Origin of the sequence: Kocuria sp. KD4 (genome assembly GCF_011769905.1) — a bacterium.
Classification (GTDB): Bacteria; Actinomycetota; Actinomycetes; order Actinomycetales; family Micrococcaceae; genus Kocuria; species Kocuria marina.
Map to the genome: position 1 here is coordinate 1,488,308 of NZ_CP050449.1, position 57,671 is coordinate 1,545,978.

Annotated in this window: 51 protein-coding genes (2 of these 51 running past the window's edge); 19 read left to right on the forward strand and 32 right to left on the reverse strand. The window is 68.7% G+C overall.

Annotation, left to right across the window (positions count from 1 at the left end):
- Positions 1–969, reverse strand: partial view of an aminopeptidase N gene (pepN, locus tag HBK84_RS06715; RefSeq protein ID WP_167318499.1) — the 5' end (the start) only. The gene continues 1,725 nt to the left of window position 1, outside the view; only the first 969 of its 2,694 coding nucleotides appear in the window; the start codon lies at positions 967–969; the stop codon falls past the left edge of the window.
- Positions 970–1,177: 208 nt separating this feature from the next.
- Entirely contained in the window at positions 1,178–2,422 is a 1,245-nt protein-coding gene (gene glgC / locus HBK84_RS06720) for a glucose-1-phosphate adenylyltransferase (RefSeq protein WP_144931875.1), read from the reverse strand.
- A gap of 178 nt (positions 2,423–2,600) precedes the next feature.
- Between glgC and glgA the strand changes: the two genes are divergently transcribed.
- From glgA to HBK84_RS06750, 6 genes are all read left to right on the forward strand, one after another.
- Positions 2,601–3,794, forward strand: a complete 1,194-nt coding sequence (gene glgA, locus HBK84_RS06725; protein WP_064845206.1) for a glycogen synthase — start codon at positions 2,601–2,603, stop codon at positions 3,792–3,794.
- 77 nt (positions 3,795–3,871) lie between these two features.
- Positions 3,872–4,330, forward strand: coding sequence for a general stress protein (locus HBK84_RS06730; protein WP_064845191.1), 459 nt, complete (start codon positions 3,872–3,874; stop codon positions 4,328–4,330).
- A gap of 367 nt (positions 4,331–4,697) precedes the next feature.
- A complete protein-coding gene (locus tag HBK84_RS06735) occupies positions 4,698–5,186 on the forward strand; it encodes a hypothetical protein (protein WP_085106052.1) in 489 nt (162 codons plus the stop codon).
- 621 nt (positions 5,187–5,807) lie between these two features.
- Positions 5,808–6,176 carry a YciI family protein gene (locus HBK84_RS06740; protein WP_167318500.1) on the forward strand — a complete coding sequence of 123 codons (369 nt, stop codon included), beginning with the start codon at positions 5,808–5,810 and terminating at the stop codon, positions 6,174–6,176.
- Between the two features lie 176 nt (positions 6,177–6,352).
- Positions 6,353–6,802 (forward strand): DUF3054 domain-containing protein, encoded by a 450-nt coding sequence (locus tag HBK84_RS06745; protein ID WP_167318501.1) that lies wholly within the window; start codon positions 6,353–6,355, stop codon positions 6,800–6,802.
- Between the two features lie 95 nt (positions 6,803–6,897).
- Positions 6,898–7,179 (forward strand): Lrp/AsnC family transcriptional regulator, encoded by a 282-nt coding sequence (locus HBK84_RS06750; protein ID WP_206069136.1) that lies wholly within the window; start codon positions 6,898–6,900, stop codon positions 7,177–7,179.
- A 112-nt stretch (positions 7,180–7,291) separates the two neighbouring features.
- Here the strand turns inward: HBK84_RS06750 and trpD are convergent, their stop codons facing one another.
- Positions 7,292–8,347: an anthranilate phosphoribosyltransferase gene (gene trpD, locus HBK84_RS06755; protein ID WP_144996670.1), complete on the reverse strand. Its 1,056-nt coding sequence runs from the start codon at positions 8,345–8,347 to the stop codon at positions 7,292–7,294.
- 175 nt (positions 8,348–8,522) lie between these two features.
- Here trpD and HBK84_RS06760 point away from each other — a divergent pair, with 175 nt between their 5' ends.
- From HBK84_RS06760 to HBK84_RS06780, 5 genes are all read left to right on the forward strand, one after another.
- Entirely contained in the window at positions 8,523–9,161 is a 639-nt protein-coding gene (locus HBK84_RS06760) for a heme-copper oxidase subunit III (protein ID WP_064845194.1), read from the forward strand.
- A 57-nt stretch (positions 9,162–9,218) separates the two neighbouring features.
- Entirely contained in the window at positions 9,219–10,010 is a 792-nt protein-coding gene (locus HBK84_RS06765) for a c-type cytochrome (RefSeq protein WP_167318503.1), read from the forward strand.
- Positions 10,011–10,068: 58 nt separating this feature from the next.
- Complete coding sequence (locus HBK84_RS06770) at positions 10,069–11,175, forward strand: ubiquinol-cytochrome c reductase iron-sulfur subunit (protein WP_082943120.1); 1,107 nt, start codon at positions 10,069–10,071, stop codon at positions 11,173–11,175.
- Positions 11,175–12,842: a ubiquinol-cytochrome c reductase cytochrome b subunit gene (locus HBK84_RS06775; RefSeq protein ID WP_064845196.1), complete on the forward strand. Its 1,668-nt coding sequence runs from the start codon at positions 11,175–11,177 to the stop codon at positions 12,840–12,842. The genes HBK84_RS06770 and HBK84_RS06775 overlap by 1 nt, the downstream gene beginning before the upstream one ends.
- A gap of 882 nt (positions 12,843–13,724) precedes the next feature.
- The gene (locus HBK84_RS06780) at positions 13,725–14,375 is read left to right on the forward strand and encodes a hypothetical protein (protein WP_370520509.1); all 651 of its coding nucleotides are present in this window, start codon (positions 13,725–13,727) and stop codon (positions 14,373–14,375) included.
- Positions 14,376–14,778: 403 nt separating this feature from the next.
- On the opposite strand, the gene HBK84_RS06785 is transcribed toward HBK84_RS06780, so the two are convergent.
- From HBK84_RS06785 to HBK84_RS06805, 5 genes are all read right to left on the reverse strand, one after another.
- On the reverse strand, positions 14,779–15,183 hold the full coding sequence (locus tag HBK84_RS06785) for a cytochrome c oxidase subunit 4 (RefSeq protein WP_064845200.1): 405 nt from the start codon (positions 15,181–15,183) through the stop codon (positions 14,779–14,781).
- Positions 15,180–16,901, reverse strand: a complete 1,722-nt coding sequence (ctaD, locus tag HBK84_RS06790) for a cytochrome c oxidase subunit I (RefSeq protein ID WP_064845201.1) — start codon at positions 16,899–16,901, stop codon at positions 15,180–15,182. Before ctaD ends, HBK84_RS06785 begins: the two co-directional genes overlap by 4 nt.
- Before the next feature lie 10 nt (positions 16,902–16,911).
- Positions 16,912–17,775: a cytochrome c oxidase subunit II gene (gene coxB, locus HBK84_RS06795; protein ID WP_186368796.1), complete on the reverse strand. Its 864-nt coding sequence runs from the start codon at positions 17,773–17,775 to the stop codon at positions 16,912–16,914.
- Positions 17,776–18,053: 278 nt separating this feature from the next.
- On the reverse strand, positions 18,054–18,422 hold the full coding sequence (locus tag HBK84_RS06800) for an iron-sulfur cluster assembly accessory protein (protein WP_167318504.1): 369 nt from the start codon (positions 18,420–18,422) through the stop codon (positions 18,054–18,056).
- Between the two features lie 85 nt (positions 18,423–18,507).
- Positions 18,508–19,920: a dipeptidase gene (locus HBK84_RS06805; RefSeq protein ID WP_167318505.1), complete on the reverse strand. Its 1,413-nt coding sequence runs from the start codon at positions 19,918–19,920 to the stop codon at positions 18,508–18,510.
- A 105-nt stretch (positions 19,921–20,025) separates the two neighbouring features.
- On the opposite strand from HBK84_RS06805, the gene HBK84_RS06810 reads away from it, so the two are divergent.
- Positions 20,026–20,658 carry a DUF3043 domain-containing protein gene (locus HBK84_RS06810; protein ID WP_144996682.1) on the forward strand — a complete coding sequence of 211 codons (633 nt, stop codon included), beginning with the start codon at positions 20,026–20,028 and terminating at the stop codon, positions 20,656–20,658.
- Positions 20,659–20,730: 72 nt separating this feature from the next.
- On the opposite strand, the gene HBK84_RS06815 is transcribed toward HBK84_RS06810, so the two are convergent.
- The 8 genes from HBK84_RS06815 to HBK84_RS06850 form a co-directional block, all read right to left on the reverse strand.
- On the reverse strand, positions 20,731–21,825 hold the full coding sequence (locus tag HBK84_RS06815; RefSeq protein WP_167318506.1) for a quinone-dependent dihydroorotate dehydrogenase: 1,095 nt from the start codon (positions 21,823–21,825) through the stop codon (positions 20,731–20,733).
- 186 nt (positions 21,826–22,011) lie between these two features.
- On the reverse strand, positions 22,012–22,803 hold the full coding sequence (locus HBK84_RS06820) for an isoprenyl transferase (protein ID WP_144931864.1): 792 nt from the start codon (positions 22,801–22,803) through the stop codon (positions 22,012–22,014).
- Positions 22,804–22,882: 79 nt separating this feature from the next.
- Positions 22,883–23,641, reverse strand: a complete 759-nt coding sequence (recO, locus tag HBK84_RS06825) for a DNA repair protein RecO (RefSeq protein WP_064845846.1) — start codon at positions 23,639–23,641, stop codon at positions 22,883–22,885.
- A gap of 91 nt (positions 23,642–23,732) precedes the next feature.
- Positions 23,733–25,487: a 2-isopropylmalate synthase gene (gene leuA, locus HBK84_RS06830; protein ID WP_144931862.1), complete on the reverse strand. Its 1,755-nt coding sequence runs from the start codon at positions 25,485–25,487 to the stop codon at positions 23,733–23,735.
- Positions 25,488–25,658: 171 nt separating this feature from the next.
- Entirely contained in the window at positions 25,659–27,098 is a 1,440-nt protein-coding gene (locus HBK84_RS06835; protein ID WP_240918819.1) for an LCP family protein, read from the reverse strand.
- A gap of 266 nt (positions 27,099–27,364) precedes the next feature.
- Positions 27,365–28,414 (reverse strand): GTPase Era, encoded by a 1,050-nt coding sequence (locus tag HBK84_RS06840; RefSeq protein ID WP_167318508.1) that lies wholly within the window; start codon positions 28,412–28,414, stop codon positions 27,365–27,367.
- Positions 28,415–28,466: 52 nt separating this feature from the next.
- Complete coding sequence (gene ybeY, locus HBK84_RS06845) at positions 28,467–28,922, reverse strand: rRNA maturation RNase YbeY (protein WP_231885507.1); 456 nt, start codon at positions 28,920–28,922, stop codon at positions 28,467–28,469.
- Positions 28,923–28,969: 47 nt separating this feature from the next.
- Positions 28,970–30,055, reverse strand: a complete 1,086-nt coding sequence (locus HBK84_RS06850) for a PhoH family protein (RefSeq protein WP_167318509.1) — start codon at positions 30,053–30,055, stop codon at positions 28,970–28,972.
- Positions 30,056–30,199: 144 nt separating this feature from the next.
- Here HBK84_RS06850 and HBK84_RS06855 point away from each other — a divergent pair, with 144 nt between their 5' ends.
- Complete coding sequence (locus tag HBK84_RS06855) at positions 30,200–31,156, forward strand: GerMN domain-containing protein (RefSeq protein WP_167318510.1); 957 nt, start codon at positions 30,200–30,202, stop codon at positions 31,154–31,156.
- Between the two features lie 22 nt (positions 31,157–31,178).
- Here the strand turns inward: HBK84_RS06855 and HBK84_RS06860 are convergent, their stop codons facing one another.
- Genes HBK84_RS06860 through hrcA form a run of 3 tightly spaced genes read right to left on the reverse strand, consistent with a single transcriptional unit; the run spans position 31,179 to position 34,156 of the window.
- Entirely contained in the window at positions 31,179–31,940 is a 762-nt protein-coding gene (locus HBK84_RS06860; protein WP_167318511.1) for a 16S rRNA (uracil(1498)-N(3))-methyltransferase, read from the reverse strand.
- Positions 31,937–33,079 carry a molecular chaperone DnaJ gene (gene dnaJ, locus HBK84_RS06865; protein WP_144996703.1) on the reverse strand — a complete coding sequence of 381 codons (1,143 nt, stop codon included), beginning with the start codon at positions 33,077–33,079 and terminating at the stop codon, positions 31,937–31,939. Before dnaJ ends, HBK84_RS06860 begins: the two co-directional genes overlap by 4 nt.
- Before the next feature lie 54 nt (positions 33,080–33,133).
- On the reverse strand, positions 33,134–34,156 hold the full coding sequence (gene hrcA, locus HBK84_RS06870) for a heat-inducible transcriptional repressor HrcA (RefSeq protein ID WP_131332955.1): 1,023 nt from the start codon (positions 34,154–34,156) through the stop codon (positions 33,134–33,136).
- A 163-nt stretch (positions 34,157–34,319) separates the two neighbouring features.
- On the opposite strand from hrcA, the gene HBK84_RS06875 reads away from it, so the two are divergent.
- Together HBK84_RS06875 and HBK84_RS06880 are read left to right on the forward strand one after the other, a co-directional pair.
- On the forward strand, positions 34,320–35,198 hold the full coding sequence (locus HBK84_RS06875) for a DUF3097 family protein (RefSeq protein ID WP_167318512.1): 879 nt from the start codon (positions 34,320–34,322) through the stop codon (positions 35,196–35,198).
- 213 nt (positions 35,199–35,411) lie between these two features.
- Positions 35,412–35,843: a DUF4870 domain-containing protein gene (locus HBK84_RS06880; protein WP_239318428.1), complete on the forward strand. Its 432-nt coding sequence runs from the start codon at positions 35,412–35,414 to the stop codon at positions 35,841–35,843.
- A 5-nt stretch (positions 35,844–35,848) separates the two neighbouring features.
- On the opposite strand, the gene hemW is transcribed toward HBK84_RS06880, so the two are convergent.
- Both hemW and lepA read right to left on the reverse strand, forming a co-directional pair.
- Positions 35,849–37,093 (reverse strand): radical SAM family heme chaperone HemW, encoded by a 1,245-nt coding sequence (hemW, locus tag HBK84_RS06885; protein ID WP_167318513.1) that lies wholly within the window; start codon positions 37,091–37,093, stop codon positions 35,849–35,851.
- A complete protein-coding gene (gene lepA, locus HBK84_RS06890) occupies positions 37,093–38,949 on the reverse strand; it encodes a translation elongation factor 4 (protein ID WP_167318514.1) in 1,857 nt (618 codons plus the stop codon). The genes hemW and lepA overlap by 1 nt, the downstream gene beginning before the upstream one ends.
- Positions 38,950–39,030: 81 nt before the next feature.
- Here lepA and HBK84_RS06895 point away from each other — a divergent pair, with 81 nt between their 5' ends.
- Complete coding sequence (locus tag HBK84_RS06895) at positions 39,031–39,624, forward strand: type II toxin-antitoxin system PemK/MazF family toxin (RefSeq protein WP_167318515.1); 594 nt, start codon at positions 39,031–39,033, stop codon at positions 39,622–39,624.
- A 165-nt stretch (positions 39,625–39,789) separates the two neighbouring features.
- The gene (gene rpsT, locus HBK84_RS06900; RefSeq protein ID WP_035961892.1) at positions 39,790–40,050 is read left to right on the forward strand and encodes a 30S ribosomal protein S20; all 261 of its coding nucleotides are present in this window, start codon (positions 39,790–39,792) and stop codon (positions 40,048–40,050) included.
- A 118-nt stretch (positions 40,051–40,168) separates the two neighbouring features.
- Here the strand turns inward: rpsT and holA are convergent, their stop codons facing one another.
- The 5 genes from holA to leuS all read right to left on the reverse strand — a co-directional run bounded on the left by holA (position 40,169) and on the right by leuS (position 48,938).
- Entirely contained in the window at positions 40,169–41,170 is a 1,002-nt protein-coding gene (gene holA, locus HBK84_RS06905) for a DNA polymerase III subunit delta (protein WP_167318516.1), read from the reverse strand.
- Between the two features lie 163 nt (positions 41,171–41,333).
- Positions 41,334–43,709: a ComEC/Rec2 family competence protein gene (locus HBK84_RS06910; protein WP_167318517.1), complete on the reverse strand. Its 2,376-nt coding sequence runs from the start codon at positions 43,707–43,709 to the stop codon at positions 41,334–41,336.
- Between the two features lie 338 nt (positions 43,710–44,047).
- Entirely contained in the window at positions 44,048–45,007 is a 960-nt protein-coding gene (locus tag HBK84_RS06915) for a ComEA family DNA-binding protein (RefSeq protein WP_167318518.1), read from the reverse strand.
- A gap of 356 nt (positions 45,008–45,363) precedes the next feature.
- Positions 45,364–46,428 carry a DegV family protein gene (locus tag HBK84_RS06920; RefSeq protein ID WP_167318519.1) on the reverse strand — a complete coding sequence of 355 codons (1,065 nt, stop codon included), beginning with the start codon at positions 46,426–46,428 and terminating at the stop codon, positions 45,364–45,366.
- On the reverse strand, positions 46,428–48,938 hold the full coding sequence (gene leuS, locus HBK84_RS06925; RefSeq protein WP_167318520.1) for a leucine--tRNA ligase: 2,511 nt from the start codon (positions 48,936–48,938) through the stop codon (positions 46,428–46,430). Before leuS ends, HBK84_RS06920 begins: the two co-directional genes overlap by 1 nt.
- Positions 48,939–49,116: 178 nt before the next feature.
- On the opposite strand from leuS, the gene HBK84_RS06930 reads away from it, so the two are divergent.
- On the forward strand, positions 49,117–50,172 hold the full coding sequence (locus HBK84_RS06930; protein WP_167318521.1) for an alpha/beta fold hydrolase: 1,056 nt from the start codon (positions 49,117–49,119) through the stop codon (positions 50,170–50,172).
- Positions 50,169–51,272, forward strand: coding sequence for a glycosyltransferase family 1 protein (locus HBK84_RS06935; RefSeq protein ID WP_085106023.1), 1,104 nt, complete (start codon positions 50,169–50,171; stop codon positions 51,270–51,272). The genes HBK84_RS06930 and HBK84_RS06935 overlap by 4 nt, the downstream gene beginning before the upstream one ends.
- A 119-nt stretch (positions 51,273–51,391) precedes the next feature.
- On the opposite strand, the gene HBK84_RS06940 is transcribed toward HBK84_RS06935, so the two are convergent.
- The 6 genes from HBK84_RS06940 to HBK84_RS06965 all read right to left on the reverse strand — a co-directional run.
- Entirely contained in the window at positions 51,392–52,129 is a 738-nt protein-coding gene (locus HBK84_RS06940; protein ID WP_229566321.1) for an ABC transporter permease, read from the reverse strand.
- A 179-nt stretch (positions 52,130–52,308) separates the two neighbouring features.
- A complete protein-coding gene (locus HBK84_RS06945) occupies positions 52,309–53,487 on the reverse strand; it encodes an ABC transporter substrate-binding protein (protein WP_167318523.1) in 1,179 nt (392 codons plus the stop codon).
- A complete protein-coding gene (locus tag HBK84_RS06950) occupies positions 53,484–54,245 on the reverse strand; it encodes an ABC transporter ATP-binding protein (protein ID WP_240505548.1) in 762 nt (253 codons plus the stop codon). Before HBK84_RS06950 ends, HBK84_RS06945 begins: the two co-directional genes overlap by 4 nt.
- Positions 54,242–55,327, reverse strand: a complete 1,086-nt coding sequence (locus tag HBK84_RS06955; protein WP_167318524.1) for an acyl-CoA dehydrogenase family protein — start codon at positions 55,325–55,327, stop codon at positions 54,242–54,244. Before HBK84_RS06955 ends, HBK84_RS06950 begins: the two co-directional genes overlap by 4 nt.
- A gap of 87 nt (positions 55,328–55,414) precedes the next feature.
- Positions 55,415–55,954 carry a DUF4242 domain-containing protein gene (locus tag HBK84_RS06960; RefSeq protein ID WP_167318525.1) on the reverse strand — a complete coding sequence of 180 codons (540 nt, stop codon included), beginning with the start codon at positions 55,952–55,954 and terminating at the stop codon, positions 55,415–55,417.
- A gap of 253 nt (positions 55,955–56,207) precedes the next feature.
- Positions 56,208–57,671 carry the 3' portion of a primosomal protein N' gene (locus HBK84_RS06965; protein ID WP_305047365.1) on the reverse strand. The gene runs 909 nt beyond the window's last position, so the window shows 1,464 of its 2,373 coding nt (coding positions 910–2,373); the start codon falls outside the window, past its right edge — the gene reads right to left on this strand; the stop codon is at positions 56,208–56,210.

The following is a 57,671-nucleotide window of genomic DNA, read 5'->3' on the forward strand; positions in this document are numbered from 1 at the left end:
CACCAGGTCCCCGAACCACATGTGGGACATCTCGTGCAGCAGCGTGTTCGCCCGCCCCGCCAACTGCGCCCGCGTGGCACCCGACGGGAACAGGTACGCCTCCGTGAACGTCACGAGCCCCGGGTTCTCCATGGCCCCCAGGTTGTACTCCGGCACGAACGCCTGCTCGTACTTCCCGAACGGGTACGCGAACGCGAACAACCGCGGGAAAAAATCCAGACCCTGCTTGGTGAGCATGAACAGCTCCTGGGTGTCCATGTACTCAGCGAGCGCCCGCCGGCAGTACAGCGTGAGTGGGATCGTCACGGCCTCGCCCTGGGGGTCAGTGCCGGACCACTCGTCGGTGAACCGGGCGTAGGGCCCCGCCAGGATGGCAGTGATGTAGCTCGAGATCCGCTGGGTGGGGGCGAAGTCGTGGGCCACCGCACCGGGGACGTCGCAGTCGTCGGTGGTGTTCTGCCCCGTGGGGTCCCCGTTGGACGCCGCGAGCCACTCCGGGGGCGTGATCACGGTGAAGTAGTAGACGGCCTTGAGGTCCGGTTGCTCGAACACGGGGAACACCCGGCGGCAATCGGCGGGCTCGTACTGGGTGTAAAGGTAAACGGAGTCGTCCTGGGGGTCCACATAACGGTGCATGCCCTCCCCGGAACGTGAGTACAGCGCGCGACCCACCACGTGCAGCTCATTGGCCGTGCCCAGCTCCGGCAACCTGATCCGCGAGCCCTCCACGACGTCGTCCACGTCCAACGACTCGCCATTGAGTTCCACGGCGCTCACGGTGTCGTGAATGAAGTCGATGAACGTCTCCGCACCCGCCTCCGCGGTGAAGCGCACCGTGACCTCGGTACCGAATGTCGTGGCGCCCGGCTCCCGTGCTCCCGAGAGATCCACCGTGACCCGGTAGTCCTCTACCCGGATCTGCTCCGCGCGCGTCATGGCATCTTCTCTGGTCAGTGAGCTGGCTCCCATGACCCCAGTGTAGGCATCCGCCCGCCCGCGCCCGCTTGCGGCCAGCTGGGCGTGCCGGGCAGACGGCGACGCTGCCGTCGGCAACCGCGCGATGCGGCGTCGTCGTCCCCGCCCGGGCTCCCGACCGCGCCTTCTTCGGCGCCTACGACGGCGGCCCCGCTCGCGTGAGCGGGGCCGCCGAGTGGGTGTCACGGAACGAGAACCGGACTCAGTTCTGGAAGCGGTAGTTCTTGGGCGCGATCGTCAACCCCGAATCCGTGACCGTGAGCCCGCGGGCGAGGTCGCGCTCGCGGTCCAAGCCCACCGTGAACCCGGGCGGGACGATCACGTTCTTGTCCAGGATGGTGCGGTGCACGGTGGCCCCGGCGCCGATCTGCACGTTCTGCATGAGCACCGATTCGGTCACGCGAGCGTCGTGCTCCACCTTGACCTTGGGGGAGAGCACCGAGGAGCCCACGTGCCCGCCGGTGATCAGCACACCGGGGGAGACGATCGAGTCGAAGGCCACGCCGGCCTGACCGTTGGGCCCGCGCACCGTCCTGGCCGGCGGGGCCATGATCTGGTGGGTGTAGATGGGCCAGTCGTAGTTGTAGAGGTTGAACACCGGCAGCGGACGGATCAGGTCCATGTGAGAGTCGTAGTAGGAATCCAGGGTGCCCACGTCCCGCCAGTACTGGCGGTCGCGGTCGGTGGAACCCGGGACGTCGTTGTGGGTGAAGTCGTAGACCATGGCCTCACCGCGGTCCGCGAAGTGGGGCATGATGTCCCCGCCCATGTCGTGGTTGGTGTCCCCGCGCTCGTTGTCCGCGCGCAGCGCCTCCACGAGGGCGTCCCGGTCGAAGACGTAGTTGCCCATAGACGCGAGGAACGCGTTCGGGTCGTCCGGCAGGGGAGCGGTGGAGTCCGGCTTCTCCACGAACCGGGAGATCCGGGTGGGGTCCTGCGGGTCGGTCTCGATCACACCGAAGGACTTGACCATGTCCATGGGCTGACGCACCCCGGCCACGGTCGCCTTGGCCCCGGACTCGATGTGCTTGCGCACCATGTCCGAGAAGTCCATCCGGTACACGTGGTCTGCGCCCACGACCACCACGATGTCCGGATCGGCGTCGTCGATCAGGTTCATGGACTGGAAGATCGCGTTGGCCGAGCCCAGGAACCATTCCTTGCCGCGGCGCTGCTGCGCGGGCACCGAGGTCACGTAGTTGCCCAGCTGCGTGGACAACCGCCACGTCTCGGACAGGTGCCGGTCCAGGGAGTGGGACTTGTACTGGGTGAGCACCACGATCTGCAGGTACCCCGAGTTCACCAGGTTGGACAGCGCGAAGTCGATCAACCGGTACCCGCCCGCGAACGGCACGGCGGGCTTGGCCCGGTCCTCCGTCAACGGCATCAGGCGCTTGCCCTCCCCACCGGCCAGAACGATGGCAAGGACTTTCTTGTGTCGTGACATTCGTACCCCTCACTTCCCGAGCCAGTCAGAGCCCTCGCGGACCACAACACGGCGTCGTCTTTGACTGGTCTTCCCCGTCATTGTGTCCCACTCGGCAAGGCGGAACACCGTGTCGCCGGAAGTTTCGCGAACTTTTGCGCACCTGTGTGCGAGCACCCCCGTGCAGTACGCTCGCAGTGTGCGAGTAGACATCCTGAGCAAAGAGTTCCCGCCGACCATCTACGGGGGAGCGGGGGTGCACGTGGCCGAGTTGTCCCGCGTGCTCGCACCGCTCGTGGACCTCAACATCCGCTGCTTCGGCGAACCCCGGGACCCGGACTTCCACGGCGCCCAGGTGCAAGCGTATCCCGTGCCGGGTGAACTGGCCGACGCCAACGCCGCCGTGCAGACCCTCGGGGTGGACCTCACCATGATCGGGGACATCCAGGGCGCGGATCTGGTGCACTCCCACACGTGGTACGCCAACATGGGTGGGCACCTGTCCTCCCTCATGTACGACATCCCCCACGTGCTCTCCGCCCACTCCCTGGAACCCCTGCGCCCGTGGAAGGCCGAACAGCTCGGCGGCGGGTACCGGGTGTCCAGCTTCGCGGAGAAGACCGCCTACGAGGCCGCTGCCGCGATCATCGCCGTGTCCGACGGCATGCGCCGCGACATCCTCGCCTCCTACCCGGACGTGGACCCCCAGCGTGTACGCACCGTGCACAACGGGATCGACGTCAGCCAGTGGGACCGAGACGAGAACACCGACGTCCTGGACGAGTACGGCATCGACCCCACCAAGCCCTCCGTGGTCTTCGTGGGCCGCGTGACCCGCCAGAAGGGCGTGCCCTACCTCCTGCGCGCCGCTCTGCAGCTGCCGCCCGAGGTGCAACTGGTCCTGTGCGCCGGCGCCGCCGACACCCCCGAGCTCGGCGCCGAGGTCAACGCCCTCATCGACCAGCTCAAGACCGAGCGCGAGGGCGTGGTGCTCATCGAGAAGATGCTGCCCCGCCGCGCCGTGATCCAGATCCTCTCCCACGCCACCGCCTTCGCGTGCCCCTCCGTCTACGAACCCCTGGGCATCGTTAACCTCGAAGCCATGGCCTGCGGCGCCGCCGTGGTCGCCACTGCCACCGGGGGCATCCCCGAAGTCGTCGTCGACGGCGAGACCGGCCGCCTGGTCCCGATCGAACAGGTCACCGACGGCACCGGCACACCCTTGGACCCCCAGAAGTTCGTGGACGACTTCGCCGCAGCCCTCACCGACGTGGTCTCCGACCCCGACCGCGCTCACCGCATGGGGCAGGCGGGACGCACGCGCGCGGAGGAACACTTCTCGTGGGAGTCCATCGCGCAGCAGACCCTGGAGGTCTACCGCTCGGTGCTGTGAGCTCTCGATGCCGTGAGCCCGGTTGATATGGTGGAAGCGGGGCGTTTGCATCATACATACCAATTGTGAGGGGAATCATGGCCTACGAGATCCAGACCGCTGCCGCTAAATACGAGACGATCGCCCGCTTCCCCGATTACGCCGAGGCCCAGGCCGTCGTGGACACGCTCTCCGACCGCGAGTTCGATGTCTCCACCGTCAAGATCGTGGGCGAGGGCCTGCGCTCCGAGGAATACGTCACCGGTCGCCTGACCAAGGGCCGCGCCGCGCTCGCCGGCCTGGGTTCCGGCGCGTGGCTGGGCCTGTTCATCGGCATCCTGTTCGGCCTGTTCGCCCCGGCGTTCGGCTGGCTGTCCATCATCCTGTGGTCCGTGGTGATCGGTGCCGTGTGGGGCGTGATCTTCGGTTTCGTGGCGCACCTGGCCACCGGCGGGAAGCGAGACTTCAAGTCCGTGCGCACCACGGCCGCGGACACCTACCTGGTGCAGGTCCGAGCCGAGCGCGCCCACGAGGCCATCACGGTCCTCAACCGCTGACTCCCTGCCGGTCCGCGCCCTCCGGCGCCCTCTCGACCGGTTTGAATAATTGACGACGACGGGCGGTCACCCTTCCGGGGTGGCCGCCCGTGGTCGTGCGCGTTCCGGCACGTCGACTCCGTCGCCGCGCGGGCGGGGCCGCTTCGGCTGCAGAGTATGCGGGTTCGGATCGTCGTTCGCGCAGCAGGGCCCCGGTACAACGGTCAGGCCCGGCCGTCGGAGACGAACCATGGTCCCCAGCCCGTGGTCAGCCGTCGGCCGGGGCCGCAAGCACCCCGGAGAGTAGCGACTCGACGGCGACTGCGAACGCGTCGTGTGTCTCCTGCAGGGAGCGCGAGCGCACGCGGGGGATGGGGGAGCGGGCGACGTGTGTGTCGTTCTTCTCGCTTTCGCATGGCCCACGGCCACGTCCCGGGTGGAGAACCTGCCCGGGGCGGTAGTCGGTTCGCAGGAGCAGGTCGATGCTGTTACCCAGAAGATGCCCGAGCACCTGCTCGAGCTGCACCCGATGGCCAACAGTGAGGACGCGGTCAACGGGATCACGTCGCGGGAGGTGTGCGGCGGGATCGTGCTGGGGGAGCAGCCCGAGATCCTCACGGCGAGTGCGGCCAGCCCGGTGGCGTCCCAGATGCTCACGGGCGTGGAGACGAACATGCAGCGCTGGATCGACCAGCAAGTGATCGCGGGGATGCAACAGGCGCCGCAGAAGATGGCGTCGGGCGGCGGCGCGGCCCCGGTGGCCCTGGGGCTCCGGGACAAAGTGGGGGCGCTGCCTCCGGGGGTTTCGTGCAGGCCCAGCGTGGCTCGGGTGCGGGGCAGACGCCGGGAGCCACGGGGGCGACTCCGCCCACCGTGAGGGTCACGGACGTGGTGCCCCTGTCCGACGACGACCCGCGGGGGAGATCTGGGCACCGATCGGATGGTCGGCGCTGGGAATCATCCTGACGGTGCTGGGGCACCACAAGAAGGAGTGGGCGCTGCGGTCGGCCGAGGGCTGAGGGTGCCGGCGGGAGAGGCCCAGGGACCGTTCCGGCCACTCCACTTTCGGACTACTTTACATAATGTACATTATCGGTCATAGGGGTACGCCGGCAGCGACGCTATATGGGGCGAACCTCATTCGGCCTCTGCGATGCCTCAGGTGGCCACGCGTGGACACCCAGCCTCGAATCTCTCCGGCACGAGTCACCCCGGGACGTAATGCGGCACGTTGCCTGCTGCACGACGCACCGCACGACGACATGGATCAACGAATCGGGACATGTGCGGCATGAAATTCCTGCCGGTGTACATCCCGGTCAACATCCTGCGCCATGATGAGTTCCATGGTGGCCCATGGGCATCAGCCGACCGATTCCGTCCGTGGATTGCACCTGGTGCCTCATCCCGCCGATGGCTCCGGACAGCGCCACCATCGATGCGTCAAGGTACTCAATTGACAAGGTAGTAGATATTCCACAATGCGAAAGGCTCTACCATGACCCAGTTCATGATCTCCGTCTTCCACGATCCGGGCGTCCAGGCCTCCGGCGAGGCATATCAGTCCAAGGACGACATGCAACGCGCTTTCGACGCAGTCGCCGCCTTCAACCAGGATCTGCAGGATTCCGGTCAGTGGGTGCTCGCCGGTGGACTCACACCGCCGGAAACCGCTCACACCGTGGACGCCACGGGTGCGTCCGGTGATGCGCCTGTGGTCTCCCTTGGTCCCCCGGTGGGCTCGGGTGCGGCGTTGGGTGGGTTCTGGATCGTCGAGGTCTCGAGCGAGGCGGGCGCCATGGAGCTAGCAGCCAAGGCGTCGGCGGCATGCGGCCAACCGGTGGAGGTCCGAGCTCTCGAGGTGTGAATGGCCCCGTGCGCCGACAACGACCCAAAAGGACCACGCGTCGCAGGGCGAAGCGCAGGTCGTTTGCTTCCGGTCTCAGGTGGGACTCGAACTCAAACCTAGAACCTTCACGATAAACTTCGTCCAGAATCACGTGCCGACAAGAGCCACTCCAAACACCGCCATAAAATAGAGACATGAGCTCGCAACCCAGTCCCGGATCGGACTCCAGCACATCAGTGGCCTCTCCCCCGCAGTCGCCTCGGCCAGCTCCTCCCGCCGAGCGAACCGCGAGGGCCTGGCCCCTTTTCCTGGCCGTGGACCTCGTTCTGGTGATCGTTTTCGCCGCCATTGGGCGATCCGCCCACGGCGAGGACGTCCTGGGCATGCTCACGACCGCGTGGCCCTTCCTCGTGGGCACCCTCATCGGATGGTTCGCGGCCCGAGGTGCGCACCGCCCGGCCGCCGTGGTGCCCACGGGCCTAGTCGTGTGGCTCAGCACCGAGATCGTGGGCATGTTCCTGCGGACGCTCACCGGCCAGGGCACCGCATGGTCGTTCGTCCTGGTCAGCCTGGTGGTGCTGGGAGTGTTCCTGGTGGGCTACCGCCTCGTCCTGGCGGGCGTGGCCCGAGTTCGTCGTCGCTGATACGGCCACGACTCCCCTGCCACCGGCCGCTTCGAGACGCCCGCCGCGCCATCGACCCACCGATACAGTGGAGTGACACCGTGGAAAGGAACCCCATGTTCACCGCCATCGTTTTGATCAAGACCTCGTCGGACCGGATCCCGGAGGTCGCCCAGGAGGTCTCGGACATCCGCGGCGTGACCGAGGTCTATTCGGTGACCGGTGAGTGGGACCTGATCGCCGTGGTCCGGGTCCACCAGCACGAACGGCTCGCGGACGTGATCGCCGATCAGCTGTCCAAGGTCGAGGGTGTCGAGTCCACGAGCACCAACATCGCCTTCCGCACCTACAGCACGCACGATCTCGACGCCGCGTTCTCATTAGGCATCGACGACTGATTCCCGGACCGTAGAACGAACGACGCCGGCCCCCCGGAACCCGGGCGAGCGGCGTCGTCGTCAGCTCATCGGAAGGCGAATAGGCCGCCGACGCGCGGCCGCCAAGTAGCGGTCAGCGGGCCGCGAACTCGACCCAGCGCGTGAGGACGTCGCGCGCGGCACCCGAGTCGATGGACTCCGCCGCACGCCCAACGGCGGCCTCGAAACGCTCGGCGAAGGGAGCATCGGTGCTCTCATCGATGGCCACGAGGCCGGCCGCGGCATTCAACAAGACCGCGTTGCGCACGTGTCCGGGCGAGCCGTCGAGGACGTCGCGCACCACACCCGCGTTGTAAGTGGCGTCCTGGCCGCGCAGATCCTCGATCGTGGCGCGCGGCATGTCCAGGTCGAGGGGTTCGAGCGAGTGCTCAGTGGTCCGGCCGTCCCGCACCTCCCAGATCCGCGACGGCGCAGTGACGGTGAGCTCGTCGAGCCCGTCACCGCCGCGGAAGACGAGCGCGCGATCGCCGCGGTTCTGGAACACACCGGCCATCAGCGGGGCGAGGGCCTCGTCCGCGACGCCGATCGCCGAGGCCTTGACCTTGGCCGGGTTGGTGATCGGGCCCAGGAAGTTGAAGGCCGTGGCGACCCCGAGGGCCTTGCGTGCGGCGGCCGCAAAGCGCATGGACGGGTGGAAGGTCTGCGCGAATAGGAAGGTGATCCCCACCTCGCGCGCGGCGCGCTGGACGCGCTCGACGGGCATGTCCAGCTGCACGCCCAGGGCCTCCAGGACGTCCGCCGATCCCGATTTGGACGACGACGCCCGGTTGCCGTGCTTCACGACCCGCACCCCCGCGCCCGCGCACACCAGGGCGGACATCGTGGAGATGTTGACGCTCGAGAGGCGGTCCCCGCCGGTGCCCACGATGTCCAGCGCCGGGGCGGGAACGGAGATGGGGCGGGCGTGAGCGACCATGGCGTCCGCGAGACCGTTGAGCTCGGCCACGCTCTCCCCCTTGGTGCGCAGCGCCATGAGGAAGCCCGCGACCACGGTGTCGGGGACCTCGCCCGCCATGATGTTGTCCATGGCCCAGTAGGACTGGTCCCATGACAGGTCCTCGCCGCGCGACAAGCTCGTCAACACGTCTGGCCAGTGGTTGTTCGTGCGGGAGGCGTTCGAGGTAGTCACGGCTTCGACTCTATCGCGCCGTCACTCCGCGTGACGCAGTGCGGCGGTAGGCCGCGGCCCACCGCGGCCCGGCGGACGGGAGGGTCGTCCAGATCACACCTCGGGGACGCGACACGATGCGCTGCGGAGGCCGTGGTGGTTGGTTCGCCGGGAGTTTTGGCGACATAATGTCTCTGTGACAACTGCGACTCATACCCCAGCCAAACCGGTGGGCGCGACCATCACTCGCCCCAACCTCACATCCGTGGGCACCATCGTGTGGTTGTCCTCCGAAGTGATGTTCTTCGCCGGACTCTTCGCCATGTACTTCACTCTGCGCGCCACCTCCCCGGAGGTCTGGCACGAGAACACACAGCTGCTCAACGTGCCTATGGCGTTGGCCAACACCATCGTCCTGGTGCTGAGCTCCGTCACGTGCCAGTTCGGCGTCTTCGCCGCCGAGCGGCTCCAGCCCCGGCGCACCGGCGGCATCCTCCAGTTCACCAAGTGGGGCATGACCGAGTGGTTCGCCCTGACCTTCCTCATGGGCGCCGTGTTCGTGTCCGTGCAGGTTTACGAGTACGTCGCTCTCGTTTCCGAAGGCGTCACGATCGCCGCGAACGCCTACGGCTCCGCCTTCTACATCACCACCGGTTTCCACGCCCTGCACGTGACCGGTGGCCTGATCGCATTCCTCTTCATCATGGGCCGCGCCTTCGTTGCCAAGCGCTTCGGTCACTACGAGGCCACCTCGGCCATCGTGGTGTCCTACTACTGGCACTTCGTCGACGTGGTCTGGATCGTCCTGTTCGTGCTGGTCTACTTCATCAAGTAGGCCCCCAGGACCGTTCGCCCATTCAAGTTCTAGAACCGAGTAAAAGGAACGTTTGACGTGAAGGCACTCTCACAAAAGCGCCGCCATCCCATGGCAGCCCTCGCGCTGTTGGTCATGGCTTTGCTTCTGACCGGTGGACTCTACGCAGTTGCCACAACCACCAATGAAGCCAAGGCCGACACCACCACGTACTCGGCTCAGGACGTCGAGGAGGGGCAGAAGCTCTTCCTGTCCAACTGCTCCACGTGCCACGGCATGCAGGCCCAGGGCACCAACACCGGTCCCTCCCTGATCGGCGTGGGCGCTTCCTCCGTCGACTTCCAGGTGGGGACCGGCCGTATGCCCATGCAGATGCAGGGCCCCCAGGCGCAGGTCAAGCCGCAGCAGTTCAACGACGAACAGACCAAGCAGCTCTCCGCGTACGTGGCTTCCCTGGGCGCCGGCCCCGCCGTCCCCGAGGAGGAGTACCTCGACATCAGCGAGGGCAACTCCGCCAACGGCGCCAAGGTGTTCCTGGCCAACTGCGCCATGTGCCACAACGCCGCTGGCCAGGGCGGTGCCCTGACCCGCGGCAAGTTCGCCCCCTCCCTCATGGGCGTGAGCGAAAAGCACATCTACGAGGCCATGCAGACCGGCCCGCAGAACATGCCGGTGTTCAACGACGCTAACATCACCCCCGAGGAGAAGCGGGACGTCATCACGTACCTGAAGACCCTCGACAACAACACCAACGTGGGTGGCTTCAGCCTCGGCTCCCTGGGCCCCGTGTCCGAGGGCCTGTTCATCTGGACCATCGGCCTGGTGATCGTCATCGGCTTCACCGTGTGGCTGACCTCGCGCTCCGCCTGAGAGCGCCCCGCCGGTACCCACCGGCACCCGAAACAGTATTCACAGCACCAAGAGAAGAATGAGGGACCACATGGGCGACCATCGTGACGGCACTCCCCACAAGAGCGGGGCGGTTGTCACCTCGGACGGAACGGGCACGGAAAACTTCCCCAACCCGGGGCTTCCACCGCACCGCCCCCGCGTGACGGACGTAGATCCCAAGGCCGCGAAGCGAGCTGAACACCAGGTGGTCCTGCTGTTCCTGCTCTCCATCATTGGATCCATCCTGTTCTTCGTGGCGTACTTCGGTATCCGCGTGGACGGTCCTCTGTACGACGCCGTCAACACCGAGCCCACCGCGCAGCTGCGGTTGCAGAACCTGCTGCTGGGCCTCGGCATCGCCCTCGGCATGTTCGGCATCGGTATCGGGGTGGTCCACTGGGCCCGTACCCTCATGCCGGACCACGAGATCGTGGAGATGCGCCACGACCTGCGCCCGGAAGAGGACCGTGCCGAGGCGCAGGGCATCCTGAACACCATCTACGACGAGTCCGGTGTGCGGCGCCGCCCGCTGCTGCGCAACACGCTGATCGGCGCCGCAGTGCTCATGCCCCTCCCCTTCGTGGGTCTGCTCAAGGACCTCGGTCCCACCGACCTCAAGGTCCTGCGCCACACCATGTGGGACGAGGGCGTGCGCCTGGTACGCGACCCCTCCGGTACCCCCATCAAGGCGTCCGACGTGACTCTCGGTTCCGCGTTCCACGTGGTCCCGGAGAACCTCAGCAGCCTGAGCCACGAAGAGGGCTACCTGGACGAGAAGGCCAAGGCCGTGGTCCTGCTCATGCGACTGGCCCCGGAGGACGTCAACGTCTCCCCCGAGCGCAGTGACTGGAACGTGGACGGCATCTTCGCCTACTCCAAGGTCTGCACGCACGTGGGTTGCCCGATCGCCCTGTACGAGCAGCACACGCACCACCTGCTGTGCCCGTGCCACCAGTCCACGTTCGACCTTACGAACGAGTGCGAGGTCATCTTCGGCCCGGCATCCCGCCCCCTGCCGCAGCTGCCCATTACCGTTGATTCCGACGGCTACCTCGTTGCCCGTAGCGACTTCCACGAGCCCGTGGGACCGACCTACTCGCAGCGCGATCTCGCCGTCCAAGACATGCAGGATGAGGCGAACTAATGTCCACATCAACAGACTTCGAATACCGCCCCACGACCACCACGGGCCGGATCGCCAACTTCGTGGACACGCGCGTGGGCGCCTCCGCGATGGTCAAGGAGTTCGGCCGTAAGGTCTTCCCCGACCACTGGTCCTTCATGTTCGGTGAGGTCGCCCTCTACAGCTTCATCATCCTGTTGCTGTCCGGCACCTTCCTGGCGTTCTGGTTCGACCCCACCATGACGTCCCTGCCCTACAACGGCAGCTACGTCCCCATGCAGGGTGTCGAGATGTCCGGGGCGTACGCCTCCACCCTGCACATCTCGTTCGACATCCGCGGCGGCCTCTTCCTGCGGCAGCTGCACCACTGGTCCGCGCTGCTGTTCGTCATGGCGCTGTCCGTGCACATGCTGCGCGTGTTCTTCACCGGCGCGTTCCGCCGCCCGCGTGAGCTGAACTGGGTCGTGGGTTGCGTGCTCTTCATCTTGGCGATCGTGGCCGGCTTCTCCGGCTACTCGCTCCCCGACGACGTGCTCTCCGGTAACGGTCTGCGCATCGCGGACGCGATCGCCAAGGCCGTCCCGATCGTGGGTACCTACATCTCCATGTTCATGTTCGGTGGCGAGTTCCCCGGCCACGCGATCATCGGTCGCCTCTACATCGTGCACGTGCTGATCATCCCCGCGTTGATCCTCATGATGATCGTGATCCACCTGTTCATGGTCGTGGTCCACAAGCACACCCAGTTCCCCGGTCCGGGGCGCACCGAGGACAACGTGGTGGGTTTCCCCGTGGGTCCCATTTACGCCGCGAAAGCGGGTGGATTCTTCTTCATCGTGTTCGGCATCCTGGCCGCCATCGCCGCGACCACCACGATCAACGCGATCTGGAACTACGGTCCCTACGATCCCTCCCCCGTGCAGGCTGGCTCCCAGCCCGACTGGTACATGGGCTTCTCCGACGGCGGTCTGCGCCTGATGCCCGGTCACTGGCCCTTCTCGTGGGAGGTCAACATCTTCGGTCTGGCGGTTCCGCTGGCCATTCTGTTGCCGCTGATCCCCATGGCCCTGATGTTCGGTGTCATGTTCGCGTGGCCGTGGATCGAGCGTTGGGTGACCCGCGACAACCGCGTGCACAACATCCTGGACCGTCCGCGTAACGCGCCGTTCCGCACCGCCGTGGGCGCCGCCGGCGTCACCTTCTACGCCATCCAGATGATCGCGGCCAGCGGCGACCTCATCGCCACCCACTTCCACGTGGCCGTGAACGACGTCATCTACTGGCTGCGAGCCCTGTACTTCCTGGGCCCCATCCTGGCGTTCATCATCACCCGCCGCTTCTGCCTGTCCCTGCAGCGCAAGGACCGGGAGATCGTGCTCCACGGCCGCGAGTCGGGCCGCATCCAGGCCCTGCCCCACGGTGAGTTCGTGGAGGTCCACGAGCCCCTGGATGAATACCGTCGCTACAAGCTCGTGAACTTCGAGGACCGCGAGGTCCAACCCGCTCGTGCCAATGCCAAGGGCAAGGTCACGGCGAGTGAGAAGATGCGCGGCAGTCTGAGCCGGATCTTCTTCGAGGACCGTGTGGCCCCCGTGACGCCCGCCGAGCTGGAAGCGGCTCACGGTCATCACCACGCCGAGCCCGCCAGCGTCGGCGCCGGCTCGCACAGCGCACAGATCGAGAAGTAGGCCCCGGGCCCAGCTGACTCGATCGCTGATCGGGAGGGCCCGTTCGGATCACATAATCCGAACGGGCCCTTTCTTATGCCTCCAGCCCGGAGCCGGCTGGTCACTGTTCTATGCGCTGGCCTCGGCCTCTGTACGCGGCGTCCCGGAGCTGACGGGCACGGCAAGGGTGACGCTCCCGTCCCCATGGATGGTCTGACGATACGGTCCCACGGCGGTGAGCCCCTTGCCTCGAAGTTCCGTGTCCAGCATGAGCCATGCGTCCCCGGTATTGACCGGCCGCTCCCCGAACCGAATGACAGCTGCCGTTCCGGCCCCCGGTAAGGTCACGGGGCGAGTACCCATCATCGGCTCTCCGACGGCCACTGTGACCCGAATTAGCGTCCTGTCGCTCGTTCCGTCATAGCAGAGATGCACCTCCCGCGATTCGATGGCGCCCTGGCCGTTCAACCGCTCGAGAAGGCGAGCCACGGCCCTCGGGATCTCGGTTTCGTCCCGTACCGCTTCCGACATGCCGTGCAACTCGAGCTCCGGCAGGCCTACCAACGCGAGCCCGTGGGCCATCGCTCCCCCTTGCCCTGCAATTTTCCCCATGGGCTCCATGGAACCATTTAACCCATGACACGGTGTCAGCGGAAGCGTCAGCCTCATCCCCGCTCGATGGTGGCCGCCGCCACTGTGGGCAAGAGAACCCCCGTGACCTTCTTCGTGGCCCTTTCGTCCAGCAGGATGGAGGGGTGCTGACCGGTCGGTCCTCGGCATGATCGTTGGCCCCAGTCGTCGATGATCTGGGGGGTGTTGTCACCGAGGGCCGGTCCGGTGGTCGTGGATCGCTGATAGAGGCGGGATCGCCCCTGGAGGGCCTTCGTAACGTGGATGCTGAGCGTGACCATCTCCCGGTCGGCCAGCATGCTCGTGCAGCAGCGGAGGAGAAGGGACTCGGCCCTGTCAGAGCAACCACAACCAGCGGTGTTCCTCGGCCTCGACGTCGGCGAGTCCGACCACCACGCCGTGACCACGGCCGGGAAGACGGTCTACGACAAGGCACCGCCCAACGACGAGGCCCGGCTGCGCGCGGTCCTGGATGACCTGGCCGCCCAGATCACCGCCACCTCCAACCGGCTGCGCGGGATGCTCCCCCAGATCCACCCGGCCCTGGAACGGGTCTTGGGGCCGCGGGTCACCCACCCGGCGGTAGCCGACCTGCTCAGCCGCTACCCGACCCCGGCCACACTGGCCGCGGCCGGTGGCGGGCACGTGCGGGCCAGGCTCAAGAAGCACGCACCCAGGCTGGCCGAGCCCCTCACGGAGGAGATCTTCGATGCACTGAGCCGGCAGACCGCGGTGGTGGCCGGGACCGAGGCAGCTGCCCGCTCGGCCCGGCGCATCCACCGTCACCTGCTGGATCTCGGGCACCAGATGCACCTGCGCACCGTGGGTCGGTGTCTGGCCCGCCTGGGGATTTCCCGCCTGCGCGACCTCACCCCGCACGGGGACGACCTGCGGCGGCCGCCGCGACGGATCCGTGCAGCATAGCCCGGGCACATGGTCCATCTCGATGTCGTCATGAATTCGCCTCTGCTTCCGCGCGGTATCCAGCACATCGGCGTCACCGCGCCCGATCTCGACGCCACCACCCGGTTCATCGTCGACAGACTCGGTGCCGGGGTCGTGTACGACGGCCTGACCGCGAACGACGAACCACGCCGAGGGCAAAGGGCCGGTCCACGTCAAGGCACCGTGGGGAATGCTCGTCGAGCTCCAGAGCATCCCCGCCGGCCATTACTACCTTGAGGGCTCCACGACGCGCGTATCGATGCCGGACCCCCGCCCACAAAGCTCGGGGCTGATCACGAACCTTGCCCCGGTTGGGAGATATGACGAGGCCCGCACCATCCCATGATGGTGCGGGCCTCGTCCTATGGTCAGCGGATGCTGATCAGTGAGCGTGCTCCCCGCGGGAGTGCTCGAAGACCAGGCCCAGCAGACCGAGAGCGGCCACCGGGACCGCCAGGCCGATGATCCACCAGCCGACCGCCAGCGCGGTCACGAACAGCGCCGAGCCGATGCCGAGCAGCAGGGGCCACCAGCTCCACGGGGAGAAGGCCCCGTAGTCACCGGACATCTCCACGATCTCACCGTCCTCGCGGTCCTCCGGGAGCGTGCCCCCGGTGGACCGCTGCACGAGCCAGAGGTAGACCACGAGCATGAAGCTCATCGCGGCCACGGCCAACAGTGCGGGGAACCCGGCGAGTTCCTGGAACTCGGTGACGAATCCGTAAACCAGACCCACCACGGTGCAGAACACACCAAGCAGCAGGAACGTCTTGATAGTTGCGCTCATCGTCCGTTCCTTCCGGTGCCGCCCACCAGGGGGGTCTCGGCCTCATATTGCTGGCTGGAGAACGCCGAGAGCTCCGGATGGTGGAGATCCAGCGCGGGGCGCTCGGAACGGATCCGAGGCAACGAGGTGAAGTTGTGACGCGGGGGCGGGCAGGAGGTGGCCCACTCGAGGGAACCACCAAAGCCCCACGGGTCGTCCACTTCCACCTTCTTGGCGTTGCGGTGGGTGGTGTACACGTTCCAGAAGAACGGGATCATGGACACGCCCAGCAGCATGGAGCCGATGGTCGAGAACTGGTTCATCCAGGTGAACCCATCCTCGGGCAGGTAGTCGGCGTAACGACGCGGCATGCCGTCCACACCCAGCCAGTGCTGGATCAGGAACGTCATGTGGAAGCCCACGAACAGCAGCCAGAAGTGGATCTTGCCGATCCGCTCGTTGAGCATCTTGCCGGTGAACTTGGGCCACCAGAAGTAGAAGCCCGCGAACATGCCGAACACGATGGTTCCGAAGATCACGTAGTGGAAGTGCGCCACCACGAAGTAGGTGTCGGAGACGTGGAAGTCGAGCGGCGGCGTCGCCAGGATAATGCCCGTGAGACCACCGAACAGGAAGGTGAAGAGGAAGCCGAGCACCCACAGGATGGGCGTCTCGAACGTCAGCGACCCCTGCCACATGGTGCCAATCCAGTTGAAGAACTTCACGCCGGTGGGCACCGCGATCATCATGGTCATGAAGGAGAAAAAGCCCAGGGCCACCGCGCCGGTCACGTACATGTGGTGCGCCCACACGGTCACGGACAGCGCCGCGATTGCGATGGTCGCGAAGACGAGACCCTTGTACCCGAAGATCGGCTTGCGGGAGAACACCGGGACGATCTCCGAGACGATGCCGAAGAACGGCAGGGCCAACACGTAGACCTCGGGGTGACCGAAGAACCAGAACAGGTGCTGCCACAGGATGGCGCCACCGTTCTCGGCGTCGAACACGTGGCCGCCGAGTCGCCGGTCCATACCCAGCGCGAACAGGGCGGAGGCCAGCGGCGGGAAGATCATGATGATCAGCATGGAGGTGATCAGCGTGGTCCAGGTGAAGATGGACATGCGCCACATGGTCATACCCGGCGCACGCATGCACACGATGGTCGTGATGAAGTTCACGCCACCCATGATGGTGCCGAAACCCTGCAGGCCCAGGCCGAAAACCCATAGGTCACCACCAACGCCCGGACTGAATGTCGTGCTGTTCAGTGGCGCGTAGGCGAACCATCCGAAGGAGGCCGCGCCCTGCGGGGAGATGAACCCGGATACCGCGATGAGCGAGCCGAAGAGGAAGAACCAGAACGCGAGGGCGTTCAGACGGGGGAAGGCCACGTCCGGCGCACCTAGCTGCAGGGGCACGATCACGTTGGCGAAACCGATGAACAGCGGGGTGCCGAACATCAGCAGCATGATGGTGCCGTGCATGGTGAACAGCTGGTTGTACTGTTCCTTGGTCTCGAGGATCTGCATGCCCGGCTGGAAGAGCTCGGCGCGGATCAGCAGAGCCATCACGCCACCGGCGCAGAAGAAGATGAAGGACGAGATCAGGTACATGTACCCGATGGTCTTGTGGTCGGTCGAGGTGAGCCAGTTGACGATCACCCGGCCCTTGGACCGTGGGACAACGCGGGGTGCGGTCGTGGCCGCGTCGTCCCGCGAATATTCGAGCGTAGACATTGCCTATCCCCTAGTTGTTGGACGTTTCGTTGAGGTTCGGGTTGCGGTTGTACTCGTCCCCGAGGATGCCCGTGTTGCCTTCGTCGCGCAGGCGCTGCATCTGGGCGTCGTACTCCTGCTGGCTCACGACGGCCACGTTGAAGAGCATCTCGGAGTGGTACTCACCGCACAGCTCGGCGCACTTGCCGGCGAAGGTACCCTCGCGGCCGGTGGTGAAGCTCATGTAGTTGGTGCGATCCGGGATCATGTCGATCTTCTCAAGGAAGGCGGGCACCCAGAACGAGTGGATGACGTCGCGGGACGTGATCTCCAGCTCGACCTTGCTGTCGGCCGGCAGGTACAGGGTGGGCAGGGTCTCCTCGACGCCGGGCTCGCCCGTGAGGTGCGCCTGGATGCCCTGGTAGTGGACGTTGTCGTCCAGGTAGTTGAAGTCCCACGCCCACTGCTTGCCGTACACCTGGATCTTGACGTCCGGGTTCTCGAAGCGGTCCGTGATGGCCGTTTGTGCGCGGAACGAGAAGAAGAAGAGGGTCACGATCAGGGCGATCGGGACGATCGTGTAGAAGATCTCCAGCGGGGCATTGTACGCGAGCTGGCGGGGGTAGCCGGTCTCGTTCTTACGCCGCCGGTAGGCGACCATGCACCAGAGCATCAGACCCCACACCACGAGACCCACGCCGAGCGCCGCGATCCACGACCCGATCCACAAGTCGATGACCTGATCGGCGTTATCGGTGGTGCCCCGTTCGGTGGGCAAGAAGCCCAGCTTCGATTGCTCCGAGCAAGCGGTGAGCGAGATCGTCGCCAGGACTGCCACTGCCGAGGCCTTGAGCGCTCGGCCGCGGCGGCTGCCGGTTCGAGTTTGCGAACTCACAGACGGCCCTTCCTCTTTGTGTGTGTGGGTTCCGCATCGGTCCTGCGCGTGGGCACAATGGACGCGTTGCCCGTGGATGGTTCTCCCTAGGAAGCTTACCCCTCCGCCCCCGGATCCGCTGACACTGTGTCAGCACGCCGTGTCGCGAGCGGGGCCGTCCGCAGACCCCGCCGATCCCCTCCCCTACGTGCACCGATGAGCCCCTTGAGCGGGCACGGAAAAGGGGTGCGCACGGACCCCCGTGAGGATCCGAACGCACCCCTGTTCGGTGCGATCGATCAGTGGAACGAGTCACCGCACGCGCAGGAGCCCTGCGCATTGGGGTTGTCGATCGAGAAGCCCTGCTTAGAGATGGAGTCCTCGAAGTCCACGGTGGACCCGCTCAGGTACGGGACGCTCATTTTGTCCACGATGACCTCCACGCCGTCGAAGCCGCGGACGTGGTCGCCGTCGAGGACGCGCTCGTCGAAATACAGCTGGTAGATCAGCCCGGAGCAGCCGCCCGGCTGCACGGCGACGCGCAGCCGCAGGTCGGTGCGCCCCTCCTGCTCGAGCAGGTCGCGGACCTTCTGGGCCGCGGTGTCCGTGAGCAGGACCTCGTGGGTGGGCGTGTCCTGGGTGGTCTCGTTGTCGGTGGTGACGCTCATGGTGCTCACTTTCTGTGCGACGCGGGGTTGCGACCCCGGGTTCGGTGGATCCCTTCTGCCTGGTGGAACGCGCCGGCGCGGAGAATCATTCCGCGCTGCGCTCTTCCTGTTGGGCCAGCGCCGCGAGCACGAGGGCCTCGGCGGTGACGGCGTGCAGGAAGTCCCCGATGTGCAGGGATTCGTTGGCGCTGTGGGCCCGGGTGTCCGGGTCCTCGATACCGGTGATCAGGATCTGTGCCTTAGAATACGCCCGGGTGAGGGTCGCGGTGAAGGGGATGGATCCGCCCATCCCCGCCGTGATGGCCGGACGTCCCCACGCTTGTTCGAAAGCCCACAGGGCGATCTGCGAGCTCACGGCACCGGTGTCCGCACGGAAGGCGGGGCCGGTCTCCTCCAGCGCGAAGCTCACGTGCGCGCCGAACGGGGCGTTGTCCTCCACGTGCTTGCGCAGTGCCTCCCCCGCTTCCCGTTCGTCCTGGCCAGGAGCGATCCGCAGGCTCAGCTTGGCGCGCGCGGTGGCCGCGATGGTATTGGAGGCGGTCGCGACATCGGTGACGTCGATCCCCGTAACGGACAGCGCCGGCTGGGTCCACAGCCGCGACGAGATCGAGCCGCGCCCGGCAAGTTGCACACTGTCCAACACGCCGGCGTCCTCGCGGAAGCGGTCCTCGTCGTAGTCCACGTCCGTGTCGTCCTCGCTCAGCAGCCCAGCGACGGCCACGGCGCCGTCGTCGTCGTGCAGGGTCGCGATCAGTCGCGACAGCAGCGTGGGTGCGTCCAGAACGGGCCCGCCGAACATGCCGGAGTGCACCGAGTGGTCCAGCACGCTGACCTCCACGATCCCTCCGACGACGCCGCGCAGGCTCGTCGTGAGTGCCGGGACGCCCACTTCCCAGTTCGCGGAGTCCGCGATCACGATGACGTCCGCGGCGAGCTTGTCCCGGTGCGCGGCCAGAAAGTCCTCGAAGCCGGGCGAACCGGCCTCCTCCTCGCCCTCGATAAACACGGTCACACCCAGGCCCGGGTGCTCGCCGATGCGCTCGAAGAATGCGCGTAGCGCGCCCACGTGCACCATAACGCCGGCCTTGTCGTCGGCCGCGCCGCGACCCCAGAGCCGACCGTCCTTCTCCACGGCCTCGAACGGCTCGGTGTTCCACAGTTCGCGCTTGCCCGGGGGTTGGACGTCGTGATGGGCGTACAACAGGATCGTGGGGTACCCGGGTGCCGCGGCCTTGCGAGCGACGACGGCGGGGTGCCCCGGAGCGTCCCCGCGGGGCTCGCGCAGGATCTCCACGCTGTCGAAAGGCAGGCCCCGGAGCAGACCGGCCACGGCCTCGGCACTGCGCTCGAGGTCGGCGGCGTCGAACGAGTCCCACGCGATGCCGGGGATCGCCACGAGGGAGCCGAGTTCTTCCAGCAGGATGTCCCGGGAACCGTCCACGCTCGCCCGGAGGGCGTCGACGGTGTCGGAGCTGGGACGTGTGAAGTCAGTAGCCATGGGCCCAGCCTACCGGCGGGAGCTCGGCGCGCACCGTGGCAAGCCCGTTCGGTTGCCTCCTGTCACGCGCGCGGTGACGTCGTGGCACTCCGGTAGGCTTGTCGGGTGTTTCGACGCAAGAAGTCAGCTGAATCCTCGGGATCCACCGCCGTGGGCGCGCGCGCCACGGCCGATCCCGCCGTCCCCACCGACCGCGGTGGGCAGCCCGGTGGCGGGAGGACGCCCGAGGGCAAGAAGGGCCGCCCCACCCCCACCCGCAAGGAACAGGAGGCCGCGCGTCGCCGACCCCTGATCCCGGAGGACCGCAAGGCCGCCAAAGCCGAGTCCAGGATCGCGGAACGGGAACGGCGCGCCCAGGCACAGGCCGGCATGGCCGCCGGAGACGAACGCTACCTGGGCCCGCGGGACGCCGGGCCCCAGCGCCGTTTCGCCCGGGACTGGGTGGACTCCCGGTTCAACATCGGCGAGTACGTGCTGATCTTCCTGCTGCTGATCCTGGTCCTGATGTTCCTGCCGGTGCAGTCCGTGGCCATCACACTGATCTGGATCGTGTACGGCTACATCATCCTGTGCGTGATCGACGCGATCATCATGTCCAACCGACTGCACGCGGCACTGCGCCGCACGTTCGGCACCGTCCAGCCCGGCACCCGCTGGTACGCCGCGATGCGTACCTTTACGATGCGCCGCATGCGTCTGCCCAAGCCGCAGGTGCGCCGGGGCGAGCGTCCCGAGTAACACCCGCAGAACCCGCGAGGGGTCGGCCCACCATAGTGGGCCGGCCCCTCGTTCCATCGGTTCCGTGGGTACTCAGTGCGAGGTGCGCCGTGCGGCCCGGCGCAGGCCGCGGTTGATCCGCGCCGCCCAGAACGGCCCCTCGTACAGGAACGCGGTGTAGCCCTGCACCAGGGAAGCACCGGCGTCCAGTCGCTCGATCACGTCCCGGGCACTCGTGGCCCCTCCCACGGAGATGAGCACGAGGTCCTCCCCCACGTGACCTCGCAGCAGCTTGAGCACCTCGATGGAACGACGCCGCAGGGGCGCCCCCGAGAGTCCGCCGGCTCCACACGCGACCACGTCCTGTGCGTCGCTGCGCAGGCCGAGCCCCTCGCGGGCGATCGTGGTGTTTGACGCGACGATGCCGTCCAGCCCCAGGTCCCGGGCCAGGTCCGCGACCGCGAGGACGTCCTGGTCCGCGAGGTCCGGAGCGATCTTGACGAGCAGCGGCACGTGCCACGACGTGACCCGGTCCGCTTCCTCCCGCACGGCTCGCAACAGCGGTCGCAGCGCATCGAGCTCCTGGAGTTGGCGTAGTCCGGGGGTGTTCGGGGAGGAAACGTTGACCACGAGGTAGTCCGCATACGGGGCGAGCACGCGGGTGCTGCGCACGTAGTCGTCCGTGGCGTCCTCGAGACCCACGGCCTTGGTCTTGCCGATGTTGACGCCCACCACGGGGCGCGCACGATGCGTACGGGCGGCGTCCTGGGCGAGGCTCTGCAGTGCCGAGGCCACTCGCGGGGCCACGGCCTCCGCTCCGTCGTTGTTGAAGCCCATACGATTGATCACGGCGCGGTCCTCGACCAGGCGGAACAGCCGCGGACGGGGATTGCCCGGCTGACCCTGGCCCGTGACCGTGCCGATCTCCACGTGGCCGAAGCCGAGGTTCGTCAACGCGTGGGTACCGGTAGCGCCCTTGTCGAAACCCGCGGCCAGACCGAATGGGGACGGGAAGGTGAGCCCCATGACATGGACCTCGTTGCCCGGATCCGGGCGGGTGAGGCGGTGCAGCACCCGCCCCAGGCCCACACGGCGGGCCAGCTTGATCCCCGCGAACCCCACGGTGTGGGCGAGTTCCGGGTCCATCCGGGAGAAAACGAGATTGAAGAAAGCGGGGTACACGCGCATGGGGCCAGTTTTTCACACGGGGTGCCCGCTCCCGGACCACCTCGGGCGCATCACCGGCGGGTATGCCAAGTGGGCGCTGATACGACGGGAAGACGAGTTCAGGTTAGATACAGTCTCAATCTAAACTCGAATTATAAGTATCAATATTCAGTTGAAACTCTAAATACTGAGGACCCAATTCAGCGGTTACTCCCCCGTGGCCGGGGCCGTCTGATCCATCGCTCCCCCGTATCGTCGGTTGCGGTGAGCGTAATCCTCTACCGCACGCCACAGCACACGGCGGTCCATGTCCGGCCACAGGATATCCAGGAACATCATTTCCGCGTATGCGGACTGCCACAGCATGAAATTGGACAGCCGCTGTTCTCCCGAGGACCGCAGGAACAGGTCCACGTCCGGTAACTGGGGCTCATCCAGGTACCGCTGGACCATGTCCTCGGTAATCGACCCGGGCGTGAGCCGCCCCTCCTGGACGTCCCGAGCCATCGCGACCGCGGCGTCGGCGATCTCCGCGCGACCGCCGTAGTTCACGCACATGGTCAGCGTGATGACATCGTTGTCCTGGGTCTCGCGCTCCGCGGTCTCCAGTCGGTTGATCACGGACTTCCACAGGCGGGGGCGCCGCCCTGCCCACCGCACCTTGATCCCCCATTCCTTGAACGTGGGCAGCTGGCGGGACATCACGTCCCCCGTGAAGTTCATGAGGAACGCGACCTCGGCCGGGGACCGTTTCCAGTTCTCCGTGGAGAACGCGTACGCGGACACGTACGGGATCCCCAGGTCGATGGCTCCCGCGACGACCTCCATGAGGGCTCGCTCACCCTCCCGATGCCCCTCGGTACGCGGCAGTCCGCGGTCGTTGGCCCAGCGGCCGTTGCCGTCCATCACGAGGGCCAGATGTCGGGGAATGGCATCGCGATCCAGGGCGGGCACCGTGGCACCGCTGGGATGGGGCGGCGGCGGGGCGAAGCGGCTCATGCGGGGATCCTTTCGAGAAGCGACGGGGTGGTCCTCCCCCACCCTAGAACTTCCCACCGAGTAGCGGGCACTCCCCGCCTCAGCCGTCCCCTCGATCCACGAGGGCCAGGGAACGCACCGTGCGCTCCATGTGCCATTGGATGTACGCCGCCACGAACCCGGCAGCTGCGCGCGCGGTCTTGGTGTCGGCGGCGTCGATCGTGGACCAGTCCCCGCGCAGCAGCCCGTCCAGCAGCACGAACGTGGCCGCACTGGGCGCGGCGGATCCCGGCGGACGGCACTGAGGACACACCGCACCGCCGAGGGCCGCGGAGAACGAGCGATGGGGCCCGGGAGCCCCGCACCGTGCGCAGTCCACGAAACTGGGCGTCCAACCGGCCAGGGCCACGGCGCGTAGCAGGTAAGAGTCCAGGATGCGCCCCGGTTCGTGCAGACCACGCGCGAGGGCGGACAGCGCTCCCACGAGCAACTGGTAGTGCTGGACTGCGGTGTCGTAGTCGTCCGCGGTGAGTTTCTCCGCGGTCTCGACCATGGCCGCCGCGGCGGTGTATTTTTCGTAGTCGGCCACGATGCTCTGCCCGTATGCCCGTTTGCCGATGGCCTGCGACACGATGTCCAGGTTCCGTCCGTGCACGAGCTGCACCTGGGCCACGTGGAAGGGTTCCAGGCGCGCACCGAACCGCGACTTGGTGCGCCGCACCCCCTTGGCCACCGCCCGGACCTGGCCGTTCTCGGCCGTCAGCAGGATCACGATCCGGTCCGCTTCACCGAGGTCGTAGGTGCGCAGCACCACGGCGTCGTCCCGATAGCTACGCGATGCGAAGGTTGAACGGGCCATCGGGTCATTGTGCCACCTACCCCGGACACGACTCCGCTGCGGCGCACCCGGGTGCCCGCAGCGGAGTCGTCGGAGAAGGGAAGGAGCGCGCTCAGTCCTGCTGGGCCAACTGCGCGTCACGCACGGCGCGGTTGACCGCGGAGATCACGGCCTTCAGGGACGCTCGCGTGGTGTTGTTGTCCATCCCCGCACCCCACAGCACGCGGTCACCCACGGCGAGCTCCACGTAGCTCGCGGCCTGCGCGTTCGCGGACGCGGACAGCGTGTGCTCGGTGTAGTCCAGCAGGCGCACGTCCACGCCCTCCGCGTTGAACAGCTGAATCAGCGCGTCGATGGGCCCGGTGCCGTGCGCGGTGCGCTCGTGGTGCTCGCCGCCCACGTCCAGGCCGATCTCCAGGACCGTGTTGCCCTCGTCCTCGGCATGGGTGGAGATGGACGTGATGCGGTAGTGACCCCACAGCTCGCCGCCGCCGTCCTTGGCGGGCAGGTACTCGTCGGTGAAGATCTTCCACAATTGCTGCGCGGTGACCTCCGACCCCGAGGTTTCGGTGTACTTCTGCACGACCCCGGAGAACTCGATCTGGGCCCGGCGGGGCAGGTCGATGCCGTACTCGCTCTTGAGCAGATAGGCCACGCCACCCTTGCCGGACTGGGAGTTCACGCGGATCACGGCCTCGTAGCTGCGGCCCACGTCCTTGGGGTCGACCGGCAGGTACGGGACGGCCCATTCCATGTCATCGATGTCCACGCCCCGCTCCTGCGAGTCCCGCTGCATGGCCTCGAAGCCCTTCTTGATCGCGTCCTGGTGCGAACCGGAGAACGCGGTGAAGACCAGGTCACCGCCGTACGGGCTGCGCTCGGGCACGGGCAACTGGTTGCAGTACTCCACCGTGCGGCGGATCTCCTCGATGTCCGAGAAGTCGATCTGCGGGTCCACGCCCTGGGTCAACAGGTTCAACCCCAGGGTCACCAGGTCCACGTTGCCGGTGCGCTCGCCATTGCCGAACAGGCACCCCTCGATCCGGTCCGCCCCGGCCAGGTAGCCCAGCTCGGCGGCGGCCACACCGGTCCCGCGGTCGTTGTGGGGGTGCAGCGACAGGATGATGTCGTCGCGGTGGTACAGGTGCCGGCCCATCCACTCGATCGAGTCCGCGTAGATGTTGGGAGTGGCCATCTCCACGGTCGCGGGCAGGTTGATGATCATCTTGCGACCGTCACCCACCTCGAAGGTCTCGGCGACCTCGTTGCAGATCCGCGCGGCGAACTCGAGCTCGGTGCCCGTGTAGGACTCCGGGGAGTACTCGTACGTGACGTCGGTGTGCTTGAGCTGTTCCTCGTACTTGCGGCACAACCTGGCACCGGTCAGGGCGATGTCCACGATGCCGTCCATGTCGCGGTCGAAGACCACGCGTCGCTGCAGGGTGGACGTGGAGTTGTACAGGTGTACGATCGCGTGCGGTGCGCCCTCGATCGCCTCGTACGTGCGCTCGATCAGGTGCTCGCGGGACTGCGTGAGCACCTGGATGGAGACGTCCTCCGGGATCAGGTCGTCCTCGACCAGGGTGCGCACGAAGTCGAAATCAGTCTGCGAGGCGGACGGGAAGCCCACCTCGATCTCTTTGTAGCCCATCTTCACCAGCAACTGGAACATCTTCAGTTTGCGCTCGGAGTCCATGGGGTCGATCAACGCCTGGTTGCCGTCCCGCAGGTCCACGGCGCACCAGCGCGGGGCCGTGGTGGCCACCTTGTCCGGCCACGTGCGGTCGGACATGTCGAACGGGAAGTTGTGGTGGTACGGGGTGTACTTGTGGACGGGCATTCCGGAGGGACGCTGCAAATTCTTCATGGGAAGGGGGCCTTTCGATCAGAAGCTTGTGGGCCGGCACCACGGAACTCCGCAGCGGGTGGTCGGCCGTAAGGATCGGTTCAGGCCCCGCTGCGGCACGTAAGCAGGAGTAGCGTCTTCCCTTGCCGCATGTGATCCAACGTACCACCAGGTCGCCGGCACACCGGATCGTTACCCCGCCGCGGTCTCCTGGCACGTGAACTGCTCCGCAGTCTGGCCCTGCAGGTCGTCCGGCAGGGCGGCGTTGCGGTCCATCGTGTCACCGCTACGGAAGTCCTGGCCCACCGCGACCTCGATCCCGGGCACATCGTAGCTCGCCACGAGTTGGCTCGGTGAGACGTTCAGGACAGCGGCGACGTCGTCCGCGGCCAGCGCCCAGTTGGGGTTGTAGAACATCTGCGTGGCCGCGAGCTGCGTGCCGGAGGACGCGGTGCGCGCCTGGTCGTAGCCGGCGCGTTCGAGCACGCTCACGAGCTGGTGGTCCCGGCCCCCGGCGTCCGTGCGGTTGCTCACCGTGATCGGCACGAGCGACGGGTCCACGGCGGGGCCGGTCGCGGTGGGCGATGCCGCCGGCTCGGTGGGGTGCGCGGCACTCGGCGCGGGGGTGGCGGTCTCCCCCATCGCGTGGGAGGGCCCGGGGGACGCCGACGGCGCGTCGCGGGCCTCCGTGACGGAGACGTCCCGACGCAGGGTCTCGAAGAGCCGCTCGGCGGGCTTCTCGTCCAGCTGCAACCGGTTGGGGTCCTGCGGGTAGGGCTCGGACGGCGCGGTCACGAACGCGATCCGGCCGGGATCGATGCCGTTGAGCGCACCGGCCATGCCCACGAGGGTGGGGATGGAGGTCAACCCCTGGTCCACGTGCAGGTTTTGGGTCATCACCTCGGCGATGTGGTAGAGCTGCGGGAGGTTGGTGAGCGTCCCGTCCGCCTGGATCTTGCGCGTGAGGGACGCCAGGAACGACTGCTGCGAGCGGATGCGGGCCTCGTCCCCACCGTTGCCGAACGCCGCGCGGGAACGCAGGAACGCGAGTGCCTGTTCGCCCTCCACGGAGGAGATCCCGGCGGGCAGGCGCAGCCCGGACTTGGGGTCATCCACGGGTTCGTTGACGCACACCTGCACGCCGCCCACGGCGCTGGAGAGTTCCTTGACGGCGTTGAAGTCGGCGAGCATGAAGTGGTCGATGTTCACGCCGGTGAGTCGGTTGATCGCGGCCACGGTGCACCCAGGGCCGCCGTGTTCCACCGCACTGTTGAGCATCCCGGTCGTGGCCGGGTACACGGTGCCGCTCGTGGGGTCCGTGCACTGCGGGATCCTGACCATGAGGTCCCGGGGAAAGGAGACCACGGTGACGGCGTCGCGGTTCTCGGTCACGTGCATGAGCATCATGACGTCGGTGCGGCCCTCGGCGTCGTCCTCGCTGCCGTATTCGCTGTTGCCCTGACCGTGGCGGGTGTCCGAGCCCATGACGAGGATGTCCAGGGGGCCGTCGTCCACGTTCTCGGCACCGTCGGAGAGGTTCAGGGGGCTCGAGGTGAGGTTGCCGGTCAGGCGCAGCGCGGCGATCCCGCCGATGCCGAGTACGGCCAGCAGCCCGAACACGGCCAGGATCACGGCGATCCTGCGTACAGAGGAGCGGTGGACATGGGCGCGGTGATGACGTCCGGTCTGGCGCAGGTCGTACGCCTCGCCGTCGCGATCCGTGCGGCGGGCCGGGTGCGTACTCCACGGCGCGCTCGTACGCGAACTCCGGCGGCTCCGGCGTGGTGCTGAGCTGGGATCCACCGGTGACGTCTCCTGGGGTCTCGGATGGGGGGCGTGCGGCCCTGACTGGTGGGTCAGGCTACGGCACCGGGTTGACGTGTGGTGTGTGTGTCCGGTCAGAATCCGAGCTTGGACAGCTGTCGGGGGTCCCGTTGCCATTCCTTGGCGACCTTGACGTGCAGGTCCAGGTAGATCCGGGTGCCCAGTAGAGACTCGATCTGGGCTCGCGCGCGCGTCCCGATCTCGCGCAGTCGCGCACCGCGCTTGCCGATCACGATGGCCTTCTGGGAGTCCCGTTCCACGTACAGGCTCGCGTGGACGTCCAGCATGGGGTTGTCCGGTGAGCGGCCTTCACGTTCGGAGACCTCGTCCACGACCACGGCGAGCGAGTGGGGCAGTTCGTCCCGCACGCCCTCGAGCGCAGCCTCGCGGATGAGTTCGCCCATCATGGTGACCTCCGGCTCGTCGGTGAGGTCCCCTTCCGGGTACAGGGGCGGGGAGACGGGCATCAGTGACACGAGCAGCTCGGCGATCTCGTCCATCTGGAAGCCGTCCGCCGCGCTCACGGGGATCACGTGGGCCCATCCGGCCGGCGTGTCCTCGGTGCGCTGCGCGGCCGGGCGACCGCCGGTGCCCTTGGCGGACGACGCCGCGTCGCGACGTCGTCGTCGTGCCTCACGCTGGGCGCGCTCCTCGGTGACGACCTCGCGCCCGAGCTCGCTCACGGCCACGAGCTGTTCGGCGAGGCGCTGCTGGGGGACGAGGTCCGCCTTGGTCACGATCGCGACCACGGGGGTGCGTCCGACGGCGGCGACGACCTGCTGGGCGATGTACCGGTCCCCCGGGCCCACCTTCTGGTCCGCGGGCACGCAGAACCCGATCACGTCCACCTCACCCAGGGTCTGGGCCACGACGTCGTTGAGCCGCTGACCGAGCAGCGTGCGCGGACGGTGCAGGCCGGGGGTGTCCACGAGGATCAACTGACCGTCGGTGCGGTGCACGATCCCGCGGATGGTGTGCCGCGTGGTCTGCGGACGGTTGGACGTGATCGCGACCTTGCGCCCCACGAGCGCATTGGTCAGCGTGGACTTGCCCACGTTGGGCCGGCCCACGAACACGGCGAAACCGGCGCGGAAGTCAGCGGGCTGTTCAGTGGGCTGGGTCATCGCGGGTCCTCGGTCGTTCAGTCGGTGCGGGGGTCGGAGGCGGTGCGGCGCCTCACGTCATGGTCTCCACGGGCGCGTCCCGGCCCAGGAACTCCTCGAGCAGCGAGCGCTGGGCGGTGAACATGCGGGCGCGTTCGTCCTCGTGGGCGTGGTCGTGGCCCAGCAGGTGCAGCAGGGAGTGGGTGGTGAGCAGGCACAGTTCGTCCTGGGTGCTGTGGCCGGCGGCCGCGGCCTGGCGTTCGGCCACGGGTGGGCACAGTACGACGTCCCCGAGGACGCCCAGGCTAGGGTCGTCGGGGGTGCCCTCGCGCAGTTCGTCCATGGGGAAGGACATGACGTCGGTGGCTCCGGGCAGGTCCAGCCACTGTTCGTGCAGTTCGGCCATGCGGGTCTCGTCCACCACGGCGATGCTGACCTCGGTGTCGGGGTGCAGGTGCCAGCGGGTGAAGGCGAGGTCCACGAGGGCTTCGAGCTGGTCGGTGTCCACGGCGCGGTAGGCGGTGGGCAGCTCGGCCTGTTCGGCGGGGGTGTCCCAGGGCAGGTCGAAGGCCACGCTCACGGGGTGTCTCCCCCGGTGCGCTCGGACGACGCCGCTCGGCGTTCGTCCTTGCGGCGGGCTCGTTCCACGCGGTGGCGGTTGGTGGTGTCGAACTGGTCGTAGGCGGCCACGATCTCGCCCACGAGTTCGTGGCGCACCACGTCCGCGGAGGTCAGTTCGCAGAACGCGATGTCGTCGATGTTCCCGAGCACGTGTTGGACTTGGCGCAGGCCGGACTTGGTGGTCCCGGGCAGGTCCACCTGGGTCACGTCACCGGTGACCACGATCCGTGAGCCGAAGCCTAGACGGGTGAGGAACATCTTCATTTGTTCCGGGGTGGTGTTCTGGGCTTCGTCGAGGATCACGAAGGCGTCGTTGAGGGTGCGCCCGCGCATGTAGGCCAGCGGGGCGACCTCGATGGTCCCGGCCTCCATGAGCCGCGGAATGGACTCGGGGTCCATCATGTCGTGCAGGGCGTCGTAGAGGGGACGCAGGTAGGGGTCGATCTTGTCGTTGAGCGAACCCGGGAGGAAGCCCAGTCGCTCGCCGGCCTCCACCGCGGGACGCGTGAGAATGATCCGGTTGACCTCCTTGGCCTGCAGGGCGCGCACGGCCTTGGCCATGGCCAGGTACGTCTTGCCGGTACCGGCGGGCCCGATCCCGAAGACCACGGTGTGCTCGTCGATCGCGTCCACGTAGGTCTTCTGGTTCACGGTCTTGGGCCGGATGGTCTTGCCCCGGGTGGAGAGGATGCTCGTGGACAGCGCGCTCGACGGGCGCAGGTCCTGGGCGTCACGCATCATGCGGGCCACGCGCAGCACCGTGCGTTCGGTGATCTCGGTGCCGCGCAGCGCCATCGCGAGAAGTTCCTCGAGTAAGGAGGCGGCCAGGCGGGTGTCGATCACGGGCCCCTCGAGGGCCACGTCCAGGTCCCGCACGGTCATCCGCACGGCCGGGAACTGCTGCTCGAGCAGACGTAAGGTCGCGTCCCCGTGACCCAAGGTCCGGACGGCGGTCTCCCGATCCGGTACGTGCACGGTGACGCGGGTTCGTTCGGTGGGCGGAGTGCTCAGTGCCTCGGTCCCTTCGGTTGGTTCGCTCATCGGGTCCAGCCTACCGGTGCGCGCGGACCCGGACCCGCCGGAACCGACGGGCTCGCACGCCGCAGGTTGCAATCCAATAACGGTCCGCCCGGATCCACGTGCGACGTTAGCGCCCGTGGCTCCCGGTGGGTAAGTTGTGTAGCCGTGAAAAATCCCGCAGGAACGACCGAGCCGCAGCGTCGTCGCGCCCTCGCGCCCGGCGGACTTCGGCGCGCCGCGACGGGGGCGCTCGCCGTGTCGCTCGCCGCGGTCGTGGCCTCGTGCGGGACCGCCGCCGACCGACCGGACCACAACTCCGAAGCCGCCCCCGGGATCGCCTCCGCACCCATGAACACGGACACGGCGATGGAAGGCGTGGCCACCGAACAGGCCCCCGTGTACTGGGTGGGCACCGGGGACCAATCGCGCTACCTGTTCCGCGAGTTCCGCACCCCGACCTCCCAGGACACGACCGACCCCGTGGCCCAGGCGGCACTCATGGTCACCTCGGCCACCCCCGCGGACCCGGACTACCGGTCCCTGTGGTCCGCCGTGGATACCGTGGGCACCTCCGTGTCGCCGGACGGAACCATCACCGTGGACCTGCCCGCCGCCGCGTTCGCCTCCCAACTCTCCTCGCAGGACGCGCGGGTCGCACTGCAGCAAATGGTGTACACGGTCTCCGCGGCGGCTGTGACCGCCGGGCTGTTGGACTCGTCCACGGCCAAGGAGGTGCGGGTCCTCGTGAACGGGCAGAGCGGGTACAAGGCCTTCGGAGCCGTGGAACTTAATGCCCCGCTCACGCGTGACTCTGCACTGGCCGCGCCCGTGTGGCTCGTCGACCCCCAGACCGGGGCGGAACCCAAGAGCCCCGTGACGGTCTTCGCCCGCGTGCTGCCCTCGGTGCGTGACGCCCGCTGGGAGGTGCTCGAGGACGACCGCGTCGTGCACAGTGGGAACATCGCACCCGCTTCCCCCGGCTCGGATCCGACCACGGGCACGGAACTACGCACGAGCGTCACGCTCGACCCCGGGACGTACACCGTGCGCGTGAGCGGCACGGACGATTCCGACACCACCGTGTCCGACGATCACACGATCACGGTGCGCGCCGGGGACTGAGCCCTCCCCGTTGGGTCCCGGGTCAGTCCCAGAGCCCGAGCACCGCGTGCAGCGCGGCCAGTGCCGCGGGTCCCGCGGTGGACGATCGCATGACAGTGGTCCCCAGGCGCATCGGCTGAGCACCGGCGGCGCACAACGCCTCGAGTTCTCCGTCACCGATCCCTCCCTCCGGGCCCACGATCACCGCGATCCGGGACCGATCACCCCACCGGGTCACGTCCGGGGTGGACCAACGTGTGCTCACCGATTCATGCAGCACGAGCCACAGCGTCTCGGGTTCTGCAGCGATCAGCCGGGCCAGACCCGCGGTATCCACCCAGTCACCGCGTTCGGGCCAGCGGGCGCGCCGGGACTGCTTGGCCGCCGCGGCCAGGGTGGAGTCCCACTTGGCCATGAGTTTGGCCGCGCGGTCCGCGTGGACGCGCACGATGCTGCGCTCCGCCTGCCACGGGATCACCCGGGAGACCCCGAGTTCCGTGGCGGCCTCCGCGGCCTGCAGGTCCCGGTCCCCCTTGGCGAGTGCCTGCACCAGCGTGAACTCCGGCTGCTGCGCGGCGTCGTGGTGGATCTCGTGGACGGTCACGCTCATCCGGTCCTTGGCCCCGGAGTCGAACGTGCACACCGCACGGGTGCCGTGCCCGTCCACGAGGTCCAGGGCCTCCCCCGCGCGCAGGCGCCGCACGGTCACCGCGTGCTTGGCCTCGGGACCTGCGACGTCCAGGACCTCCCCCGGGCGCGCCCGGGAGAGGTCCCCGGCGGGGACGTGGAAGACGGGGTTGGTCACAGGTCGTTGAACCGGTCCCGCAACCGGGAGAAGAACCCACCGGAGTGGTTGGTGTTCACGGTCGTGCCGTCCGCCGCTTCCTCACCGCGCAGCTCGGCGAGTCGCTCGAGCAGTTCGCGCTGTTCGGAGGAGAGGTCCTTGGGGGTCTCCACCTCGAAGTGCACTTTGAGGTCCCCGCGGCCCTTGCCCCGCAGGTGGGTGACACCCAGGTCGTCGAGCGTGACGGTCGCACCGGACTGGGTGCCGGGATCGACGTCCACCGTGCGAGCGCCGTCGAACGTCTCGAGGCTCACGGTGGTGCCGAGCGCGGCGGCGGTCATGGGGATACGCAGGCGGGCGTGGAGATCGTCGCCCTCGCGGAGGAAGGTGGGGTCCGGATCCACCTTGAGTTCCACGAAGAGGTCGCCGTTGGGTCCGCCGGCGGTGCCGGCCTCACCCTGGCCGCCCAGGCGGATGCGGTTGCCGGACTGGATGCCGGCGGGGATCTTCACGGTCAGGGGGCGGCGGTCGCGCACGCGGCCCTCGCCGTAGCACTCGTGGCACGGGCTCTCGATCACGGTGCCGAAGCCGTTGCACTGGGAGCACGGGGCCTGGGTGGTGACCATGCCCAGGATGGACTGGCGCTGGTACTGCATGTGCCCGGAGCCGCGGCACATGGTGCACGTCACGGGGCTCGTGCCGGGCTGGCAGCACGTGCCCTGGCACGTGGGGCACACGACGGCGGTGTCCACCGTGATGTCCTTCTCCATGCCGAACACGGCGTCCTTGAGGGAGATCCGCACGTTGATCAGGGCGTCCTGGCCCTGGCGGGTGCGGGACTGGGGGCCGCGCTGGCCACCGGCTCCCGCGCCCTGGAAGAATGTCTCGAAGATGTCGGAGAAGCCGAAGCCCGTACCGGGGAAGCCCCCGCCGAAGCCGGTGTCCGTGCCGTTCTCGTTGCCCGTGGCGTCGTAGACGCGGCGCTTGTCCGGGTCGGAGAGGACGTCATTGGCGTGGGAGACGCGCTTGAACTCCTCGGCGGCCTCGGGTGAGGGGTTCACGTCCGGGTGAAGTTTGCGGGCCTTCTTGCGGTAGGCGCGCTTGATCTCTTCGGCGCTGGCGTCCCGGCTCACGCCGAGGGTTTCGTAGTGATCGCTCACGATGTCGTCGTTTCTTCTTTCGTCGGTTCTACGGTCGAGCGGGGCGGGCGGCGCTCACGTGCGCTCAGCCCCCAGGTTCTTGGACAGGTAGCGGGCCACCGCGCGCACGGAGGCCATGGTCGTGGGATAGTCCATGCGTGTGGGCCCCACGACTCCCACCTTGGACGCGGCGTGCGGACCGTAACCCGTGGCCACCACGGACGCCTCCGCCAGGGGGTCGTCGCTGTGGTCGGAGCCGATGCGCACCGCGACCCCGCGTTCGTCCTGCTGCATCTCGGACAACAATCGCAGCATGGCCACTTGTTCCTCAAGCGCCTCGAGCACCGGGGAGATGCTCTGCGGGAAGTCCCCGCTGAAGCGCGCGAGGTTCGCGGTCCCGGCCATCACCAGGCGGTGTTCGTCCGACACCGCTGCGAGCACCGCGAGCGCCCCGGTCACCGCGGTCCCGGCGTCGCGCAGTTCCTCGGGCAGGGCCGGGGGCAGGGTCACGGCGGCGTCGGGGACGTCTTCCACGGGCGTGCCGAGCAGGCGTGCGAGCACGTGGGCGCGCAGCTCCAGCAGCTGGGCCTCGGTCAGGGTGACGGGCAGTTCCACGGTGCGTTGGGCCACGCGTCCGGTGGTGGGGATCAGGATCACGAGTACGCGGGCGTCCCCCACGTCCACGAGTTCCACGTGGCGCACGGTGATCCCGGTGCGCACGGGATACTGGATCACGGCCACCTGGTGGGTGAGCTGGGCGAGCAGGCGCACGGTGCGCTCCATGATGTCGTCCAGGTCCTGGGCGCCGTCCATGAACACCTGGATCGCGCGGCGCTGGGCGGAGGTGAGGGGCTCCAGGGCTGCGATCTGGTTGACGAACTCGCGGTAACCTCGGTCCGTGGGGATCCGCCCCGAGCTCGTGTGCGGGGCCACGATCAGCCCGTCCTCCTCGAGGGCGGCCATGTCGTTGCGCACCGTGGCGGAGGAGACGGGTAAGCGGTGGCGTTCCACGAGCGCCTTGGACCCCACGGGTTCACGCGAATGGACGTAGTCCTCCACGATGGCGCGCAGGATCTGCGCTCGGCGCGGATGCTCCATGTGTCTCACCTCCCGTTGCTGGCAATTCTGGCACTCAAGAGTTCACAGTGCTAATCCTGGCAGTCCAGGGCCCGTGGGTCAGGGGCCGATTTTGATACGCTCGCGGCTGATTCGCCTGCCCGGCGGCGCGCTCGCGCCGGGGCACGACGTGGAGGAGTCGCCCGTGAACGCATCCGGCTGGTCCTGGGGTCCCCAGGACCTAGGCAGTCCCGACGTCGCCCGCACCGGTCCCGTCTCCCGGGACGTCCCCGTGGCCCGGGACATGGTGCTCGAGGACGTGGAGACCGGGTGGGTGGGGGCCGTCGTGGGCGTGGAGATCATCGGCGGGATGCGCGTGGTGGGTCTGGAGGACCGGCACGGGCGCGTGAAGTCCTTCCCCCTGGGCCCGGGCTTCCTCCTGGACGGCGAACCCGTGCGGCTGGGTCCGCCCGAGACCCGCAGCGCCCCGACCAAGCCCCGGATCACGCGGTCGGGGTCGGTCGAGGTCGAGAACCTGCGCGCGTCCGTGGCCAAGGAGTCGCGTGTGTGGGTCGAGGGGTACCACGACGCCGAGCTCGTGGCCAAGGTGTGGGGCCACGACCTCGCAGTCGAGGGCACCGTGGTGGAACCCCTGCACGGGATCGACGACCTCCCCTCAGCCATCGCCGAGTTCCACCCCGGCCCGCAGCGCCGGCTCGGGATCCTCGTGGACCACCTGGTCGCGGGCTCCAAGGAGTCCAGGATCGCCCAGGAGGCGCTCGCCGTCCCGGGTGCCCGGGACAACGTGCTCATCCTCGGACACCCCTACGTGGACATCTGGCAGGCCGTGAAGCCCAGCGCCCTGGGGATCCGGGAGTGGCCCGTGATCCCGCGCGGGGTGGATTGGAAGACCGGGATGGCACGCGCGCTGGGCCTACCGCACCGCACACCCCAGGACGTGGGGCGGGCGTGGCAGGCGATCCTTGCACGAGTGAACACGTACGCAGACCTCGAACCGGCCCTGCTGGGCCGCGTGGAGGAGCTCATCGACTTCCTCACCGCCCCGGACGCCGCCGACTCCTGACCCGGGCTGCGCCTGACCTGCGGTGACCCACGACGTCGACGGCGCTCGCAGCCGGTGTTCTACGGCTTCGGTGACCCGCGTTAGCGGTAACCCCCAGCGTCGGTGACGCCTGGCGTCGTCGTCCGGCGCGAGCCACGCGGGAACGACCGTAGGATAGGAGCACCGGCGTCCTCCGACCCGGATGGCTACCGCCCGTGAAAGGCACACCCGCTCGTGACTGACGCTGCTCCCTCCCCCTCCACTCGCTCCGCCGAGACTCCGTTCGAGTCCGTGGCCCCCGTGGCGCAACCCCTGGACGTGTCCCAGGACCGGCAGTGGGCCACCCTCGCCCACCTGGGTGGCGTGGTGGGCGTACTGCCCAGCTACATGATCCACCGGGTGTTCAAGGACCGCGGTCCCTTCACCGCTCAGGAATCCCGGGAAGCCGCCAACTACACCATGCTGCCCACCCTGGTGATCCTCGCGGGCATCGTGCTCTCACTCATCCCGTTCATCGGATGGCTCTTCTCGGTCATCGCCGCCGTGACCTGGCTGTTCCTGGCCATCACCTCCGTGCGCGCGGGCGTGAAGGTCAACCGCGGCGAACCGCACCAGTACCGGTTCAACACCCACCTCTACGACAAGTTCGCGGCCCGCAACTCCTGACACGGTCACCAGTCGAGCAAGCGGCGCGTCACGGCGTCGGCCATCAGACGCCCCGCGTCCGTGAGGACCGCGGACCCGCGGAGGGCGGCGGCGCCGTCCAGCCAGCCGTCGGCGATCAATCCGGCCACCGCGTGCCGCCCCTCCGGGCGCAGCCCCTCAAGCGGGAGTCCCTCACGGATCCTGATCCCGAGCATCACGTGCTCCACGTACTGCGTCTCGCCATTCAAGGTCTCGCGGCCCACGGCCGGTGAGTCACCCCGGCGCACAGCGGCCGTGTAGGGCAACGGGTGCTTGAGATTCCACCAGCGCACGCCGTCACTGTGTGAGTGCGCCCCCGGGCCGATCCCCCACCAGTCCTGATTGCGCCAGTATGCGAGGTTGTGCACGCTGCGGTTCTGCACCGCGCTGCGCCCGTGGGCCGCGCGGGACCAGTTGGACACCTCGTACCACTCGAACCCGGCCTCGCGCAGCAGCGCGTCCGCGAGCGTGTACTTCTCCGCCTGGTCGTCCGGATCCACGCCCGGCACCTCACCGCGGCGGATCTGGGCGGCCAGCTTGGTGCCGTCCTCGATGATCAGGGAGTACGCGGAGACGTGGTCGGGGTCCATGGCCAGCGCGGCCTCCAACGAGGTGCGCCAGTCGGCCACACTCTCCCCCGGTGTACCGTAGATCAGGTCCACGCTCGCGCCCAGTCCGCGGTCCTTGGCCCAGCCGACGGCGCGCGGGACGTTCGCCGGCGTGTGCGTGCGTTCCAGCACGCGCAACACGTGGGGCACCGCGGACTGCATCCCGAAGGACACCCGGGTAACCCCGGCTGCGGCGAGCACGTCGAACGTCTCCTCGCTCACCGAGTCGGGGTTGGCTTCCACGGTGACCTCGGCGTCCGGGGCCAGCCCGAAGCTCTCCCTGGCCTGCTCGAGCATGAGCGCGAGCTCCCAGGCGGGCAGAAGGGTGGGCGTACCCCCGCCGAAGAACACGCTGTGCAGCGCGCGCGGCGGTGCCCCGGCGGCGTCGAGCACGGACCGGGCGAAGCGGACCTCCGCGGCGGCGTCGGCGTGGTAGTCGCGCTGGGAGACGCCGTCCCCGAGCTGGTCCATGGTGTAGGTGTTGAAGTCGCAGTACCCGCAGCGCACCGCGCAGAACGGGACGTGGACGTACAGGCTCAGGGTGCGATCGGTGGCACGGGCGACCGATGCCGCGGGGAGCGCGCCGTCCCGGGGTGCGGGATCACCCTCCGGTTGGGCGGGCATTACTTCTTCTTGTCCTTCCCGCTGTCCTCGTCCGAGGACAGCGCGGCCACGAAGGCCTCCTGGGGGACCTCCACGCGGCCCACCATCTTCATGCGCTTCTTGCCCTCCTTCTGCTTCTCAAGCAGCTTGCGCTTACGGGAGATGTCACCGCCGTAGCACTTGGAGAGCACGTCCTTACGGATCGCGCGGATGTTCTCGCGCGCGATGATCCGGGAACCGATCGCGGCCTGGATGGGGACCTCGTACTGCTGGCGCGGGATGAGCTTCTGCAGCTTGCCCGTCATGAGCACGCCGTACGAGTACGCCTTGTCCTTGTGGGTGATCGCGCTGAACGCGTCCACCTGCTCGCCCTGCAGGAGGATGTCCACCTTCACGAGATCCGCGGCCTGCTCGCCGTCCGCCTTCCAGTCCAGGGACGCGTAGCCCCGGGTCTTGGACTTGAGCTGGTCGAAGAAGTCGAAGACGATCTCCGCGAGCGGCAACCGGTAGCGCAGCTCCACGCGGTCCTCGGAGAGGTAGTCCATCCCCTTCATCTCACCGCGCTTGGACTGGCACAGTTCCATGACCGCGCCGATGAACTCGGACGGCACCAGGATGGTGGCCGAGACCATGGGTTCGCGGATCTCCAGGATCCGCCCCTCCGGGAACTCGGACGGGTTAGTAACCTGCTCCTCCGAGTTGTCCTCGAGCGTCACGTTGTAGGACACGGACGGCGCGGTGGAGATCAGGTCCAGGTTGAATTCGCGTTCGAGCCGGTCGCGGGTGATCTCCAGGTGCAGCAGCCCCAGGAAACCGCAACGGAAGCCGAAGCCCAACGCGGCGGAGGTCTCGGGTTCGTACACCAGGGCGGCGTCGTTGAGCTGGAGCTTCTCGAGGGCGTCCCGCAGCACGGGGTAGTCCGAACCCTCCACGGGGAACAGTCCCGAGAACACCATGGGCTTGGGGTCCTCGTACCCACCCAGGGACTGCTGCGCGGGCTTGGTCTGGCTCGTGACCGTGTCACCCACGCGGGACTGGCGGACGTCCTTCACGCCCGTGATCAGATAGCCCACCTCCCCCACGCTCAGCCCCTGCGAGGGCACTGGCTCCGGGGAGATCACACCGAGTTCGAGCAGCTCGTGGGTGGCCCCGGTGGACATCATCTGGATCCGCTCTCGCGGGGACAGCGTCCCGTCCACCACGCGCACATAGGTCACCACGCCGCGGTAGGTGTCGTACACCGAGTCGAAGATCATGGCACGCGACGGCGCGTCCTTGACCCCCTGGGGCGCCGGGACCTGGCGCACGATCGTGTCCAGCAGCTCCTCGACGCCCTCACCGGTCTTGCCCGAGACCTTGAGCACGTCCTCGGGTTCCACGCCGATCAGATTGGCGAGTTCAGTAGCGTACTTTTCCGGCTGCGCGGCCGGCAGGTCGATCTTGTTGAGCACAGGGATGATCGTGAGGTCGTTCTCGATCGCGAGGTACAGGTTGGCCAGCGTCTGCGCCTCGATCCCCTGGGCGGCGTCCACGAGCAGGATCGTGGCCTCGCACGCGGCCAGGGACCGGGAGACCTCGTACGTGAAGTCCACGTGCCCGGGCGTGTCGATCATGTTCAGCGCGTAGTCCGTGCCGTCCACGTTCCACGGCATGCGCACCGCCTGGGACTTGATGGTGATCCCGCGTTCGCGTTCGATGTCCATGCGGTCCAGGTACTGGGCCTTCATCTGCCGGGGTGTCACTACGCCCGTGGCCTGCAGCATCCGGTCCGCGAGGGTGGACTTGCCGTGGTCGATGTGGGCGATGATGCAGAAGTTCCTGATCACCGAGGGGTCGGTCGAGGCGGGAGCCGGTGGATTGACGGCCAACGGTGACACGGGCGGTCCTTTCGATCGGATGACTCCCCAGTTTCCCACGTTCCGCGGCAACGGACGAACCGCTGCCCCTACGATGAGCACATGGCTGACTTCATGCGCCTCGCGCGCCAGGGCCTGCGGGCCTACCGGATGTATCAGCGGGTCTCGCGGACCTTGCGCGGGCGGCGGGACGCCGGCCGCGCGCCGTTGCCCCGGGACGCTTCCGGGCACGCGCGCCGCGATCGGGCCGCCGCGCCCACCGCGCCGGGGACGACGACGTCGCCCGCCGGCACCTCCCGGCCCTACCCCGGTGACTGGACGGGGCCGGTGACCCCGCACTACGACCCCCACCCGGATGGTCGCCCCGATCCGGGCGAGGTCGTGTGGACCTGGGTCCCCTACGAGGAGGACCCCTCACGCGGCAAGGACCGTCCCGTGCTGATCGTGGACCGCGCCGGGGAGTACGTGCTGTGCGTGATGCTCACCTCCAAGGACCACGACACCGCGGCCCACGACGATCCCGACTTCGTGGACGTGGGAACCGGAGACTGGGACCGCTCGGGCCGCCCGTCCGAGGCCCGGATCGACCGGATCATCCCCGTGCGCCCCGAGGACGTGCGCCGGGAGGGCGCGGTGCTCGCCCGCTCACGCTTCGACGCGGTGGCCGCGGAGCTCGCCGCCCGCGCCCGCCACTGACCGGCGCCGCGGCCGGCGATCTGCTAAAGTGGATCGCTGTGTGTCCGCGCTGGTCGTCGGGCACAGCGGATGGTTGCCACCGAGCATCCCCACTCTCACAACTCAGTCGATGATCATCCGTGAGCCCTCACTGACCTACTTCCGCAAACGTTCTAGGAGTTTTACGTGGCCAACATCAAGTCGCAGAAGAAGCGCATCCTCACCAACGAGAAGGCTCGCCTGCGCAACAACTCTTACAAGTCCGAGCTCAAAACCCTGATCCGCAAGGTGGACGCCGCGGTCGAGTCCGGCAACAAGGAAGCTGCGACCGAGACGCTGCGCAACGCGTCCCGCAAGCTCGACAAGGCCGTGTCCAAGGGTGTGCTGCACAAGAACACCGCGGCCAACAAGAAGTCCGGTCTGGCCAAGAAGGTCGCCAAGATCTGAATCGACTGACCCCGTCCGCACAGGACGCCTGCGGGCCCGGCACCGTTTCTCGGTGCCGGGCCCGCAGTCTTTCCCCGGGTCTTCCGGGCTCGCAATGGTGGCCCTCAGAGATGGCCCCTCAGTGGTGGCCGGACGTCGCGATCACGGTGATCGCCCGCTCCACCGCGAAGTACGGGGACCGGGACGCACCCTTGACCTGGGCGTCGGCCTCGGCCACGGCCTGCAGGGCGGCGGCCACGTCCCCGGCGGTGAACCGGCGGGCCTCGTTCTGCGCGCGCTCCACTTGCCACGGTGCCGCGCCCACGTCCCGCGCAAGTGCTCCCGCTCCCCCGCGGGATCCCGCGGTCAGCGCGATCAACCGCATCTTGGAGCCCAGCGCGGCGACCATGGGGACCGGGTCCACTCCCACGTCCACGGCTTGCCGCCACAGCTTCAGTGCCTGATCCGCGTTACCGGCCACCGCGGCGTCCGCGACGCGGAACGCGGTGACCTCCACGCGCCCGCCGTAGTACTTCTCCACGAGGTCGTGATCCACCGTGAGCGGGCCGTCCGCGATCAACTGCGCGCACGCGGCGGCGAGCTCCGCGGTGCTCGTGCCCACGGCCGCGGCAAGGGCGCGGGCGGCGTCCGGCTCGATGCGTTTGCCGTGCGCGCGGAACTCGGCCAGGACGAAGGCCGTCTTGTCGCGGTCCGATTTGGGCGGCGTGCAATCGAGGACGAGCGCCGACTCCTTGAGAGCGTCCAGTAGTTTCTTGCCGCGGTTACCCCCCGAGTGCTGCCACAGCACGGTCACGTCCGGGTCCGGGTTGGCCACGTACGACAGGCCGTCCGCGAGGAGGTTCTCGTGCATGCTCGCGAGGTCGTGGACGCACACGAGTTTGGGATCGTCGAACAGGGAGGGGCTCGTGACCACGGCCAAGCTCCCGCTCTCGTAGTCGGCGGCGGAGACGTCCGTGACCTCGCACGACCCGCGCTGCTCCCGGGTCTGGTCCCGCAGGGAGTCCTTGATGCGCTGCAGGATGTACTCGTCGGAACCGGAGGCCAGCACGAGCGGCTGCGGGGTGACGTCCCGCCACGAGGTCTGCGGCGGCGCGGCGGCCTTGCGACGGGCTGGGGGCATCGGAACTCCTCAGGTGCGCGCGGCATGGGAGGGCGCCGCTGTGGTCCTCATGCTAGCGCCGGGCGGGGACATGCCGTGGCCCGGTGTGGACGGGTGAGGCATCGGAACAAGAAACGTGAGCCACACGCGACGAACCCGGTGCACCCAGTGGCTTGATGCGCGGTCACCGTGTCGAGACCACGAGCTGATTGCCTTCCTTACGGATCCACAACGAACCGCTGAGGTCCGTGCGCGCCACCGCCGCCCCGGTCTCCTGTAGGGCCGCCACTGTTGCGGGGTGGGGATGGCCGTAGCTGTTGCCCTCCCCCACCGAGATCACCGCCAGGGCGGGATCTGAGTCCCTGATGATGTCGGTCCCACCGTTGCGCGCGCCGTGGTGGGAGACCTTCAACACATCTACGTGTGGGGCGGCTGCTGTTGGCAGGAGCCTGGTGGCCGCTCGGTACCCATCGGTTTCGAGGTCCCCCGCGGTCAACCAGGTGGTGGTCCCCTGGTCAGCGGTGCGGGTGATGAGCAGGACGAGGGACGCATTGTTCTCGTCCTCCGAACTCACCCGGCTGTGCACGGGAGCGCGCGTGGTTCCGCCCGTTGCAGTAGGCGTGGCCCGCGGGGCGAGTACCTCGACCGTGAGCGGTCCGGCGGTTAGTCGTGCCCCGGGCGCAGGCTGCTCGGCCTTCTCCGTGAGCGGTGCCAGTTCGCGTGGTAGCTCCGTCCCGGCCGTGGAGTACCACACCCGCTCCACATCCACCGCATCGGAGAGCCCCTCCAGGCCGGCCACGTGGTCGTCGTGGTTGTGCGTGGCGATCACCGCGTCCAGGTGCGTGATGCCCGCCTGGTCGAGACAGCGACGCAGAGCCCTGGGGTCGGGCCCGCCATCCACGAGCACCGCGCTGTGCTCCCCGGTGCGGTGCAACACGGCATCTCCCTGCCCGACGTCGCACACCACGGACTCCCACGCGGGCGCCGGTCGGAACCACCACACCGCACCCAGGACGACCAACACGATCACCGCGAGGGACGCGATCACCGCGAGCGCGCGACGTCGTACCCGTAGCCTGCGCGCGCGAACGCGCCATACGGCATCGGGCTCGGGTGACGGGGCCGATGAGGCGTCGACCGTGCCCGCGATGGGTGATGCCTGACGCAGGCGGTGGTCCACCCCGTTCAGGACGCCGAGGAACAGCAGTGTGACCGCGGTGAGGATGACAATCCCCGGGACACCGCCCGGCCAGGGCAGCTGCGCGCCGGGCAGGGCGGCGAAACCGTCCGCGAGCCACGCAATGACCCGCGCGGGAACCGAGGCGGCGCCCACGGGCAGGGAGGCGGCGCGCTCCCAGCCGGCGAGCGCCGCGGCGTCGTGGGCGCCGGGGAGCAGCCAGCTCAGAGCGGGTGAGGCCAGGTGCCCCGCGAGCAGGACGCATACTGCAAGTAGACCGGCGACGGTGACCACGGGAACGAGAGGGGCGGCGGCCATGTTGGCGGGCAGCGAGTACAGGGGCAGGGCGGGGTTGAGCACGAGCAGGGCGGGTCCGCACCACAGTTGGGCGACGAGGGGCACGGCTATGCACGCGGCGAGCGCTGTGGGGATCCGGGAGGCGAGGACGCGGGTCACGGGGCGGGCGCTCACGAGGATGCCGGCGGTGGCGAGGACGGAGAGGATGAAGCCGAAATCGATGGCGAGGGGCGGTTGCACGAGCACTAGGCCGGTGACGGCGGCGCACAGGGCGTTGAGGCTGACGCCGGCGCGGCCGCTGAGCATGGCGGCCCCGCCGAGTGCACCCATGACGCCGGCGCGCAGGACGGAGGGGTCGGGGCCCACGAGCAGCACGAACCCGGCGAGCGCGGCGAGTCCGATACCCACGCACAGTCGCCGCCCCGCGCCCAGGGTCAGGGCGGCGTACCCGGTCAGGGTCATCACCACGGTGCAATTGGACCCGGAGACGGCCGTGAGGTGTGTCAGTCCGGTGTCCTTCATGCTCTGCGCCAGCGCCTCGGGTAGCTGGGAGGTGTCTCCCACGGTCATGCCGGGAATCAACCCGGCGCTCACGGCACCGAACCGTCCGGACACCCGGGTCAGGTTCGCGCGCACGGTGTCCAGCAGTCCGGGCCGGGCTCCCCGGCAGCCGTGATCGCATCCGGTGGGTGGGGAGGTGGCCCGGGCAGTGAGCCGCGCCGGGTTCGCGGTGCGCGTCACGTTCACCACAGCGTTGACGGTGTCCCCGTCGCGCAGGCCGTCCCACCCGGGGTGGGCGGCGAACACCGTGAGTTCGGCGGTTGCGGCCTTCCCGTCCGCGGCGTGGACGGCCAGGGGTACGACGACGCCGCGCGATGCCTCCTGCTCCCCTGGCGCCGGTGAGCCCGTGTATTCGTGGGGCATCCCGGTGACCGTGGCGTTGACGCGGACCGCGGAACCGGGAGGATGCTCGGTCAGGAAGTCGCGGGACGGTGCGGTGGCGGCGAGCGCCGTCGTGATGGCCGCGGCGGCACTCAGCGCCACGACCCCCGCCAGAACGGCCAGGCTGGGCAGGAGGGACCTCATCCGGGCGCGGGACTCGCTGGATGATGGCCGCGGGCATCCATGGGAGGAGGAACCCCCGTGCGCGTCCGATGCATGCGTCCAGGATCGCGCGCGGCTCGGCTGCCCGGCCGGCGGACGGCTGCGTTGTGCCGAGGCGGGCGCCTTCCCTCGTGGCCCGCGGTTCGCCCGCCGGATGCGAGACCGGTCGAGAAGAGCGGGTGCGCACCACGCGAGGCCGAAGACCAGCACGCAGCCGAGAGCCCCCACGGCCCCCACGGTCCACCCGGCAAGTAGTGTCAGCGATCCGCACACCCACGCGGTGATGGCAACCGGGACCAGGCGCAGGTCCCATCGCACGCTCACACCGTGACCAGTGGTAGCAGTGCCTCCAGCATGGCGGGACCCACCCCGCTGACGTCGTCGAGCTGTTCCGCGGAGGTGAACGGGCCGTGCTGGGTGCGGAACTCCACGATCCGCTGTGCGAGGACCGGTCCCACGCGAGGTAGGGTCTCGAGCTCCGCTTGCGAGGCCGTGTTGAGGTTGACCGGGGCGCCGCCGGGCAGGGCGGCCGCACCACCCGCCTTAGCCGCAGCGCCTGATCCGGACGATGAACCTCCCGTGGCCGCGCCACCCTCGGAAGCACTACCGCTCACTCCAGTCTTAATGCTGGCGCTGTTCGCTGCTCCCTCGGCCGGGGCACCGGTCCCGGCGCCATTCACGGAACCGCCCTGCGCGACAGCCTCGGCCACCCGATCGACGTTCTCCGCATTGGGAATCGTGACCTGGGCGCCGTCGCTCACGGGCTGCGCCAGATTAATCCGGTCCTTCACCGCACCCTTCGTGAATCCACCGGCTGCCGCCACCGCATCCATGACGCGCGCACCCGGGGACAGCGTCACCACGGACGGGTCCTTGACCTCCCCGATCACGTGGACCGTGAGCACCCCGGCTTCTTCGGCGGAGGCGGTACCGCCGCCCGCTGAACCGGCTCCGGCTCCCCCGACGAGCCCTGAGGACGTCGCGGATCCGGACACCCCGTGAGGTGCTGTGTCGTCCCGGCCGGTGGCTTCAGTGCCCTCACGGGCGGCGTCAGCGCGGTCGGAACCCTCATCTGCCCCCGCGCCATCCGTACCGGCGACGGCGCCCTCCGATTTCACGGAAGTGGACGTGACGACGTCGTCCCCCTGTCCATCGGGGAGCAGGTTCCAGCCCCCGATCCCGAGGGCCACCAACAGCACGGCGCACAGTGCTACCAGCGCGGGGCGAGCAATGTGCCGACGGACCACGACGTCCTCGCGATGCCGGGAGTGCTCGGACACCGGGTCTACACTGAGCGACGGACCGGTGGCACCATCGGCGGCGTCATCGGCCGGTTCCGCACCACCGTCCGGAGCCAGGTCGGCGCCCTCTTCATCATGGCCAGCAGCACGGCGACCCGTCGCACCACGGCCGGCCACATCACCATTCCAATCGGGCCCTGGCTCCGCCCATGGCAGCCCCGCACCCGACTGCCGGTCTTCCCGCAAGAGCGCCGTCAACCGCTCCGTGGCCTCACTGTCCCGGAACCGGCGCCGTCCCCTGAAATCGATTCCACTCATGCGCCCACCCCACCGCACTGGCGACAGGGCTCGTGGGTGCGCGACGCCACCGGTGGATTACTCGGGCAACACGCGGATCAGGGGTGCGCTTGTGCAGCCCGCCCGCCGTGCCACACGGGCCGGGACGTGGCGCCCTCGATCACCGCGGCCTTCGTCCCGAGCCCCACGTGCGCGCTGAGCACCGGGGGCAGGTCACTGATCACGAGCTCCGCGTCCGGGCGGTAGCGATCCATGAGCACCTCACCGATCTCGCGCGCCCCGTGCGGGTCCGCGACGTGGTGGACACACAACACCGGCCGGTCGGTCTCTGCGTGGGCCAGAGCCTCCCCCGCCAGCACCATGAACCGCGCCTTAGCCCGCGACAAGGACACCGGCCGCTCCACGGTCACGATCTTGCCTTCGGCCATGCTCAGCAGCGGTTTGAGCTGGAACATGGAACCGACCATCGCCGTGGTCGGATTCACCCGTCCACCCCGGCGCAGGGTTTCCAGCGAGCGCACCTGAATCAGTATCTGTGCCTGGGCGGCGGTCTTACAGGCGGCCGCAGCGACGTCGTCGATCCCCGCCCCCGACGCCACTGCTCGTAGTGCCGCGCGCACCCCCAGACCCTGCCCCAGACCGGCGCTCGCGGTGTCGACGATCCGCACGGGGATCCCGATGTCCTGGCGAGCAATCCGGGCGGCGCCCACCGTCCCGGACAGCTCCCCCGACAGGTGCACCGAGACGATGGCGTCGTACCCCTCCTCCTCGAACCGCCGGTACGCGGCACGCAGCTGCCCCGGGGCCGGCCGGGACGTGGTCACGGGTGTGCCCTCCGCGAGCGCAACGACGAGCGAGGACAGGGTGTCGGATTCACAGGCCGTGTAGAGCTGACCGGAGATCAGCACGGGCATGTCCACGAGCGCGAAGCCCGGTGCGTCCTCGAACGCGCGGAGCCACGCATCGGGCAGGGCGGCGGCACTGTCGGTGACGACGGCGACGCGGGGCGGCGCGGCGGCGTCGACCGAGGACGCGGAGGCGGACTCAGACGGGGACGCTGACGGCGCGCCGACAGGAATAGAGGCCGCATCTCCGAACGGGCGGAGCCCGCCCTCCCGCTCGGTGGAACGGGGGGACGGGCTCCGGGGCTCGCGGGGGAACATCAGACCACGATGTTCACGAGCTTGGGGGCGCGCACGATGACCTTGCGCACCGTGGCCTCGGACAGCAGGCGCTGGACGGCCTCCGATCCCATGGCCGCGGCCTCGAGGTCCTCGTCGGTGATGTCCGCGGGGACCTGCAACCGGTCACGGACCTTGCCCTTGATCTGCACGATCGCGGTGACGGTGTCCTCCACGAGCAGCGCGGGGTCCACGATGGGCCACGGGGCGCGCACCACGGAGTCCTCGTGCCCGAGCAGGTGCCACATGTCCTCGGAGGTGTACGGCGCCACGAGGCTCAGCAGGATCGCCACGGCCTCGGTGGCCTCGCGCACGGCGGGATCGGCCGGACCGCAGCCCGCGTCGATGGCCTTGCGCACGGTGTTCACGAGCTCCATGGTCCGGGCGATCACCACGTTGAACTTGTGCGCGTCGAGCAGCTGTTCGGCGTCCGCGACCGTCTTGTGGGTCGCACGGCGCAGCGCCTGGTCCCCGGTGGTCACGTCCGCGTCCCGGGCGGCCGTGCAGTCCTTCGCGAGGCGCCACGCGCGGGCCAGGAACTTCTGGGCGCCCTGCGGGGACACGTCCGCCCAGTCCACGTCGTCCTCGGGCGGTGACGCGAAGACCATGGTCAGGCGCACGGCGTCCACGCCGAACTCGTTCAGCTGCTCACCCAGGTCCACGCCGTTGCCCAAGGACTTGGACATGGCCTTGCCCCCGTTGAGGACCTGACCCTGGTTCAGCAGCGCCTTGAACGGCTCCTGGAATCCGATCAACCCGAAGTCGTAGAGCGCCTTGGTGAAGAACCGCGAGTACAGCAGGTGCAGGATCGCGTGCTCCACACCGCCCACGTACTGGTCCACGGGCAGCCACCGGTCCACCTCGGCGCGGTCGAACGGCGCAGCGTCGTCGTGCGGGGACGCGTAGCGCAGATAGTACCACGAGGAGTCCACGAACGTGTCCATGGTGTCGGTGTCGCGCGTGGCCTGCCCGCCGCACGCGGGGCACGCCACGGTGACCCAGTCCGACGCCGCTGCGAGCGGGCTCCTGCCCTTGGGCGCGAGTTGCTCACCGCGCAGGTCCTCGGGCAGCCGCACGGGCAGCTGGTCCTCGGGTACGGGCACCTCGCCGCACGAGGGGCAGTGCACGATGGGAATCGGTGCACCCCAGAACCGCTGCCGGGACAGCAACCAGTCCCGCAGTCGGAAGTTCACGTGATGCTCGCCGGTCCCGGCCTCAGTGACGATCTCGATGGCCTTGGCCACCGCCTCCGCCTTGGACAGCCCATTCAGCGGTCCGGAGTTGATCAGGGTGCCGTCACCGGTGGTGGCGACCCCCGTGCTCGCGGGGTCCTCCTCGCCGGTGTCCAGGACCGCGCGCACGGGCAGGTCGAAGGCCCGGGCGAAGTCCAGGTCCCGTTGGTCGTGGGCGGGCACCGCCATGATCACGCCGGTGCCGTAATCAGCCAGGACGTAGTCCGAGGCCCACACCGGCAGCTTCTCGCCCGTGAGGGGGTTGACCGCGTAGCGGCCCAGGAACACACCGGTCTTCTCCCGGTCGGAGGCCTGGCGTTCGATGTCCGACAGTGCCTTGACGTCCTCCCGGTACGCGGCGAGCGCGTCGGCGTGTTCGGGGGCCACGATCTCCTGGGCGATCGCGGCGTCCGCGGCGACCACGCAGAACGTGGCGCCGTGGAGGGTGTCCGGGCGGGTCGTGAACACGGTGACGGTACGCCCGGAGGTGTCCTCGGGGTCCGCGCCCTCGGCGGGGGCGCCCTCGATCACGAACTTCACGTGCGCGCCCTCGGAACGCCCGATCCAGTTGCGCTGCATGGCCAGCACACGCTCGGGCCAGTGGCCCTCCAGCTCACCCATGTCGTCCAGCAAGCGCTGGGCGTAGTCGGTGATCTTGAAATACCACTGGTTCAGGGACTTCTTGGTCACAGGGGTGTGGCAGCGCTCGCACGCACCGTTGACTACTTGCTCGTTGGCGAGCACCGTCTGGTCCTTGGGGCACCAGTTGACCGGGGAGTCCTTCCGGTACGCCAACCCGTGCTTGTAGAACTGCAGGAACAGCCACTGCGTCCAGCGGTAGTACTCGGGGTCGGACGTGTGGATCTCCCGGTCCCAGTCCACGCTGATCGCGTAGCGCTTGAACGAGGCGCGCTGGGTGTCGATGTTGCGGTAGGTCCACTCCGCGGGATGGGCGTCACGCTTGATGGCGGCGTTCTCCGCCGGCAGGCCGAAGGAGTCCCAGCCGATCGGGTGCATCACATCGTACCCGCGGTGCAGCCAGTAGCGGGAGACGACGTCCCCCATGGCGAACGCCTCCGCGTGGCCCATATGCAGGTCACCCGAGGGGTAGGGGAACATGTCCAGGACGTAACGCCGCGGAGCGGAACCGTCGTCCCGGGGCGCGAAGACCCGGTTGTCCTCCCAGTAGCCGGACCAGGTGGCCTCGATGCGCTGGACGTCGTAGTCCGTGCCCGCATCCGGGGTGCTGTGCTCGCTCACGTGCCTCGCCTTCAAAGTTCACGGGGATGGGCCGGGGATGCTCGCTCGCCCAGGTACCGGCGCGGTGACAGCCTGGTCCCCCGTTCTCGTGTGGGGATTTCTCCCAGTTTAGACCAGCCCGCCACCGCGCCTCTCCCGGCTAGCATGGATGCGCCGACGCCGCACGACTGGAGGACCCGTGGAGAACACCTACGCCGAACGCCGCAGCGTGCAATTGGACGGGTACCGCGTGCGCTACTGGTTCTACGACGCTGACAAGAAGCACAAACCGTTGCTCGTGATGCTCCACGGGTTCCGTGGGGACCACCACGGTCTGCAGCTGATCGCGACCGCCCTACGCGAGAAATACCACGTGGTGCTACCGGACCTGCCCGGTTTCGGACGCTCGGAGCCCTTCCCGGACCGGGAACACTCGGTATCCAGCTACGTGGAGTTCGTGCGCGAGTTCCTCGAGGCACTGACCGATAACGCCGTCCATCCGGGCTGCGAGACGGGCATCGTGCTCGCGGGGCACTCCTTCGGGTCCACCCTGGCGGCGCACTTCGCCGTGGAGTACCCCGCCATGGTGGAACGGTTGATCCTGCTCAACCCCATCTCAGAACCCGCCCTGGCCGGACAGCAGAAGCGGCTGACCAAGCTCACGGAGCTCTACTACTCCGCGGGCGCGTCCCTCCCCCGGCGGCTGGGCACCAAATTGCTGGCCTCGAACGCCGTCGTGAAACTCATGACGGACGTGATGGTCAAGTCCGAGGACCCGGGGATCCGCAACTACGCGCTGCGCCAGCACCAGGCCTACTTCAACACCTTCGCCAACCGGGACGTGCTCACCGAGGCCTATCAGGCGTCGATCTCCCACACCGTCGCGGAGGTCGCGATGAACCTGACCATGCCCACCCTGCTCATCGTGGGCGACCAGGACGAATTGGGCTCCGTGCGCTCGCAGCGCACCATGGCCTCGTGGATCCGCAGCCACAGCCTCAAGATCATCCCCGGGGTGGGTCACCTGATCCACTACGAGACCCCACAGCTCGCGGCGGATTACATCGAAGACTTCCTGGCGTCCCCCGCGCCGGAACCCCTCGAGGGCTACGACCAGTTACCCCACGCGGACACGACCGCCTCCACCCCGGACCAACTCACCGGGATGATCCCCGCGGTGGACCCGGGCTCCGGTGAGCACCAGCTCACCAAGGAGGCCACCGCGCGCGGACTCTACGGGACCGACGAGCGGTGAAGCTGCTCTTCGACGCCCGCTACATCCGCACCGATCACCACGATGGGATCAGCCGCTACAGTGCCGAATTGCTCGCCGCCACGGCCCGGGCAGTTGCCTCCGATCCGCGCGTCCGCCTCGCCGCACTGATCAGCGATCCCGCCCAGGCTGCCCTGATCTCCGACGGTCTGCCCACGCTGCTGGGCCCGTCCGTTACGTCCCCGGCCGAGGTGCTCACGGGCGCCCTGCTGAGCCGGTACGCACCCGACGTCGTGTTCTCCCCCATGCAGACCATGGGCTCGCTGGGGCGCCGCCACAAGCTGATCCTCACGCTGCACGACCTGATCTACTACGAGCACCCGCAGCCCCCGGGCGATCTCCCCTTGCCGGTGCAGTGGGGTTGGCGCGCGTACCACAAGGCCTGGTGGCCCCAGAGGCTCACGCTCAACCGCGCCGACGCCGTGGCCACGGTCTCCGAGACCTCCCGGCAGCAGATCCTTGCGCACCGCCTCACGAAACGGGACGTGCGCGTGATTGCCAACGCGGCGCCGTCGGCGGGGGTCCCCGAGGACGAGGCGCTCGCGCGGCTTTCACGCCGCGGCACGGACCTGGTGTACATGGGCTCGTTCCTGCCGTACAAGAACGTGGAGACCCTGCTGCGGGCGATGGCCCACCTCCCGGGGCGCACCCTGCACCTGCTCTCGCGCATCTCCCCCGCGCGCCGCGCCGAGCTTCAGGCCCAGGTGCCGGCCGGGGCCCGCGTGATCTTCCACGGCGGAGTGGGCGAGGAGCAGTACCGCGAGCTGCTGTCCTCGTGCGCCGCGCTGATCACGGCCTCCCGCGCGGAGGGCTACGGCCTGCCGCTCGTGGAGGCCTTCGCCGAGGGTGCGCCTGTCGTCTGCTCCGACCTGCCGATCTTCCGCGAGGTCGCCGGCGATGCCGCCGGCTATGCCCCCGCGGACGACGACGCCGCGTTCGCCGCCCGGGTGCGCGAACTCACGAACCCCACCATGGCCCACGAACGCGTGCTCGCGGGGTTGGAGCGGATCTGCGAGCACACCTGGGAGGACTCCGCGCGGGACCTGCTGGACCTGGCGTGGGAGCTGCACCAGCGCGGTTGAACCGCTGCGCACAGTTCCCCCGTACTCGCCCCCCGGTTCTCGGCCCTGGGGGACTCAGCCCTGCACGGGTCAGCCGACAGTGCTTCGAGTGGTGACCGGGGGCGACGTCGCCGACCCCCTCAGGTGCGCACCACCCGTTCCCGCAGCAGCCACTGGGCGAGGGCGTCCAGCGCGATGCCGAGCAGCCCGATGACGAGGATCACCACGAGCATCTCGTCGTAGGCCAGACGGTCCCGCGCGTTGAGGATCTCGTAGCCCAGCCCGGTGCTGACCCCAAGCATTTCCGCGGGCACCAGCACGACCCACGAGATGCCCAGCGCTAGGCGCACCCCGGTCATGACGTAAGGACGGATGCTCGGAAACACCACCGTGAGCAGCCGCTCGAACGGTGTTGCACCCAGGGTACGTGCCACCCGGAGGTGGGCCGGGTCCAGCGCGGCGACCCCCGCCGCGGTGTTCAGGGTGATCGGCCACACGGCGGCGGCCGCCACGAGGAAGACCACCGGCGCACTGCCCACTCCGAACAGGGCCACGGCCACCGGTGCCCACGACAGCGGCGAGACCATCCGCAGGAACTGCACCACGGGCGCGCTCGCCCACCGCACCCGTTGCCAGGAACCGATCACCAGTCCCAGCGGCACGCCGATCGCCGTCGCCAGTAACAGACCGCCGAGCAGGCGCCACAGACTCGTGACTGCGTCCTGGACCACAACTCCCCGTTCCAGGAGCGAACCGACGGCACCTGGCAGCTGCTCGGGGCGGAAAGCCGCGATCATCGTGGACCCGCCGGCGGCCGCGTGGGTGAACGCCCACCACGCCGCCACGGTCACGAGGACGCCGAACGTGCCCCAAGCCACGGCCGCACCTCGTCCGGCGCCCCCGCCCGCCCGTCTCCGGGACGTGGACGGCGATGTCGCTCGGTCACTGTGCGCACCCGCTCTGGAGTCTCGGACAGGGGCTGGGCCGGTGCCACCCGCTGACGGTGCGGCGGCGAGATCCGTGCCCGTGCTCTCGGGCGTGCTGCGGGATGTGGGACTCATGCCTGGATCTCCTCGGTGCGTGTGGTGCCGCGCATCCCGAACGCACCCCAGCCGCCTGCCCTTGCGATGCTCCGGGTCACCAATGCGTCGTCCACCAGCTCGCGGTGCGCGGTGGCAGGATCGAGCCCGGTGAGGAACCCGGCGGGGGCATCCACCACCGTGTCCTGCATCGCGCGCACCAGCTCCTGCGTGAAACTCGGGTACGGGTAGGGCCGGAAGTCCAGGGACTCACCGTGCCAGTCAGGGTGGTGCAGCGCGTCGGCGTGCGCGGCCGCGGTGTAGGTCAGGGCCCGCTGGATCACGGGCTTTGGCTGCGGGAGGTAGCCGGAGGCCAGCACCGCCGCGGTCTCGGGGCGGTTTGTCCGCGCCCACGCCTGCGCGCGGACCAGCGCGTCCATGAAACCCGCTGCCTGCTCGGGACGATCCCTCAGCAGCTCCCCGCGCAGCATGGTCACGCAGCAGGCGTGGTCCCGCCACACGTCCCCCAGGAACCGGTGGATCGTGCCCACGTGCTTCGCCTCCGCGGCCGCGTTGAACGGGTCCGCGACCACGTACCCGCCGATTACCCCGTTGTTCAGTGCGGGCAGCATGTCCGAGGGGGCCATCGGGACCAGCGCCACGGTCCGGGCGCTCGTGGACGGGCTCTCACGCATCACGGGTGTCAGCCCCTCGGCGCGGAGCATCTTCTGCACCACCACGTTGTGGATGGACCACCAGGCGGGAATCGCCACGGTGCGGCCGGCAAGCCCCGCAAGGTCCGTGATCTCCGGGTGCACAGTGAGCGAAGAGCCGTTCGTGTGGTTCCACGCCGTGATCCGCACGTCCGCCTGCAGCTCGTAGCGCATGTACAGGGCCATGGGCATGAGCATGTGGATGGCCTCCACCTTGCCCGCCACGAAGGCCTCGGACAGCGAGGACCAGCTGCGGAACAGGACGGGCCGCGCGACGGCCACCCCGGCGTCGTCGTAGTAGCCGTTGGCGTGGGCCACCAGCAGGGGCGCGGCATCAGTGATCGGCAGGTACCCGATGCGCACGGGCCGTGAGCCGCCGTCACCACCGCTGCCGATGCGGGTTCCCGTGTAGAGGGAACCGGCGCCCCACGCCGCACCCGTCAGTGCCACCGCCGCGGTCCCGGCGCGCAGGACGGTCCGCCGTGTGGTGAGAGACCCGCTCATATCTCCCAGGTTCCCGCCTCGTCGTCCGTGCCGCGGTACGTCGCGAGAATCTGTCCGGCCGTGGTGCCGTCCTGGGACGGAACCCACTGCCGCCGAAAACCGCGCGGTCCGGCGAAGAAGCCGATGCGGTCCCCCAGCGCCATGGCCTCGGCGACGTCGTGCGTGACCAGGAAGACCGTCAGCCCGAGGTCAGTGGTCAGCTGCCGCAGCCACTGCTGCAGGTCCTCGCGGGTGGCGGGGTCCAGCGCGCTGAAGGGTTCGTCGAGCAGCAGCACGTCCGGGCGCACGGCGAGCGCCCTGCCCACGGAGACCCGCTGGGCCTGGCCGCCGGAGAGCTCCTGCACGGGGGTGTGGGCGAGGTGGGAGAGGCCGAGGATCTCGAGCAGCTCGCCCACGTGCTCGTCGTCGAAGCGGTCGCGGTTGCGCCGGTACCTGCCGCCGAGGGCGATGTTGCGCCGCACGGACAGCCAGGGGAACAGTGCCGGGGTCTGGAAGACCACGGCAAGGCGGGCGTCAGGGTCCGAGAACTCGATGCTGCCCCCGTCGAGGGTCTCGAGCCCGGCGATGGCACGCAGCAAGGTGGACTTCCCGGAACCGCTGGGGCCCAGCACGGCGAGGGTCTCGCCCCGGTGCAGGGTGAGGTCCACGCCGTCGAGGGCGGGGTCGGAGGCCCCCGGGTAGGTTTTGCTGACACCGTGCACCCGCAGCGCGGTGCCCGGGTCCGTGGTCACCGCGGTGCCGTCGTGCCCGTGCCTCACCCGAGCCTGCGCAGTTCCCACCGCAGGTGGCCTTCCGTGGGCGACTGGACGGGCAGGAACGCTGCTTCCCGTGCGCGTCGCGCCGTGGGCGAGGACAGCGCGTAGCCACGGCCGCCCACGATCTTCGCCTCCAGGCGGGTGGCTTCGCCGGTGAGCAGGGCTGCGTCGAGGCGCAACTGCAGGAGCTCGCGGGGTGCGGCGGCACGCGGTTCCCGTGCCAGGCGCACGAGGTCCGCGCGCAGGCGCTGCTGCTCCGCCACGGCGTCGTCCAGGTCCTCGCGGAACATCTCGCCGACGCCGCCCAGGTTCTCCCGCGCGCTCGTCAGCGCCGCCGCGGAGAGACCGAGGCAGAACGAGGTCTGCAGCAGCAGGAACGGTCCGCGGACCGTGGCCAGGAACCCGGGGACGTCCTCGGTGAGGACGTCCTGCTCCGCGTCGATCTCCACGCCCTCCAGGCGCAGGATGCCGGACGCCGTGGCGTTGAGCGCCATGAGGTTCTCCAGCGGCCGCACGCTGACCCCGGGCAATGCCACCCGGGTGCGGACGATCGCGGGGCGTCCGTCCTCCCGGACGACCGGCAGGATCACGACGGCATCCGGGTACAGGTTCGAGGCCCACGGCACGGTGCCGTCGAGCACCAGGTGGTCCCCCCGGCGGGTGAGCGTCACGGGAATCTCACCGATGCCCGCCGCGGCCTTGAACGCCGGTGCCATGGCGGAGCACAGCGGCACGTCACCGGTGCGCAGCTCAGACGCGACGGGCGCCCCCACCGCGTCGAGGTACTCGAGGCCGGAGCGGTGGCCCCACAGTGAGAACGCCGTGGCCGTGCACTCGGCCGCGAGGTCGAAGACGACGGCTGCTTGTCCACGCAGGTCCCCGCCCCCGAGACCCAGGTCCAGCAGGCCCCGCTGCCCGAGCTCGCGCAGGGTCTCGAACGGGGTGGTGTCCGCCTCGTCGGTGGCCCTGGCACGCTCGGCCGCGCGGGCCCGGACCAGGCCGTGTTCCGGGTAGTCGGTCAGTGGGGCCAGGAGCTCCTGGTCGGAGGCAGTCTCGAAGGTTGCCGAAGCACTGGGCTGGGACATGGGTTCCGTTCTGACGGGGCGTGCGCCGGGTGCCGCGGCCCGTGGTGGGCTGCGGCACCCGGTGGTGGTGATGGGTGGACGCGGGACTCAGACCTCGAGCTTGAACATCCGGTCGAAGGGGGTGTCCACAGCCGCGCGGGCGCGCGCCACGGCGTCCTCGTCCGGTGCGTTGTAGAAGCACAGGCACTTGGCGGTGTCCTCGCGCACGTAGGTGCGCAGGAACGACACCTCGGGAACCTCGGCGTACTTGGGCGCGTTCGCCTTCTTGCGGGTGAGGTACTGCTCCATGGTGATCTCGGCGGGGATGTCCCACTCCACGAGGTAGTCGGTCTGGCCACGGAGCTTCTTGATGTCCTCGAGCTCCGCGCCCACCAGGCGCACCTCGTCCGGGCCGGTGACCTCGGTGACGGAATCCCCCAGCGCCGTGCGCACGGTCTGCGCAAGACCCTCGGGCGTGTCCTGCTGCGTCTCCACGACGACGAACACGCGAGCGTGGTCCGCCGTCACCTGGGACTCGATGAGTTCGGCAGAGGCCTGCGTGACAGCGCTCGACGTCGCGTCGATGATCGAGCGCACGGCCTCCTTCTCGGCCACGGCGGGAACAATTTCAATGAGCTGCAGCGACATGCGGATCCTTTCGGGAACGGGTCTGCGGTGATGACTCGCGCGCACGCCGGGACTCTTTGCCCCGGTGCGCGGTGCCACCCCGCGTGAACGTGCCCTCCACCGTAGGACTGCCACGTCCACCCCGTGCAAGAGGATTAACAATTCGACACATTTGACTGAGCAGCTCAGCCAGTCCTGGTGCACGCATGCGGTCCGGGTCCCGCCTCGCGATCCGCGGCACGTCAGGGTCCGTCGACGACGGCTGTGACGCACCCTACAGCAGGTCGGCGACGTCGCAGCGCACCGTGACCGGCGCGTGTTCGCGCAGCGCGGAGGCGCGTGCCTTCTCCGCCCGCAGGGCACCGGTGACCCGCGGTGCGATCCCGAAGCCGAAGAACAGCAGCGCACGGTAGGGCCGGTTCCCGCCGCGCTCCGAGGAGCGGGCGGCGTCGGCACCGTCCAGAGTGGCGGCGTCGTTGGTGACGGTCTCAGCAAGGTCGGCGCCATTGCCGGGAGTCTGCTCCACCGGTGCGGGGCCAACCACACGAACGCGCTCGGGCAGCGCGAGGTCCCGCAGGGTGGCGTCCACGGCATCCCGCGGGCCGGTCAGCGCCGCTGTCCGCACAGCCGGTGGCAGACCCAGCTCGTGGCGCTCCCGCAGCTCTCGCTCTGCGTGCCCAGCCGGGTCCCAGCGCACGAGCGCCGAGACGGCACGGTCCAGGTCCGCGGTGACCACCACGGTGCCGCCGTCGGAGGACGCCCGCACCAGGGCGGCGGCGTTGAACCACCGGCGCAGGGTCTGCTCCTCCGCACGCAGCCACGGCCGGGCAAGCATCCGGTTGCCGTCCAGCAGCAGCGCGGCGGCGTAGCCGCCGTCCGCGACGGGCTCCGCTCCCGGCGTCGCCACCACGAGCGCCGGGGCGGACCCCACCCGGGGCCGCACGGTGCGGTCGCTCGACGAGATCACGGGCACCTGCGGGAACGAACGGCCCAGCTCCTCCGCGGTCCGGGACGCCCCCACGGTACTCAATCGCACCCGGGTGAACCCACACTCCACGCACCGCCAGTCATGGGCGTGACGCCCGCACCACGTGCACACCGGCACGGCGTGGGCGGAATCCAGCGCGAGGGACCCGTCGCATGCCTGGCAGCGCGCGGGCGTACGGCACCGCTGGCAGGCGAGCACGGGAGCATAGCCCTTGCGCGCCACCTGCACGAGCACGGGCCCGGACTTCAGGGCCTCGCGTGCCACCCGGAACGCCTCGTGCGGCAACCGGGCGCGCGCCGCGAGCGGGTCGAGGGCGGTGTTGTAGGAATCGGAGGTCGCTTCGATGCGCGGGGAGAACCGGCGCAGGTCCGCGCGATCTGGTGCCACGCGCGCCGCCCACCCTGTGGCCACGAGCCGCAGCGCCTCGGGACTCACCGCGTACCCCGTGAACAGCGCGGCCAGACCCTGCTGCTGGGTGCGCAGCAACAACACGTCCCGCGTGTGCTGGTAGGGGGCGCGCTGCTCCACGAAGTTCACGTCCCCGTCGTCATGACAACACACGAGCGCGAGGTCCTGCACCGGCGCGTACGCGGCAGAGCGCGTGCCCACGGCCAGGCGCTTCTTCCCGAGCGCGAGCTCGAGGAATCCCCGGTAACGGGGCGTGGGTCCGTCGTCGGCGTGCAGGCGGACGACGGCGTCCTCCCCCACCAGCTCGCACAGCGCCCGTTCGAGCCGCTCCAGGGCCTTATG

What these genes read in the sequence shown, in the direction of transcription:
- ctaD (WP_064845201.1), bottom strand. Translation starts at nt 16,901, where the DNA reads ATGTCTACGCTCGAATATTCGCGGGACGACGCGGCCACGACCGCACCC.
- HBK84_RS06850 (WP_167318509.1), bottom strand. Translation starts at nt 30,055, where the DNA reads ATGAGCGAACCAACCGAAGGGACCGAGGCACTGAGCACTCCGCCCACC.
- HBK84_RS06775 (WP_064845196.1), top strand. Translation starts at nt 11,175, where the DNA reads ATGTCCACATCAACAGACTTCGAATACCGCCCCACGACCACCACGGGC.
- leuA (WP_144931862.1), bottom strand. Translation starts at nt 25,487, where the DNA reads ATGAAGAATTTGCAGCGTCCCTCCGGAATGCCCGTCCACAAGTACACC.
- glgC (WP_144931875.1), bottom strand. Translation starts at nt 2,422, where the DNA reads ATGTCACGACACAAGAAAGTCCTTGCCATCGTTCTGGCCGGTGGGGAG.
- HBK84_RS06920 (WP_167318519.1), bottom strand. Translation starts at nt 46,428, where the DNA reads ATGTTCCCCCGCGAGCCCCGGAGCCCGTCCCCCCGTTCCACCGAGCGG.
- hrcA (WP_131332955.1), bottom strand. Translation starts at nt 34,156, where the DNA reads ATGGAGCATCCGCGCCGAGCGCAGATCCTGCGCGCCATCGTGGAGGAC.
- HBK84_RS06785 (WP_064845200.1), bottom strand. Translation starts at nt 15,183, where the DNA reads ATGAGCGCAACTATCAAGACGTTCCTGCTGCTTGGTGTGTTCTGCACC.
- HBK84_RS06800 (WP_167318504.1), bottom strand. Translation starts at nt 18,422, where the DNA reads ATGAGCGTCACCACCGACAACGAGACCACCCAGGACACGCCCACCCAC.
- HBK84_RS06750 (WP_206069136.1), top strand. Translation starts at nt 6,898, where the DNA reads ATGTTCACCGCCATCGTTTTGATCAAGACCTCGTCGGACCGGATCCCG.
- holA (WP_167318516.1), bottom strand. Translation starts at nt 41,170, where the DNA reads ATGCCCCCAGCCCGTCGCAAGGCCGCCGCGCCGCCGCAGACCTCGTGG.
- HBK84_RS06820 (WP_144931864.1), bottom strand. Translation starts at nt 22,803, where the DNA reads ATGAGCCGCTTCGCCCCGCCGCCGCCCCATCCCAGCGGTGCCACGGTG.
- HBK84_RS06910 (WP_167318517.1), bottom strand. Translation starts at nt 43,709, where the DNA reads ATGAGGTCCCTCCTGCCCAGCCTGGCCGTTCTGGCGGGGGTCGTGGCG.
- HBK84_RS06895 (WP_167318515.1), top strand. Translation starts at nt 39,031, where the DNA reads ATGGCTGACTTCATGCGCCTCGCGCGCCAGGGCCTGCGGGCCTACCGG.
- HBK84_RS06770 (WP_082943120.1), top strand. Translation starts at nt 10,069, where the DNA reads ATGAGGGACCACATGGGCGACCATCGTGACGGCACTCCCCACAAGAGC.
- HBK84_RS06945 (WP_167318523.1), bottom strand. Translation starts at nt 53,487, where the DNA reads ATGAGCGGGTCTCTCACCACACGGCGGACCGTCCTGCGCGCCGGGACC.
- HBK84_RS06745 (WP_167318501.1), top strand. Translation starts at nt 6,353, where the DNA reads ATGAGCTCGCAACCCAGTCCCGGATCGGACTCCAGCACATCAGTGGCC.
- recO (WP_064845846.1), bottom strand. Translation starts at nt 23,641, where the DNA reads ATGGCCCGTTCAACCTTCGCATCGCGTAGCTATCGGGACGACGCCGTG.
- HBK84_RS06740 (WP_167318500.1), top strand. Translation starts at nt 5,808, where the DNA reads ATGACCCAGTTCATGATCTCCGTCTTCCACGATCCGGGCGTCCAGGCC.
- HBK84_RS06840 (WP_167318508.1), bottom strand. Translation starts at nt 28,414, where the DNA reads ATGACCCAGCCCACTGAACAGCCCGCTGACTTCCGCGCCGGTTTCGCC.
- HBK84_RS06805 (WP_167318505.1), bottom strand. Translation starts at nt 19,920, where the DNA reads ATGGCTACTGACTTCACACGTCCCAGCTCCGACACCGTCGACGCCCTC.
- HBK84_RS06960 (WP_167318525.1), bottom strand. Translation starts at nt 55,954, where the DNA reads ATGTCGCTGCAGCTCATTGAAATTGTTCCCGCCGTGGCCGAGAAGGAG.
- HBK84_RS06815 (WP_167318506.1), bottom strand. Translation starts at nt 21,825, where the DNA reads ATGCGCGTGTACCCCGCTTTCTTCAATCTCGTTTTCTCCCGGATGGAC.
- HBK84_RS06955 (WP_167318524.1), bottom strand. Translation starts at nt 55,327, where the DNA reads ATGTCCCAGCCCAGTGCTTCGGCAACCTTCGAGACTGCCTCCGACCAG.
- HBK84_RS06730 (WP_064845191.1), top strand. Translation starts at nt 3,872, where the DNA reads ATGGCCTACGAGATCCAGACCGCTGCCGCTAAATACGAGACGATCGCC.
- hemW (WP_167318513.1), bottom strand. Translation starts at nt 37,093, where the DNA reads ATGCCCGCCCAACCGGAGGGTGATCCCGCACCCCGGGACGGCGCGCTC.